Source organism: Streptomyces sp. NPDC056987, assembly GCF_042673865.1.
Classification (GTDB): domain Bacteria; phylum Actinomycetota; class Actinomycetes; order Streptomycetales; family Streptomycetaceae; genus Streptomyces.
Genome location: NZ_JBHURV010000017.1, coordinates 1 through 57,671 on the forward strand (window position 1 = coordinate 1; position 57,671 = coordinate 57,671).

The following is a 57,671-nucleotide window of genomic DNA, read 5'->3' on the forward strand; positions in this document are numbered from 1 at the left end:
GGCGGGCCGTTCCGGCTGGTCGGTGGGTCACGTGAGTTCCGCGGGAGCCAACGTGTCGTCCAGATCTCCCGACGACGGCCCGGACGCCCCTCCCCGCTGCCGCACCCGCAACTCGGTCAACGCCCGGAGCGGAAACACCGGCCGGTGGTGTGGCGGCCGTCCTGGTGCCGGCGTCAGATCCGGCATCCTGGCGGCGAGGGCCTGTATCGCGATCTCCAGTTCCATGCGGGCGAATCCGGCTCCGAGGCAGAAATGGATGCCGTGCCCGAACGCGAGATGCGTGGCGGACCCACTGCCCGGACTGAACCCGGCCGGACACGCGTGGGCGCGGCTGTCCCGGCCGGCCGCTCCGTACAGCAGAAGGAGCCGGCTCCCCGCGGCCAGGTGGACGTCGCCGATCGCCACGTCGTGGACCGCGGTCCGGTACATGCCCGCCAGCGGACTGTCGAAGCGCAACCCCTCCTCGACAAGGTCCCGTGGGGCGATCGTCCCGTCGACCACCTCGGCCCAGCCGCCGGGTGATTGAAGCTGCTGGAAGAGGATCGTGCCGAGCGCCTCGGCACAGGTCATGTGTCCCGCGAAGATCAGTGTGGGGATCTGGACAGCGGCGTCGTCGGGGGAGAGCGTGTGGCCTGCCTTGCCGTCGTGGAGCAGTTCACTGATCAGGTCGTCCTGCGGTGAGGCGAGCCGCTCCCGCACGAGTGATCGGGCGAACTCTCCGAACTCCATCAGCCCGCGGGCGTATTCACGCAGCTGGTCGGGATCGGCGGAGCGCTGGAGCATCATGAGTTCGATGCGCTGCTCGGACCACAAGCGGCAGCGGTCGAGATACTCGTCCGGGATCCCGAGGCGCCGGCAGATCACCTCAAGGGAGTACGGAACGGCGAACGCCGTGATGAAGTCGAACTCCGTCGCGGCCGCGGCCCGCTCGGCGAAGTCGGCGGCGATCGCACGGACCGTGGGTTCGAACGCTCTGACCCTGGCCGGCGTGAACCCGACGTTGAGCACTTCCCTGATCTTCGTGTGCTCGGGAGGGTCGAGTGACCCGACGGCCAGCGCACCGGCACCGCGCCATGTGCGGAGCATCCGGCGTACGTCCTCGGGCACCTCGACCGTGGAGCGGGGGTTGTGGTCGCGCGCCGTGAAGTTCTGGTCGTCCCGCAGTACGGCAACCATGTCTTCCCGCCGGGTGACGCACCACGCGTCGAGCAAAGGGGCGTAGAAAACCGGCTCCGTCTCTCCGATGTCGGCCAGAAATGAATACGGGTCGTCGCGATGTACGCCGTACGGGTCGAACGATCCGGCTTCATGTGATTGCCCAGAATCAACTGACATAGCCGTTCTGCCTCTCAAGCTTTCAGTGAAACATTCCCGGTGATGATCAGTGACGTTGTGTGATGCCGCTCGGTCCGCCGGGGCCGGGACAGGCCCGTTCGGCCTGGGAGCTGTTCAGCGATCTCGGTACGGCCGGCCCGGTCGAAGTGCGGCAGTTCTACTCCGTTCCGTCCCATTCCGTTCCGTGCCATGACGTCCGCGTCGGAATGCCTGGCTTGCGTTGCCGAACAGGGCATCCGCGCCGGTCGGTGGAGACCGAGTCCTTCGCGGGAAGTCTTGCTCTGCCGTCGGGCGCCGGCTTAATGACCGGACTCGAATACGGCCTTGGAGCCGCCCAGCGGCTACCAATCTGCAGGGTAGTCTAATCCAGGTCTTACGCAGTCTTCTTTGGGGTTTTTCCTAAAGTCGAGCACGCTTGCCCTGTGTCGTTGACACGGCCCGAGGGGTCGTTCAGGATGGCGGTCGGAACGGTCACACAAATTCCGGCGCATCACTCCAGGTTCGGATTGTGCGTGGACGCGGGAGCTTCCTGCGTATTGACCTGCGGTGATTTCGCGTGGTGTATTTACCCAGCATTTCCGGCACAGTGATTTTCGGTGGTGCAATTCGCGAACCCCATGCGCGTAGGTTCTGACCAGGAATGGGGAAGGCATGCGACCGGAGGAGAATCCCGATGAGCGCACTCGACACCTCGTCGACCGGGCTCCCATCCTTCCTGTCGCCGAGGACGGTGCAGTCCACGGTATGGCCCGTTGTACGGCAGCAGGTTTCCGCACTGGAGCCGACCCTGGCCCGGATCTGCTCCTACCACCTCGGCTTCATCGACGAACACGGTGACCCCAGCGGCGCGGCGGGCGGCAAGCTGACCCGTGCCGCCCTCATGACAGCGGCGGCCGATGGAGTCGGCCTGCGGCCGGAGGACGTGCGGTGCCAGGCGGCGGCACTGGAGTTGCTGCACAACTCGACCCTGATCCACGACGACATCATCGACGCGGACGAGCTGCGTCGCGGTCGCCCGGCCGCGTGGAAGGTGTTCGGCGCCGGTCGGGCCATCCTGGCCGGGGACGCGTTGCAGGCCCTTGGGCTGAGGATGGTCGTCGACGACCCGGGTCCCGGCCGTGTGGAGATCTCCAGCCTGTTCGCCGGAGCCCTCGGTCTGGTTCTCGCGGGCCAGGCCCGCGAGTTCACCGTCCGGTCGGCTGCGGGAGCCGGCATCGCGGAGTACGAGCGGATCGTGGAGGAGAAAACGTCCGCGCTGCTGGAGTGCGCACTGGTGACGCCCGCACTGCGGGCGGGTAAACCGGAGCACGTCCTGGCCGCCCTGCGCGGCGCCGGCAGGCATCTGGGCCTCGCCTTTCAGATCTTCAACGACGTCGAGGACATCTGGGGCGATCCCGCCGTGACCGGCAAGCCCGTCCGGAGCGACATCCTGCGGCGCAACCCGAGTTGTCCGGTGCTGGCGGCCATGTCCACCGACAGCCCGGCAGGCGAACGACTGCGCCGGCTGTGGCACGCCGACGGCACCACGGCCACGTACCTCCAGGAGATGGCCGACCTCGTCGAGGAAACCGGCGGCCGGCACATGGCCGAGCAGCTGTCCCGCAGTCATCTGGACTCGGCTCTGGAGTACCTCGGACGAGCCGAGCTGTCCCCGGCCGCGTCCACCGAACTGACCGCGTTGTTCGACCGCATCGTCAACCGCACGGCATGACCCGTACTCCCGGCAGGGACGGTATCCGGACCGGAGTACATGATCACGGCCGGCACCCAGTACGTCGCGCTCGTCCTCGACAAGATGGTCTGAATCTCGATTCCGGCGGAGGCCGTCAGTGAGTACCCCAGCTCAATTGCCTTTCGAGCAGACGAATGTGCTGCAACTCGCGCCAGGGCTGCGCACGCTCCAATCCCAGGGCGCGGTCCATCGGGTGCGTACCGCCGAGGGCGACGAGGCGTGGCTGGTCACCGGCCATGCCTGGGTGAGGCAGCTGCTCGACGACGACCGGCTCGGCCGCTCCCATCCCGATCCCGAGGCCGCGGCGAAGGACAGCGGGTCGGCGCTGCTGGCCGGCCTGCTGGGCGGCTTCGCCACCGACCACGCCCGGTTGCGTGCGCTGCTGGAGCCGCACTTCTCACCCGAGCGGATGCTGGCGCTGCGGCCCTACGTCGAGAAACTGACCGGACAGCTCCTGGACGGACTGGCCGGGCAGGAGCCACCGGTGGACCTGCGCCAGGCGTTGGCGCTGTCGCTGCCGATTCAGGTGATGTGCGAGTGGCTGGGCGTGCCCAAGGAGGACAAGGACCGGTTCGGCGGCTGGACCCAGGACGCCGCCAACGTCGGGGACCCGGTCAGGTCCCAGCAGGGGATGGGCGAGTTGTTCGGCTACTGCCGGCAACTCGTCGCCGACAAACGGAAGAATCCGGGCGATGACGCGATCTCCCGGATCTGCGCGACCGAGGGGATCAACGACAACGAGGTCATCGGGCTGACGGCGTTGTTGCTGTTCGGGGGGTACGAGACCACGGTGGCCCGGATCGGCACCTGTGTGTCGCTGTTGCTGGCCAACCCCGAGCAGTGGCAGGCGCTGCTGCACGACCCGGGTCTCATCCCCGGCGCGGTCGAGGAAACCCTGCGGATGTCGATGCCGAACCCGCACAACGGCGGCATGCCCCGTTACGCGCTGACGGACTTCGAGATCGACGGGGTCACCATCCGGACCGGCGACTTCGTCCTGCTGAACATCATCGCGGCCAACCACGACGAGACGGCCTTCGCCGACCCCGGCCGGGTCGACGTCACGCGCGACACCACGGGCAGCCTCATGTTCGGGCACGGTGCGCACTACTGCGTCGGCGCGATGCTGGCCCGGATGCAGCTGCAGGTGGTGCTCACCCAGCTCGTCGCGCGCTTCCCGACCCTGCGTCTGGCGGTCGGTGCGGAGGAACTGAGGCTGCGCGACAACACGCTGATCGGCGGGTTGATCCAACTTCCGGTGACCTGGTGATTGGATCCTGATGCTGTACAAGATATCCACGGGCGTCGTCACGAAGAGCCCGGATTCGGTCCGCGCGTATCTCCTGCTGATGCGACTGGACAGGCCTACGGGGTACGTGCTCTACCTGCTTCCGGGGCTGTGGGCCCTCGCCCTCGCCCCCGGGCAACGAGCGGACCCGCTGACGGTGGTGGTGGTCGCCGTCGCCGCGGTGCTGGTACGCGGCGCGGCCTGCGCGGTCAACGACGTGGTCGACAAGGAGGTCGACGCCCGGGTCGCCCGCACCGTGTCGCGTCCCGTCGCGTCGGGGACGATCAGCGTCGGGAACGCACTCCTGTTCGCCGCCGCACAGGGCGTGGTCGCCCTGCTGGTCCTGGCGGTGGCGAACGTGGAGACAGCCCTGGTCGCCGCTGCCTCGTACCCGTTGATCGTCGCGTACCCCTACATGAAGCGCATCTTCTTCTGGCCCTCGGCCTTCCTGGCCCTGGTGATGAGCGTCTACGTGCTCATCGGCTGGACGGCGGTGACCGGGAGCGTCGACTATCCGCCCGCGGTGTACGGCCTGTACGCCGGCGGGGCCTTCTGGACCCTGATCCACGACGCGATCTACTCCCATCAGGACAAGGAGTACGACCGGAACATCGGTGTCAAGTCGTCCGCCCTGCTCTTCGGCAAGGCCACCAAGGCATGGCTGGCGATCTTCATCGTGGTCAGCGTCGGCGGCGTGCTGTGGGCCGGTTCCCAGATGTCGATGGGGTGGGCGTTCCACCTGATCGTCGTGGGCGCGGGTCTCTTTCTCTCCTCTCTGCTCGTACGGGTGGACCTGGATGATCCGAAAGCGTGCTGGGACGCCTTTGTCGCCAACACCTACTTCGGCTGGATCATCCTCGCGGCCGTGGTCGCCGGGCAGTTCACATGAAGGATGAGCTACGGGTGACAGATTCGATGTGGCAGGGGAGCGGCGTCGACCTGGACGCCTACCTGACCCGCGTGGGCTACCGGGGCGACGTGGCGGCCGACCTCGCCACACTGCGGGGCCTGCACACCGCCCACGTCGACGCGATCGCCTTCGACAACCTCGACGCGGTGCTCGGGCGCACGGTGGTGCCGCTGGACCTGGACAGCGTCCAGGAGAAGATCGTGCGGCGGGGCCGCGGCGGCTGGTGTCTGGAACAGGTCGTGCTGATGGCGGCCGTGCTGGACCGCATCGGGTTCACGTTCACGGCGTTCGCCGGCCGGACGCGGATCCGCACCGGGAAGAAGTCCGGACCGGCCCTGCACGTGGCCCTGTGCGTGGAACTCGACGGCGAACGCTGGCTCCACGACGTGAGTTTCGGTGGCTACGGACCGCACGAGCCGATCCGGCTCGCGGAGAACGCGCGGCTGGACGGCGACTGGCCGTTCGACCTCGTACGGGAGCCGACCGGTGAACACGTGCTGCGGTTCCTGCGGCCGGAGGGACCGGCGGAGCTCTACGGCTTCACCACGGACGTGCGCTATCCGTCGGACTTCGAGCTCCTCAACCACTTCTGCCTCACCCATCCGCGCTCGCCGTTCAACCACCAAATGGTCCTCCAGCGCACACAGCCCGACGTGAGGCACGTCCTCGCCGGCAGCACTCTCACGGAAATACGTCCCGGAGAGCCGGCGACCGTCCGGGAACTCGACGTCGACGAGATGCTTTCCGCTCCCCAGGAGATCTTCGGGATCACCTTGGAACCGAGTGACGTCCAGGCGCTCTGGAAAATCTTGGACGGTCCATGATGCGTACCCTGCTGCTGGACAACTACGACTCGTACACCTTCAACCTGTACCAGTTGATCGCCGACATCAACGGCCAGGAGCCGGTCGTCATGGTCAACGACGATCCCAAGCTCTCCGGCCTGCGGCTGGAGGACTTCGACAACATCGTGATCTCCCCCGGCCCGGGACGGCCGCAGAACCCCCGCGACGTCGGCCTCCTCGGCGACCTGCTGCGCCGCACCACACTGCCCGTGCTGGGCGTCTGCTTCGGCCATCAGATGATCGCGCACCTGGCCGGAGCGCCGGTGGTCGCCGCGCCAGAACCGAGACACGGGCACCTCGCCAAGGTCTCCCACGAGGGAGATCCGCTGTTCGCCGGAATTCCGCGTGAATTCGTCGCGGTTCGCTACCACTCGCTGTGCGTGCGGGAACCCCTGCCCGAGGAACTCGTCGCCACCGCGTGGGCGGACGACGGTGTCATCATGGCGCTGCGCCACCGCGATCTGCCGCAGTGGGGCGTGCAGTTCCACCCCGAGTCGATCGCGTCCCAGTACGGGCGGGAGATCCTACGGAACTTCGCCGAACTGACCCGCCGGACACGGCACGGACAACGGCCGTCCGCCACCGTCGCCGACGCCGTCACCGGCACCGACCCCGTGACCGTACGGTCCGACGACGCGTCCGGCGCGGTCGGGGGACTGGGAATCATCAGCACGGTCGTGTCGACGGCCGCCGATTCCGAGGCCGTTTTCCTCAAGCTCTTCGACAACATCCCGTACTGCTTCTGGCTGGACAGCAGCCGGGTGGAGGAAGGCCTGTCCCGGTTCTCGTTCCTCGGCGACACATCAGGTCCGCTCAGCGAGGTCCTGACCTACCGCACCGGCAGCGGGACCGTGGAAGTGCGCGACGCGAACGGCGTCCACCGCGTCACCGGCAGCGTGTTCGACGTCCTCGACCGGCGGCTGCGCGACCGGCGCGTCCCCGACACGGACCTGCCCTTCGACCTGACCGGCGGCTACGTCGGCTACTTCGGCTACGAACTCAAGGCCGAATGCGGGTCCACGGCCCGCCACACCGCCGAAACGCCGGACGCCGTCTGGATGTTCGCCGACCGTGTCATCGCGGTCGACCACCAGGAGGGAGTGACCTACCTGGTGGCCGTCCACGACGAGAGGACCCGGCGCGACGCGCAGGACTGGGTGGACCGGACGTCCGCGCTCCTGAGGGGTCTGAACCCGGCCGACGCCGGGCCGCCACGCGAACCGGCCGCCGGCCCGCCCCCGCATGCCGGGGAGTACCTCGGCCGCGGCCGGAGCCAGTACCTGGCGGACATCACGGAGTGCCGACGGCAGCTGAACCGGGGCGAGAGCTACGAGATCTGCCTGACCAACACGCTGCACATGCCGTTCCACGACGACGACACCTCCTTCTACCTGAGGCTGCGCCGGGCCAACCCGGCGCCGTACGCCGCCCTTCTGCGCCTCGGCGACGTCACGGTCTTCAGCTCCTCGCCGGAGCGGTTCCTGCGCATCGAGAGGGACCGCACGGTCACCAGCAAGCCGATCAAGGGCACGGCCCCTCGCGACGACGACCCGGTGCGCGACGCCGAACTGGCCGCCACCCTCGCCTCCAGTGCCAAGACCCAGGCCGAGAACCTGATGATCGTCGACCTGTTGCGCAACGACCTGGGCCGGGTGTGCGAGGTGGGCAGCATCGAGGTCGACCCGTACCTGGCCGTCGAGAGCTACGAGACCGTGCACCAACTGGTCTCCACCGTTCGGGGCCGGCTCAAGGACGGGGTCAGCGCGCTGGACTGCGCCCGGCGGTGCTTCCCGGGCGGGTCGATGACGGGGGCGCCGAAGCTGCGCACCATGGAGATCATCGACCGCTTGGAGGCGGAGGCCCGGGGTGTCTACTCCGGCGCCCTCGGCTACTTCGGCCTCTCCGGTGGTACGGACCTGAACATCGTGATCCGCACCGCGGTCCGTGTCGGTGACCGGTTGACCATCGGAGCCGGCGGGGCGATCGTGCTCGACTCCGACCCGCAGGAGGAGTACGAGGAGATGCTGCTCAAGGCGGCGGCGTCGCTCCGCGCCTGGCGCGCCCCGGCGGTGTCGGACGTGGGCGGCTCCCCACGATGAACACAGCGATGAGCATCGCGATGAGCACAGCGGTTCGGCCTGTGGCCGGTTCTCCGCATCCGGTCGGCGCCCGCCAGATTCCCGTGGCGAACCCACGAAGGAGGTCTCCCGATGACCGCGGCGCGTGAAGTGCCCGAGTACGAGCGCGACCTGCTGGCGCAGTTGACGCTCCGCTGGGGGAAGCGAGTGGCCGTCAAGAAGGACGAGCTCGACCTCGACGGTCACTTCGACGCGGCGCTGCCGGACTTCCCCGGACACCTCGTCCCGGTGCTGGGCCTGCCCGGTGCCGACCGGCTCGACCGGGAGGCGCGCGAGCGCATCCTGTCCGCGGCGTGGATCGCCTACAACGCCAAGACCGCGGCCATCGAGGACGAGATCATCCTGCCGGCCTGCCGGTTGATGCTGCACGAGCGGATCCCCGTCCGCCGCGACGACGTCGCCGTCGACGCGCTGCACCAGACGATCATCGACGAGCATTACCACATCCTGATGTGCCACAACGCCGTCGGCGTCACCCGCAGGCGGCGCGGCCTGGCGGACGTACGGTTCGCGCCGGGCGTCTGGTCGGTCGTCCAGGGACGGGACGCGGTCCGCGCCGGGCTGTCCGGGTTCGACCGCGACATCGTCGACATCGCGTTCTCCCTGGCCGCCGAGACGACGATCAGCGGGTTCCTCTCCGCACTCGCCACCGCCCGGGAGATCCAGCCGATGAACCGGATCACCACCGATCTGCACCGGCGGGACGAGAGCGGACACGCGGTGGTGTTCCGCGAGTTGTGCGGCTCGCTCTACCGGAGCCTGGACGGCGCACAGCGGCGGACGTTCCGCGAGGCGCTCGCCACCGGGCTCACCGCGTTCCGCTCCCCCGACCTGGAACCCTGGGTGCAGGTGGCGGCCCAGGGCGGCTTCGAGATCGACACCGGTCAGCTGAGCGCGTGGGCCGCGTCCCGTCCCGCGCCCGCGCGGGACACCGGACCGCTGCACCTGCTCCTCGACGACCTGGGCATCAGCCACGACCTCGTCGAGTGAAACCAACAACATCTTCGAGGATGCGCCCATGGATCAGGATTCCACCCTTCTGGAACTCGACGACGCCTTCGTACAGGACCCTTACTCGGTGTACGCGAAGCTCAGCGCCGAAGGCTCGGCGCACCGGGTGCGGATGCCCCCCGGAGTCCCCGTGTGCGGCGGACTGCCGGTCTGGCTCATCACCGGATACGAGGCGGTGCGCTCCGCACTGGCGGATCCCCGGTTGAGCACCGATCTGACCAGGATGGACCGGCTGTTCGGGCAGAACGAGCCGGACAGCAACCGGCGTGCCGGCTTCTCGCCGGTCATCGCCAGCCACATGCTGAACTCCGACCCGCCGGACCACACCCGGATGCGCAAGCTCGTGAGCAAGGCCTTCACCAGCCGCGCCGTCGAAGCGCTCCGGCCGGAGATCGAGCGGATCACCGGCGGGCTGATCGATGCCCTCCCGGACGACGACACGGTCGACTTTCTGGACGCCTTCGCGTTTCCGCTGCCGATCCGGGTGATCTGTCTGCTGCTGGGTGTGCCGGTCGAGGAGCAGGAGAACTTCAAGTCCTGGTCCAAGGCGCTCGTCTCCGGCGACTCCCCCGAAGCGGCCGCCACCGCCACGACCGAGGTGGTCGCGTACCTCGGCGAACTCATCGAGCGCAAACGCCGCGTGCCCACCGACGATGTGCTCGCCGCCGTGGTCTCGGCACACGACGTCGACCACCAGCTGACCGAGATCGAACTGGTCTCGATGGCCTACCTGCTGTTCGTCGCCGGTTTCGAGACCACCCTCAACGCCCTGGGCAACGGCACGCTCCACCTGATGCGGAACCCGGACCAATGGGAGGCACTGCGCGAGGACCGTGCCCTCCTCCCCGGCGCGGTCGAGGAATTCCTGAGGCTGGAGAGCCCGCTGAAGCACGCCTCCTTCCGGTGTGCGACGGAGGACCTGACCTTGGGTGGCGTCGAGATCCGGGCCGGTGACTTCGTGCTGCTGGCGATCGCCTCCGCCAATCGTGATCCACAGCGCTTCCACGATCCGCATGCGCTGGACGTCCGCAGGCCGACCGACGGCGGCCATCTGGCCTTCGGACACGGCATCCACCACTGCCTCGGGGCGCCGCTGGCCAGGGTGGAGTTGCGGGTGGCGTTCGGCGCCCTGCTCGACGCGTTCCCCGCCATGGGGCTCGCGGCCGACCCGGCGGAACTGCGGTGGCGTACCAGCACGATCATTCGCGGGCTCCACTCGCTGCCGGTACGGCTGAACCGCCGCTAGCGGCGGGTGATGAATATCGCGTCACCGGTCCTTTTGATGTGACTGCCGGAATCCAGGCCGCTGTGCGGCAAGAAAGGTGTGGCTGACCACATGCTCATATGCGGGATCAAGGCATCGCACGACGGCGGGGTCGCCGTCATCGACGACGGTCGCCTTCTCTTCAGCTACGAGATCGAGAAGCTGAACAACGGCGAACGCTACAGCCCCCTCGGAGACCTGGAACGCGTGGCGGAGATCCTCGCCGCAGAGGGTCTGTCACCCGCCGACATCGACCAGTTCGTGGTCGACGGCTGGTACACGAAAGACGCCACGGGCGAGCCCGCCGTCACGGTGAACTCCGGCGGCCTGCCGGTGCGGTTGCGGGTCGCACCGTACCTGGAGAGCCCCGGCGACGACGGGCCGCTGCAACGCCACACCTTCAGCGGCCATGGTTTCGACCACTACGCCGGCTACACCCACGTCGCCAACCATCTCATCGGCACGTACTGCTCAAGCCCGTTCGCCGCCAGGGGCGAAGACGCGTTCGTCGTGGTCTGGGACGGCCTCATCACGCCCCGCCTCTACCAGGTGCGGGCCGCGACCCGTGAGGTGGCCTTCGTCGAGGCCCTGCTGCCCGTCTTCGGAGGCAGCTTCGCGGCCTTCTGCTCGCGCTTCGAGCCGTACCTGCTCAACACCGACGACGTCACGTCGGACCGGTACATCCGCCAACACCTCTCCGTCGCCGGGAAGGCCATGGCGTACGCGGCCAAGGGCCGGGTCGAGACCGGTGCCTTCGCCGTCCTCGACGACCTCATGGCCGAGTTCCGCGACCTTCCCGTCGACAAGGTGGGTGTGCTGGGCGACAAGGTCGCCGCGAACAGGGACGAACTGATGCCGGGCCTGTCCAACGCGGACCTCATCGCCACCTATCAGGCCTACCTCGGCCACCACCTGCTCGCGCGGCTCACCTCGGCGGTACGGAGCCGCTTCCCCGACGGCGGCCACAACCTGGTGCTCGGCGGCGGCTGCGCGCTCAACATCAAGTGGAACACCGCGATTCGGGCCAGTGGGGTGTTCCAGGAAGTCTTCGTCCCGCCCTTCCCCAACGACGCGGGGGCGGCGATCGGAACAGCGGCCTGCGAGATGTTCCGGCGCGGCCGGACGGCGCTGGAGTGGGATGTCTACAGCGGGCCGCGGATCACCACGGGCACCCTGCCCGACGGGTGGCGGGCACAGCCCTGCGACGAACGGCAACTGGCCGCCCTGCTGCACACCGAGGGTGAACCGGTGGTCGTCCTCTCCGGCCGGGCGGAGCTGGGCCCGCGCGCCCTGGGCAACCGGAGCATCCTGGCGCCCGCGACCGACACCCGGATGAAGGACCGGCTCAACGACATCAAGAACCGGGCCCCGTACCGGCCCGTCGCGCCCATCTGCCTGGAGGACCGCGCGCCGGAGATCTTCGCCCCCGGCACGCCCGACCCGTACATGATCTTCGAGCACCGTATGCGGCCCGGTTGGGCCGAACGCGTCCCGGCCGTCGTTCACCTGGACGGCACCGCCCGGCTCCAGACCATCGCGTCGACCCAGGACACCGACACCGCCCGTATCCTCACCGCCTACGCGGAGATCAGCGGCGTACCCGTGCTGTGCAACACGAGCGCGAACCTTGAGGGACGGGGATTCTTTCCCGACGTCGAGTCGGCGGCGAAGTGGGGCGGGACCCGCTACATCTGGTCCGAGGGGACGCTTTACACCAACCCCCGCGTGGAGTGATGCCCCCGTGCGGTCCACGGCACCAACGGCGACATCAGCCGCTGACGCGGCGGGCGCTCCCCGATCCAGCCTGATCCGAACGACAGACCCTCAGCGACGCGGAGATCACCGTGCGACTCGCGCAAGTCATGGCACATGCCTTTGAGCGCTATCAGGACCGGCCCGCCGTCGGTGAGCGCGCGAGGGAGTTCGTGCGGGACGCCCGGACCGGGCGCGTTGCGGCCCGTCTGCTGCCGTACTACGAAATGACCACCTACCGGCAGCTGTGGAGCCGCATCCAGGCCGTGGCGAGCGAATGGCACCACCACCCGAGGCGCCCTCTCGTCGCGGGCGACCGGGTGGCCCTCCTCGGCTTCAGCAGCCGGGACTACGCGACGCTGAACCTGGCGTGCGCCCAACTCGGCGTTGTCATGGTCCCGTTGCAGACCAGTGCGGCGACCGGGCACCTGACGTCCGTCCTGGCGGAGACCGAGCCGTTCCTCGTCGCCACGAGCATCGAACGACTGGGCACGGCGACCGACCTGTCCCTGCGCACCCCTTCGGTCCGGCGGCTGGTCGTGTTCGACTACCACCCGGGCGCCGAGGACCAGGCGGACCGATTCGCCGCCGCCCGCGACAGCCTGGCCCAGGCCGGACGGGACGTGGAGGTCGTCGCCCTGTCGGAGGTCCTCGACCGCGGCGCGGCCCTGCCCGAGGCGCAGCCGTACACCCCCGGCGACGACGAGGACCCCCTCACGATGCTCATCTACACCTCGGGGAGTACGGGAACGCCGAAGGGCGCGATGTACACCGAGCGGCTGGCCAGGGTGATGTGGGAGTACCTGGTGAAGCCGACCGGCACGGATACGGTCACCCTCAACTACACACCGATGAGCCATGTCGCGGGCCACTTCTCGCTGACGAACACACTGGCGCGCGGCGGCACCAACTGCTTCACCGCCAGTAGCGACCTGTCGACCTTCTTCGAGGACATCGCTCTCGTACGGCCCACCGAGCTGTCCCTGGTGCCGCGCGTGTGCGAGATGTTCCACCAGCTCCACCGGAGCGAGCTGGACCGGCGGATCTCCGCGGGCACCGACCCGGAGCGGGCCGCCGCCGAGGTGCGCGAGCAGCTCCGCGAGGAGGTCCTCGGCGGGCGCGTCCGCTGGGCCAGCTGCGGCTCCGCCCCGCTGTCCGCCACACTGACCGCGTTCACCGAGGACCTCCTCGGCGTTCCCCTGCACAACGTGTACGGCTCCACGGAGGTCGTGGGCATCGCCGCCGACGGCGTGATGCTGAGCCCGCCGGTGATCGACTACAAGCTGGCCGACGTGCCCGAGCTCGGCTACTTCCGCACCGACGCCCCGCACCCGCGCGGCGAGCTCCTGGTGAAGGCCGACGGCATCCCCGGCTACTACAAGCATCCCGAGCTGACGGCGGAACTCTTCGACGAGGACGGCTACTACAGGACCGGCGACATCGTCGCGGAGCTCGGACCGCGCCGGATCGCCGTCGTGGACCGCCGCAAGAGCGTCCTGAAGCTGTCCCAGGGCGAGTTCGTGGCGACCGCCAGGCTGGAATCGGTCTTCGCCGCCTCCCCGTCGGTGCGGCAGATCTTCCTCTACGGCAACAGCGAGCGCTCGTACCTGCTCGCCGTCGTCGTGCCCACCCCGGACGCCCTGCGGCGGTACGGGGACGACCCGGAACGTCTCGAACAACTGCTGAGCGAATCGCTCCGGCGGATCGCGAAGGACACCGGCCTGAACTCGTACGAGATACCCAGGGGTCTGCTGATCGAGGCCGAGCCGTTCAGCCACGCCAACGGCCTGCTGTCGGACCAGCGGAAGCTGTTGTGGCCTCAGCTCGTGGAGCGTTACGGCGAGCGGCTGGAGCATCTGTACGCCGAGATCTCGGCCCACGAGACCCGGGAACTGCTCGACCTGCGCCGCACCGGCGGCGACCGGCCGGTGCTGGAAACGGTCCAGCGGGCCGCGCGGGCGCTGCTGGTGGGCTCGACGACCGAGGTGAGTCCCTCCGCGCACTTCCGGGACCTCGGCGGCGACTCGCTGTCCGCGGTGTCACTGTCGAACCTGCTGCACGACACCTTCGGTGTCCGGGTACCGGTCGACGTCGTCATCAGCCCCGCGCACGACCTGCGGCGGCTGGCCGCCTACGTCGAGGCCAAGCGCACGGCCACCGCGACGCGCCCCACCTTCGCGTCGGTGCACGGCGAGGACGCCACCGGGACGCACGCCGAGGACCTCGTCCTGGGCCGGTTCATCGATGCGGCGACGCTCGACGGCGCCCGCCGCCTCCCGCGCCCCGCCGGGGAGCCACGCCGCGTTCTGCTGACCGGCGCGAGCGGATACCTGGGGCGCTTCCTCACCCTTGAGTGGCTCCAACGGCTGGCCCCGGCCGGCGGCAGGCTGATCGCCGTGGTCCGCGGCGAGGACCCGGACGCCGCCGGACGGCGACTGGCCGATGCCTTCGGCGGCGAGGACTCCGAACTGGCTTGTACGTTCCAGGAGTTGGCTGCGGAGCACCTGGAAGTGCTGGCAGGGGACATCGCCGAGCCGAGGCTGGGCCTGGACGAGGCGACGTGGGAACGGCTGACCGGTGAGGTCGACCTGATCGTCCACGCGGGCGCCCTGGTGAACCACATGCTGCCTTACCGCCACCTGTTCGACGCCAATGTCCTCGGAACCGCGGAGCTCATCCGGCTGTCCCTGACCGAACGGCTCAAGCCGGTGACGTACATATCCAGCACGGCCGTGTCCCTGTCCCGGAAGGGACAGCCCCTTGACGAGGACACCGACGTGCGCGCCGCGCTGCCGGGCCGGCCGATAGACGACGGGTACGCCGGCGGGTACACGACGAGCAAGTGGGCGGGGGAGGTGCTGCTGCGGGAGGCGCACGACCTGTGCGGCCTGCCGGTGACGGTGTTCCGCTCCAACATGATCCTCGCGCACAGCCGCTACCCCGGGCAGCTGAACGTGCACGACATGTTCAGCCGACTGCTGTTCAGCCTCCTCGTGACGGGCGTGGCCCCGAGCTCCTTCTACCGGACCGACAGCGGCGAGGAACCGCGGGCCCACTACGACGGCCTGCCCGTCGACTTCACCGCGGCATCGGTCGTCACGCTGGGACGGAGCACCTCCGGGTACCGGACCTTCAGTCTGGTGAACCCGCACGACGACGGCATCTCCCTCGACACGTTCGTGGAGTGGCTCATCGAGGACGGCCACGGTATCGAGCGGATCGCGGACTACGGCGACTGGCTCGCCCGCGTCGAAGCCGCCCTGCGCAACCTGCCCGAGGCACAGCGCCAGTACTCCGTCCTTCCCCTGTTGCGGGGCTTCCGGGAACCGGGCGAGGCGGTGCCCGGTTCGGACGTCCCGTCGGCCCGCTTCCGGGAGGCCGTCCGGGCGGCCGGCATCGGACCGGACCGCGATGTGCCGCACCTGTCCCCGGCCCTCATCCGCACGTACGTGACGGCCCTGCGGCGCCTGATGACCTAGAGGTTCCCCTCACCCCGCACAACAGCCTGCGCGGCGCTGAGTGCCTGTGTGAACCTTGCGTACGGGGCGAGGCGTCCTCGGCTCCGTCGGGAGGGGAGATACGGGTGACCGGTCGGCCGGTCCGCGCGGTGCTGCCGCCGTCGGCGCGCGTCTGGCTCGGGGCGATCGCGGCTCTCGCGGCGCTGGTGGTCGTCGTGCTCGGGGGCCTGTACGCGGGAGACGGCGGGCCCGGCGGGGTGGACGCCCGGGTCGCCGCGGTGGTGGAGGGCGTCGGGGCACCGTGGCGTCACGTCGCGCTGGCCGTGGACTTCCTGGGGGAGCCCCTGGGGGCGGCGGCGCTGGTCGTGGCCGCCGTGACGGGGTGCCTGCTGGGCCGGCGTCCTCGCGCGGCGGTGCTCGTCGTCGCCGGGGCCGGCCTGACCGTGGGGACGACGACGCTGCTCAAGTCCCTGGTGGGACGCACCATCCACGACGGGAGCCTGTCCTACCCGAGCGGGCACACCGCCTTTCTCACCGCGCTCGCCCTCGTGGCGGCGCTGCTCGCGGCCGGCCGGCCCGGCCTCGGCGGGACGGCCGGCGCCTCACTCGTGCTCGCCGCGGCGCTGGTCGCCGGCGCCGCCATGGGCTGGGCGCAGATCGCCCTGGGCGCGCACTATCCGACCGATGTCCTCGGCGGCTGGTGCACCGCGCTGGCGGTGGTACCGGCGACCGCGTGGCTGGTGGACCGGGCGGCCGACCGGGTGGCCGACCGGGCGGCCGGTGCCGTCCGGCGGGAGCCTCGCTGACCTCATGTCACGCCCGGCGGCGGAACACGGGCTTCACCGGCCGTCCGGCCAGCCAGGGGGTGGGGTCACCGGCGTCCAGCGCCTTCCGGTACACCGCGCACGCCTGCGCCACCACCTCGACGGTGTGCTCGATGTCGGCGTCGGTGAGCGCGCTGCTCACCACGAACGACGGGGCCAGCACCCCGCCCGCGAGGAGCCGCCGCAGGAACAGGGTGCGGTACTCCTGCGACGGCCGCCGGTTCTCGTCGAGGGTGGCGAAGACCAGGTTGCTGGCCCGGCCCCGGACGATGACATGGTCGCCGACGCCCAGGCCCGCCGCGGCCTCGCGGACACCGGCGGCCAGCCGCTCGCCGAGCGCGTGCAGCCGTGCGGTGACGCCCTCTTCGGCGTATGTCGTCTGTACGGCCATCGCGGCCGCCAGGGAGTGGGTTTCCGCCCCGTGCGTGGTGGAGAGCAGGAACACCCGGTCGGCGGAGTGGCGCAGCCCGCCCCGCTCCATCAGATCGCGGCGCCCGGCCAGCGCCGAGACGGCGAACCCGTTGCCCAGCGCCTTGCCGAAGGTGGAGAGGTCGGGGACGACGCCGTACAGACCCTGGGCGCCCGCCTCGGACCAGCGGAAGCCGGTGATCATCTCGTCGAAGACCAGGACGCAGCCGTGCCGGTGGGCCAGCTCGCGCAGGTCGGCGAGGTAGCCGGGCGTGGGGTCTCCCGCGCCCGGACGGAGGGGAGAGCCGGGGGACGGCCCGGTGTGGCCGACGGGTTCGAGGATCAGGCAGGCGATCTCGTCCCGGTACCGGGTGAGCAGTTCCTCCGCGGCGGCCAGGTCCCCGTAGGGGAAGGACACGGTCAGCTCGTTGGTCGCGGTCGGCACGCCGGCGGACATCGGCGTGGTGCCGATGAACCAGTCGTCGACGGAGAAGAACGGATGGTCGGCGCAGACGGCCACCCGCGGGCGCCCGGTGGCGGCGCGGGCGAGGCGGACCGCGGCGGTGGTGGCGTCGGAGCCGTTCTTCGCGAACTTCACCATCTCGGCGGTCGGCACCGTGGCGAGGAAGCGTTCCGCGGCCTCTACCTCCACGATGGACGGCCGGACGAAGTTGCTGCCGCGGTCGAGTTCCCGTCGCACCGCCTCGGTCACCCGGGGGTGGGCGTGGCCGAGGCTGACCGACCGGAGGCCGGAGCCGTACTCGATGTAGCGGTTGCCGTCGATGTCCCACACATGGGCGCCGCGGCCGTGGCTGATGACCGGGGCCAGGTCGGCGGGGTACTGGTCGTCGCCCTTGGCGTAGGTGTGCGCGCCGCCGGGGATCAGGGCGTGCAGCCGCTCGTTCGCCCGCCGCGACCGGGGGAGGGGGAGCTCTTCGGTGTCCGCCGCGGCTGTGGTGTGTTCGGGGTGCTCGGTGTGTTCGGTGTCCATGGCGGCCTCAACTCTCCTTCCGGCGCAGGTACTCGGCGAGGCCCGGCGCCTCCCGGTCCCGCCGGGACATCGAGGTGACCGGCAGCGGCCAGTCGATGGCCAACTCCGGGTCGTCGAAGGCGATCGTCACGTCCTCGGCGGGATCGTGCGGGCGGTCGATCCGGTACGAGACATCGGCGGGCCCGGTCAGCGCCTGGAAGCCGTGCGCGCACCCCGCCGGGATGTACAGGGTCGTCTGCGTCTCGTCGGACAGCTCGAAGAAGGCCCGGTTCCGGTAGGTCGGCGAGTCCGCCCGCAGGTCCACGACGACGTCGAAGATCCGCCCGTACGAGCACCGCACCAGCTTGGCCTCCCCGGCGCCGGAGCGCAGGTGCAGGCCGCGCAGTACGCCCCGGACCGAGCGGGACAGGCTGTCCTGGACGAAGGCGTCCGGGTCGAGGCCCACCGAGCGGACCACGTCGGCGTCGAAGGTGCGGCAGAAGGAGCCGCGCTCGTCGGCGTACGGCGTCGGCTCGAACAGGTACGCGCCGGCGATCGCCGGGACGTCGGTCGCTTTCATTCCGGGCGCGTTCATGAGGCCTCCTGTACGGCGTGGGCGTGGTCGGCCGCCGGGAACAGGGCCGCTGTCAGGGCGGTGAACTGGCGCTCCAGGCTCCGGGTGGCGACCAGGTTCCGCTCGGAGAGGGTCCGCCGTACCTCCGCCGATGCCCGCTCCAGCGCCCGGAACTGTTCGAGCAGCCGGTCGGCGTCGACCTCGCGGGCCGGATGGCAGTACGCGTCCAGCCCCATCCGCGCCATGAGCGCGTCGCTCTTCGCCGCATAGCTGAGCGCCAGCGTCGGCGTGCCGACCTTCAGCGCGCAGACCAGGTTGTGGTAGCGCGTCGCCACCACGGTGTCGGCGGCGGCCGTCTCCCGCATCAGGTCGGCCAGCGAGGCCGTCTCGGCGGCCGTGACCAGCGGCGAGTCCACCGCGTCGACGATCGCGGCGGCCACCGGCGCGTCGGCCTCGTCGCCGGTGAGCAGCCGGACCGGCCTGCCGTCCTCGGCCAGCGCGCGGACGAAGCGGGTCGTCCCGTCGAGGTAGCGCCGGTGGATCTCCCCGGCGCGGTCGCGGTCGTCGTCGCCGCCGTGGAAGGCCATGACGCCGACACAGACCCGTCCCGGCGGGCCCGGCGGACCCGGGGGCGCGCCCGCGGGCGGTGTCGGCAGGGCGAACGCGAGGTCCGGGTGGACCTCGTCGCGCGCGGTGTCCACGCCCATCGCCCGCATCGCGTCGCGGGAGAGCGTGTCCCGGTACGAGCGGTAGGCGGCCAGCCGCGCCGACCAGCGCACCAGGGTCCGGGTCGGCCGGCTGCCGATCGGGGCGGCGCCGACGCCGACCAGCGCCACCCGGGTGGCGCACAGCCGGCCGGTCGCGCAGAGCAGGAACAGCGCGTACGGGAAGCCCCACGGCCGCAGCGGCAGCGTCGCCTCCAGGACGCCCATGCCCGGCACGATCACCACGTCGTGCCGGCGCACCCAGGCGGCGGTGCGGACGGCGTCGACGAGTTTGCCCAGCCCCTTCGCCGCGACCGCGCCCGCGCGCGACGCGGTCCGGTACTCCCCGCGGTACCAGTGCAGCCGCGTCGCGGGGATCCCGTACCGGGCCGTGACGGTCTCGGGTCCGCCGCACAGCGCGTCCACCACCGCCTCCGGGTGCGCGGCGCGGAGGTACCCGAGCACGGCCTCCAGCGACCCGTCGTTGCCGAGGTTGCCGGAGCCGAGCAGGCCGAACACCCCGACGCGCACCGGGGTTCCGGGCGCGGGCGTCATGTCCGCCTCCCCTCGCGGCCGGCGACCAGGGCGTCGACGGAGACGGTGAGCCGGGCCGGGTCGACCGGGGCGCGGTCCTCGACCCGTTCGCCGGCGCCCGGCCGGACCCGGCCGGCCAGCCACGCGGCCAGATGGCGGTAGCAGGCGCGCCGGTCGGCCGGGGAGAGCGGCGCCCGCCGGACCGCCGCGACGAAGCCCCACACGTACTCGGCGAGCAGCCGGGGCGTCGGGTGCAGCGGGCCCGCCCGGCGCGGGTCCAGGTTGACGCACCGGGAGCGCTTGCCCGGGTTGGCCCGCTCGGCGCGGGTGGGGTGGTCGCGGCGGAAGTACAGCAGCTCCGGCACCTGGTGGAAGGGGCCGCGCAGGGTGATCTCGGCGACGAACGTGCGGTCCGCGTGGTGATAGCTGTCGTGCGGCTTCACCCGGCGCAGCATGTCGGCCCGCATCACCCCGTAGAAGTCGTCGCCACCCGGCTCGAACAGCAGGCTGCGGAAGCGCTCCGGGGCGTGCGGCGAGTCGGTGGCGAGCCCGTACTCGTACGGGACCTTCACCCGGCCCTCGCCGTCGATGACCGCCTGGCCGCTGTGCGCGAGGATCACCTCCGGCCGCTCGTCCAGCGCCTCGACACAGCGCCGCAGCAGGTCGCGGGCGTACAGATCGTCGTGCGAGGCCCACTTGAACAGCTCGCCGCGGCACTCGGTGAACACATGGTTGTGGTTCGGCGCGGCGCCGATGTTCCGGGGCAGCCTGAGGTACCGGATGCGCGAGTCCCGCGCGGCGTACCGGCGGCAGATGTCCTGGGTCCCGTCGGTCGAGGCGTTGTCCGAAATGACCAGCTCGAAGTCCTCGTAGGTCTGGCCGAGCAGGGCGTCGAGCGACTCGGCGAGGTACTCCTCGCCGTTGTACACGGGCAGGCCGATGCTCAGCCGGGGAAGGGCGGTCATGGCGTCCTCACTTCGCGGATGGGGTGGTGGTGGCGCTCGCGCAGGGCGGACCGCAGCTGCAGCCACCACACGGCCGAGCCGCAGAGGGTCGCCGCGGCGACGCCCCAGGCCGAGCCGAGCGTGCCCGCGACGGCCGCCCCGCCGAGCCCGCCGCCGACGTAGCAGGCGGAGGCGAACAGCTGGCAGCGCAGGCTGCGCCGGGCCGCGCCGAGCGCGCGCAGCCCGGCCGCCGCGCCGGTGCCGAGGCCGGCGCCCGCGACGCCGAGCGTGGCCGGCACGATGAGTTCCGAGGCGGCGGGCCAGACGCCGCCGAGCACGAACGCGCCCGCCCGGTCCGGCACCAGCAGCAGTGCCGCGCCCCAGAGCAGCGCGGCGGCGGCCTGCGCGCCGCCCAGCAGGAGGCAGAACGTGCCCAGCCGGTGCGGGGCCCGCCGTACCACCCGGGCCGCCTCCGCGACGGTGACCAGCGACAGCCCCATCAGCAGGGCGAGGAACGGGCCGAGCAGCAGCTCGGCGCCCCGGACCACCCCGACCGCGCCGACCCCGACGATCGCGCCGAGCCCGTACGCGCGCAGCTGGCTCGCCCCGCTGACGCAGGTGTTCTCGACCAGGTACCGGTAGCCGAGGTCGCGGTGGTCGCGCACCCACGCCCGCGCTCCGGCCGGGCGGGGCCGGATCCCGGACTGGAAGCAGCCGTACCCGGCGGCCACCGCGGCGGAGCCGCCCCAGGCGAGCACGAAGGCGGCCACGCTGCCCACGCGCGCCGCCACCACCATGGCCGGGACGAGCGCGACGCCCCACACCAGGTCGTTGACGAACGCCTTCCGCCCGGTTCCGGCGGCGAAGAACGCGTACCGCCAGGCGTCCTGGAGCAGCAGCCCCGGCAGCATCACGCCGAGGCAGGCGAAGGCGGCCCCCACGGCGCCGCCGACCACCGGCCCGATCACCAGACACACGCCGCCGATCACGGCACCGACGCCGAGCGCGGTACCCGACGACCGGGCCACCGCCCCGCGCCAGGAGGCCTCCGGCACCCCGCTGAAGCGCACCACGAGCGGGTCGGTGGCCAGCCCGCGGGAGACGCTGAGCACCACGCCGTAGGTCACCCACGCCAGGCTGAACACGCCGAACGCGGCGAGCCCGAGCGAGCGCGCCACGTAGATGCCCACGACGAAGTTGGTCAGGCTGGAGGCCGCCTGGTCGGCCAGTCCCCAGGAGAGCCGGGCGGCGACGGCCCGGGCGGCGGTCCGCCGGGCGGGTCCGTCCGGTGCCGTTGTCCTCTTCCCCTCGGTGGTCTTCTTCTCCTCGGTGGTCATCGGCGTCATGCCTTGACCAGTCCGGCCGCGCCCAGGGCGTCGGCCGCGGCGGCGACGGTGTCGAACGGCAGCCCGGCCCGCTCGGCGACGTCCAGCAGCGTGTGCTCGCCGTCGGAGAGGCTGAGCACCCAGAGCATGGCCATCTGCGCCTGCTGCGCGTCGCTGCGGCCGCCGAGCGAGTCGTACAGCCCGCGCCGGCCCAGCTGCGGCTCGCCGTAGGGACTGAGGTTGACGTACCGCCGGTTGCGGTCCAGGACGGCGAACGCCTCGCGGCACACGGCGAGGGTGTCCGCCATCGCCCCCGGGGAGACGAGGTCCAGGTTGTCCGCCGAGGTGTGGTACTCGGGGTAGCCGGCGTACGGGGTCCGGCTGAGGGAGCCCACGCCGAGGTCGAAGCCGGGGGAGCAGAACTGCCGCTCGTCGTAGCCGTACGGGGTGAACTCGGCGATGTGGTGCGGGCGTTCGGAGGCGCGCAGCACATGCCGCAGCACCCGGTCGATCTCCGCGTCGCCGCGCCTGCTCCGCTTGTAGTTCAGTTGCCCCGGGTCGCCGGCGCAGGCCAGCACCAGACCGTGCTTGACCTGTGCCACCCGCTCCGCGTTGCGGGCCAGCCAGGTGATCGCCCCGATGGTGCCGGGCGCGAACAGGAACCGGTAGGTGTAGTACGGCGTCGCCTCCGCCAGCGCCCGGGCCAGGAACGTCGCCACCGCGATGCCGGCCAGGTTGTCGTTGGCGAGCGACGGGTGGCAGACATGGCTGGAGACGAGCACCTCGTCGGCGACCTGCCCGGGGACCACGTGCTCGGCGTAGGTGAGGTGGCCGTCGGCGAGGGTGGAGTCGACGCACACCTCGTACTCGCCGTCCGGCAGCGCGTCCAGGGTCTCCTGGGCCAGGCAGAACCCCCACTCCGGCCGGTAGTAGCTGGTGCGGTAGGGCACCCAGGACGGGTGGTCCGGCAGCGTGTGCAGGTGTCCGCGCAGCTCGGCCAGTGGCATGGTCGCCGACACCGGCACGCTGTAGCCGAGTACGTGCAGACTGGACGCGGCGAAGTCGACGACCCGGTTGCCCGCGCCGTCGGCGATGTACGCGTCCCGGATGTTCCACTCCTGCGGCACCGTCCAGTCGAGCACCCGGGTCCCGGTCGGCACCTCGCGCACCTCCAGCGGGACGTACTCGCCGACGATGTCCAGGGTGGCGCGCACACCGTCGCCGGTGATGCTCCGGCACAGCGGGTACAACCGCTCCACCAGGGCGTACATCTCCTCGCCCGCCGCGGTCACCGGCGCCACCGCAGGGTGTCGTCGACGGCGCCCGCGTCGGACGCCGCGCGCAGCACGGCGAGCCGGGTGAAGCGCTGCTCGAAGTCCTCCCGGGTCAGCCCGTGTTTCCGGTAGGCGTCGGCGAGTTCGAGCGCGCCCTGCTCCACCGTCCACGCGCAGGCGAAGCCGGGCACCGCGGCACGGAACCGGGAGAAGTCCACCCGGTACGACCGCGGATCGGCACCGGTCTCCCCGGTGATCACCACCCGCGAGCCCGGTATCGCCTCGGCGACCTTCCCGGCGATCTCGGCGACCGTGACGTTGTTGATCTCGCTGCCGATGTTGAACGCCCGGTCGTGCACCGCATCCCGCGGCGCGGTCAGCGCGGCCGTGAACGCCTGCGCGATGTCCGCGGCGTGCACCAGCGGGCGCCAGGGGGTGCCGTCGGAGAGCACCAGCACCTCGCCGGAGAGCAGCGCGTGGCCCACCAGGTTGTTCAGCACGATGTCGGCGCGCAGCCGGGGCGAGTAGCCGAAGGCGGTGGCGTTGCGCAGGAACACCGGGCTGAAGTCGCCGTCGGCGAGCGCGTGCAGGTCGTCCTCCACCCGCACCTTGGACTCCGCGTACGGCGTCACCGGGCGCAGCGGGGCGTCCTCGGTCACCAGGCCGCTCTCCCCGGCGGCGCCGTAGACCGAGCACGTCGACGCGTACAGGAAGCGCCGTACCCCGGCGTCGCGGGCCAGCCGGGCCAGCCGTACGGACGCGTGGTGGTTGATGTCGTGGGTGAGTTCCGGCGCCAGCGCGCCCAGCGGGTCGTTGGACAGGGCGGCCAGGTGGATCACGGCGTCCACCCCGGCCACGTGCGCCGCCGTGATGTCGCGCAGGTCCACCCGCGGCCCCGGCGGGTCCTCGGGCTGCGGGCCCAGGACGCAGTCGGCGAACAGGCCGGCGTCCAGCCCGACGACCTCGTGCCCGGCGGCCGTGAGGACGGGCGCCATCACGGTGCCCAGATAGCCCTGGTGCCCGGTCAGCAGTACGCGCACAGTTCATTCCCCCAGGTCGAGAGTGAGTTTGGTGACGGCGAACGCCTCGGCGTAGCGCGCGTGGCTTTCGATGCCGCGGATCCGGGCCAGCCCGAGGAAGGCCTCCCGGTCGTACCAGGGCCGGTGCCGTTGCGAGGGGTAGTGCTCCTGGAGCAGCCGCGCCTTCCGTTCGGCGGTCTCCGGCGACAGCGGCTGGTACGCCGCCGGCCGGCCGAGGTCGCCGTCCCACTTGACGATCTCGTAGCCGAGCACGAGGTGGTCGCGGAAGGCGGTGGACATCAGCTTCGCCAGGACGCGGTGGTCCTGGTGCGCGTCGTCGGTGCGCGGGGCCAGCACGAGATCCGGCTCGGTCCGCGCGCGCAGCTCCTCGACCGCGGCCTTGGCCTCGCCCCAGTGCGCCGGCAGCCGGCCGTCCGGCAGCTTGAGTACGGTCAGCCGCAGGTCGGCACCAGGGCAGAAGGCGGTGAGCGCGTCCTGCTCCTCCCGCTCCCGTTCGCCGCCACCGCCGGAGAGCACCAGCACGTCGACGCGGATCCCCGGCCGCGCCTGACACAGCGTCAGCAGGGTGCCGCCCGCGCCGATGGCGATGTCGTCGCAGTGCGCGCCCACCGCGACGACCCGGGTCAGGGGCCCCGCCCCGAGCCGGATCACGCTCTCGCCCCGGAGCCGTATCCGCCGCCGCTCGCGCCTGCCTCCGCGCCGTCCCGTTCCCACACGGCCCACGGGCGGTCGCCCCGGGCGTAGGCGTCGTCGAGCGCGGCCCGCTCCTTGACGGTGTCGGTCGGCTTCCAGAAGCCGCGGTGCTGGTGCGCCACCAGCCGTCCCCGCTTGGCCAGTTGGGCGCATCCGTCGGCGACCAGGTCCCCGTTCTCCGGGATGTGGTCGAAAATCTCCTGGCGGAGCACGAAGTAGCCGCCGTTCTCCCACAGCGGCAGCTCGCTCACCGCCGTGATGCCCCCCACCAGGCCGTCGTCGCCCAGGTCCACGCAGTGGAACGAGGACTGCGGCGGCACCACCATCATCGACGCGCCCGCGTCGCGCCGGGCGAACCGGTCGATCATCTGCGGCAGCGGCGCGTCGGTCAGCACGTCGGCGTAGTTGGCGAGGAACATCTCGTCGCCGTCCAGGTGGTGCCGTACCCGGCGCAGCCGCTCCCCGATCGGCGACTCGATGCCGGTCTGCGCGAACGTGATCGTCCAGGAGGAGATGTCGGTGGAGAGCAGCTCGGTCCGCCCGCCCCGCAGCACGAAGTCGTTGGACGTCGTCTCCTCGTAGGTGAGGAAGAAGTTCTTGATGTGGTGGGCCCCGTACCCGAGGCACAGGATGAACTCGGTGTGCCCGAAGTACGCGTAGTAGCGCATGACGTGCCAGATCAGCGGACGCGGGCCGACCATCGCCATCGGCTTGGGCACGTCGTCGGAGGCTCCGCTGCGCATACGCAGCCCGTAGCCGCCGCAGAACAGTACGACCTTCATGGCTTGACCTCGACAATGCTCAGTTCCGGTATGGGAAAGACCAGCCGGCCGCCCCAGGCGTGCACGAAGGAGAGCTGCTCGACCAGCTCCGCCCGCAGGTTCCAGGGCAGGACGAGGACGTAGTCCGGTTGGTCGACGCCGATCTGTTCGGGCGGCAGGATCGGGACGCGGGTGCCCGGGGTGAACCTGCCGTGCTTGTACGGGTTGCGGTCGACCGTGTACGGGAGCAGGTCGGGCCGGATGCCGCAGTGGTTGAGCAGGGTGTTGCCCTTGCCCGGGGCGCCGTAGCCGACGACCGTCTCGCCGCGCTCGGCCGCCTCGATGAGGAACCGCAGCAGGTCCCGGCGCACCTTGGCCACCCGGGCGGAGAACTCGGTGTACCCGGACAGCTCTTGCAGCCCGGCGGCCTTCTCCCGGTCCAGTACGTCGGCCACCCGCCGGGTCGGCTCGCCGGCCGCCTCGGCGGGGCGGGCCCACAGCCGGACGGAGCCGCCGTGCGTGGGCAGCAACTCGACGTCGACGAGCGTGAGCCCGCCGCTCGCCAGCGCCTGGATCGCGGACGCCACCGTGTAGTACTGGAAGTGCTCGTGGTAGATCGTGTCGTACTGGTTCTCCTCGATCAGGGTCAGCAGGTGCTGCACCTCGATGGAGACCCAGCCGTCGTCGGCGACCAGGGCCCGCAGCCCCCGGGTGAACCCGACCACGTCGGGGATGTGCGCATACACGTTGTTGGCCACGACCAGGTCCGCCGGGCCGTGCTCGGCGCGGACACCGGCGCCGGTCCCCGGGTCCAGGAACGCCGTGAGCGTGGGCACCCCCGCCTCCCGCGCCGCGGCGCCGACGTTCACCGAGGGCTCGATGCCGAGGCAGCGGATCCCGCGGTCCGTCACATGCCGCAGCAGATACCCGTCGTTGCTCGCGACCTCGACCACGAAGGAGTCCGTGCCGAGGCCCAGCCGCTGTTCGGCGCCGGAGACGAACGCCCGCGCGTGCTCCACCCAGGAGGTCGAGTAGGAGGAGAAGTACGCGTACTGCGTGAACGTCTCCTCCGGTGTGATCAGCGGAGGGATCTGCGCGAGCCAGCAGTCGGTGCAGACCCGCAGGTGCAGCGGGTACGCCGGCTCCGGCCGGTCCAGTTCGTCCGCCGCGAGAAAGCTCTCGCACGGCGGGGTCGCCCCCAGGTCGACGACGCTGGACAGCGCCGTCGAGCCGCAGAGTCGGCATCGTGTCATCTCCTGCCCCCATCCCGCCCGCGCGGGTCTCCCCGCCGCGGGCCAGTGCTTCCGTCCCCTGCCGGCGGCGGGCCGTCCCCGCCGCCGGAGCGCACCGCGATCGCGGTGCGGTACCCCTCCACCAGGCGCTCCAGCCCGACGGCCGGGCTGAAGTCCCGCTCGTAACGGCGCCGGGCCGCCCGGCCCATCTCCCGGTTGCGCTCCGGCCCGGCCGTGATCCGGCGCAGGCAGGACGCGAGCGAGGCGGGCTCGCCGGGCCGGTGGAGCAGCCCGGTCACCCCGTCCTCGACGAGTTCGGTGAAGGCGCCGTGCCCGGCGGCGACGGCCGGGACCCCCGCCGCCATCGCCTCCACCACCACCAGGCCGAACGCCTCCAGCCAGGTCGACGGAGCCACCACGGCGACCGCCCGCGCGAGGGCCCGCCGGCACTCCGCCGGGTCGTACAGGCCCGCGTACCGCACATCGTCCCGGCCCGCCGCCCAGGCGGTCACCTCCCGCTCCAGCGGCCCCGCGCCGGCGATCACGAGCGGTACGCCCACCCCGCCCCCGGCGGCGATGTCGTCCCACGCGGCCATCAGCAGCCGCACGCCCTTGGCCTCCGCGAGCCGGCCGAGATAGAGCAGATGCTCGCCGGAGCCCGCCCGGCGGGCGCCGGTGTCGGGCACGAAGTTGTGCTTCACCGCCAGCCGTTCGGCGGGCATACCGGCCCGCACCAGGACCTCGCGCTGCGCCGCGGAGATGCAGAAGAACCGCTCCACACCGGTCCACCACCGCCGCCGGTTGACCGACAGGCTGACCGCGAGCGGCACCGTCGCCAGCCGCGAGTTCCGGTAGCAGCCGTGCCGGACGGCGGGCAGCGGCGACGCCCCGACGCACTCGGCGCACGGCCGGCCGTCCCGCCGCAGCGTGCCGGGCGGGCAGACCTGCGTGTAGTTGTGCAGCGTGGCGACGGCGGGCACACCGGCGTCGGCGCAGGCGGCCAGCACCGCCGGCGACAGCAGCGGGAAGACGTTGTGGACGTGCACCACGTCCGGCCGCTCGGCGCGGAGCCGGGCGGCCAGCTCCGCGCGGACCGCCGGGTTCCACGGCACCAGCAGCGGCAGCGCGGCCTTGGCCGGCAGGGAGCGGGCGGCGATGTCGTCGCTGCGCCGCTCGAACACCCCGACCCGGTGGCCGGCCTCGCGCAGCAGCGCCACCTCCTGGTCGACGACCGTGTTCTCCCCGCTCGGCTGCGCCGAGGCGTAGCGGTTGTGCACCACGAGGACACGCATGGTCAGGTCACCTCCGGTCTCAAGGCCTCGCGCGGGACGACGCCCCGCCGAGAGGCTTCGGGCGCCGGCTCGGGCATCGGTCCGCCCACCGGTTCGGGCATCGCGAGGGCGGGGGCCGCGGCGGGCGCCGCCAGCAGGGAGGCGGCCACGGCCAGATGCAGCAGATACGGCGAGGCGTCGCCCAGCCCGGCCTCGGTGTACGAGGCGATCGCGCAGTAGCAGATCAGGAAGAGGGCGCAGGCCCTCGGCACCGACGGCGGCCGCAGCAGCGCGACACCGCCCAGCGCGACGAAGACCGCCGCCACCACGGCGACACCGGTCACGCCCTGCTCGTGGTAGACGGCCAGCCAGCTGTTGTCGATCGGCAGCCCGCCGAACGACTTGTCGCCCAGCCCCGCGCCGAACAGGAACTCCGAGGTCGTCCGCGGCGCCGCCAGCAGGGCGTCCCAGACCTTGGCCCGGCCGGTGAGGCTGGTGAAGTTCTCCTGGCTCTGCCCGCGCAGGAACCACGCCTGCACCACGGAGCCGAACCCCACCGCGGCCACGCCGGCGCACACCACCGCCCAGGCGAAGAACCGGCGGGCCGCGGCGCTGGTCAGGACGAGCGAACCGATCGCCAGCACCAGCCCGGCGAGCAGGCCGAGCGTGGCCGTACGGGTATGGGTCAGCGCGAGCAGGACGAGGGACGGCACGATGACCGCCACCGCGCTGACCCGGTCGGTCCCGCGGCCCAGCACGAGCAGCACGGTGAGCCCGATGATCACTGCGGCGTACTGTCCGATCTGCGGCGGGGTGAGCGGCCAGAACGCGCCGACCAGCCGCCCGCCGTAGAGCTCGGGCAGGGCGGCTCCCGGTGAGATCACCGCGCCGGCCGCCACCGAGCAGAGGACCGCGAAGTACATCCGGATGTGGTGCCGGACGAAGGCCGGGCCGCCGTCCCACCAGCGGCTGAGCAGCCACAGCGTGCCGACGAAGAGGGCCAGCCGGGCGCAGCGGAACAGCGCGCCGAACCCGGACTCCAGGTCCGCGCTGGAGATCACGCTCGGCACCAGCAGCAGGGTGAGCAGGAAGACGAAGGCACTGGCCCGCACGCGCAGCCGGAGATTGACCGCGAGCGCCAGCGCGAACGCGGCGACCAGCGCGCCCATGGTGACCATCTGGATGAGGGAGCGGGGCAGCGGGACGATGGTCCTCGCCCCGGCGGAGCCGAGGGTGTTGAGGATCAGCAGCCCCCAGACCGTCCCGACGATCTTCGACGTGTGGTCCGTGTGGTCCCTGTGGTCCGCGCCCATCTCAGCCACCGTCCCGCGCGCGGAAGGTGCTCCCCGCGTCCTGCTCGTACGGCGCGCCCCGCCACTGCCCGGAGTCGAGGACCCGGCTCGGGTCGTGGGCGACGAACTCCCACGGCCCGACGTAGACGTTGTCGTACCAGCGGTTGTGCTGCGCGCGGGTGATCGCCTCGGCCACCCGCTCGCCCTGGTACGGCGACCAGTCCGGGTAGGTGCCGTAGTTGGCCAGCAGCGCCATGCGGCCGCACTTCGCCGCGCAGTCGACGACGGACCGGTCCAGCAGGAAACGGTTGCCGTGGATCTCCACCCGCTGGGTCTTCCACCGGCAGTCGTCGTAGAGCGGCGCGGTGGCGATCGCCGGCCGCGCGCAGCGGCGGGTGTCCTTCACCAGCAGGGTGCAGGCGCCGGACGAGGTGTTGGCCGGGCTGTTGCAGAACCGGTCGGCGTTCTCCCACAGGGTGATCCCCGACCAGTTGTCCTCCAGCACGTTCCGGTAGATCTCGATCTTGTCGGTGCGGGCCCGGATCCGTGGTTCGCCGCCGGACTCGGACAGGTAGACCGTCGCGAACGGGAAGGTGTCGCCGCGGTCGGCGTACCGGCGGCCCTCGACCCAGTTGTTCCGCCGGATCGTGTTCTTCCGGATGACCGCGTTGTAGCTGGTCTCGTAGATCAGCGCGGCACCGTCGTTGGCCTCCAGCACGTTGTCCTCGATGCGGAAGTCGTTGTTGTTGGTGTCCGCCCACAGCCCGGCCCCGCGGTTGTCGTGCACCCAGTTGCCGCGTACGTCGGCGCCGTCGACGGCCCAGAACTTGACGCCGCCGGTGCAGCCGCACCCCGGCCGCCGCCGCTCCCAGTCGTCCCGGTTGTTGCCGGTGATCTCGTTGCCCTCGACGACCAGGCCGGTGAGGCGCCCGGAGGCCTGGTACGCGTTCATGCCGTACTGGCCGTTGCCGCGCAGACAGCTGGCGCGGACCCGCTGGCGGGCGCCGGCCATCAGCCCGGCGCCGGAGTTGTTCCGGATCGTCGCGTGCTCGATCAGCCACCCGTCGGCCGAGTCATGGTTGACCACGCCCTCGTTGTGCGGTGCGACGAACCGCTGCACGGTCAGATGGCGGATCGTGACGTCGCGGGCGGTGCCGCCGAACGCGTACTGGTTGGTCTTCCGGCCGTCGAGCACCGCGCCCGGCGCGCCGACATAGCTGTTCCCCTCCTTGGGGATGACCTGGGCGTAGCGGTCCGGTGCGAGCCGGTGCGTGCCGGGCCGGAGCCAGAACGTGGTGTGCGGGGGGCTGTTCCTGGTCTTCGCGGCCAGGTCACCGGTGACCGCGGGATCGACCGTCACCGCGCCCGCCGGCGCCTTCGCCGGCCCGGCCGCCGGCTCGGCGCACACCCGGGCCACGGACGTGGACGGCGCGCGGGTGGTCGGCTCCGGTCGCGCGTCCGGCGCGCTCTCGCAGCCGGTCGCCGCCAGCAGGGCCAGCGCCAGCGGTGCCGCCGGTAACGCCCAGTGCCGCCACTGCCGCCACTGCCTACGCACGCGTCGTCCTCCTCGGACTCCTCGGAGCCTGTCGTCGATCCGGCCTGATCTCCACGGAAGGACCTGGTCAGGACCTAGTCGTGGAACTTGAGTACGGTGGTGAACTCCCGCGCGCCGCCGGTGAAGCCGGTGCCGATCAGCGTGGTGGCGGGTTCCTTGCGCCCGAAGCCGGCGGAGTACCACCCCAGCGGCGGCTCGCTCTCGCCGCGGTGCGCCCGCCATGACAGCTCCCCGGGCAGGTCGAGCGTCGCGGAGCGGTCCTCGCCGTCCCGGGTCCAGGTGAGCGCGGCCCGGTTGCCCGCCAGTTCCGCGGTGATCGCCGGGCCGAGGTGGAACGCCAACTGCGCGGCCCGGCGCGGGCCGCGCACCTCGTCGACCACCCGCAGCTCCCGGCTCGCGGCGGTCAGCTCCACCCGGCGGCGGTGCACGGAGCGCCCGTAGCCGTCGTGCTCGGCGCACCAGCGGGCCGTCCCCCCGCCGGATTCGCCGGATTCGCCGGACGCGCCGGACGGGTCCGCGACCAGGACGCGGCTGCGGGCCTGTCGGGTCCACAGGAACGGGCCGCCGGAGACGGACTGGTCGGCGCCGTCCAGCCGCAGGGTGTTGTGGCCGAGGGTCGACCGGAAGTACCGCCGCCACGCGGGCTGCCCGTGGTAGCAGTACGTCCCCGGGTCGGCGAGCACATCGACCCCGTCGTGCCGGACCTCCACGGACAGCGCGTCCGCGTGGGCGTGCGCGGCGATGGACAGGAATCCGTGCGGACCACCGTCGCAGCGGCACCAGATCTCCGCAGGCCCCCGCAGGATGGTCATCCCCGCGTCCGCGAAATGGGCCGGCCGGCGGGCCGGGCGGGAGATCGCCGGCGACGCGGTCCCGTTCCCCGCGTACGGCCGGATGAGCGCGGCCAGCAGCGGGGTCCGCACATCGGTGCCGGTCACCGCCGGCCACCAGGCGAGCCGGCCGAACACGGCGTCCCCGGTGGCCAGCAGCGAGGCCCAGCGGTCGGTGTCCGCGCCGTCCAGGACCAGACCGTGCCCGTCGTCCGCGTCCCCCTGGCGCGGCGGCCGCAGGTGGCCGTCCACGACGGCGGCGAGCGCGTCGGTCATCCGCAGCAGCACCTCCCGGACCGACGCGGGGACCGGCACACCGGCGCCGTCCGCCTCGGCCACCGCGGCCAGGCCCAGCTCCAGCACCAGCCCGTGGTACTCGGTGGCCAGCTCCCGGTTGAGGCCGGAGCCGAAGGTGTTGCTCCGTAACTGCCGCTCCAGCGACCGCAGCGCGTCGGCCCGCCAGCGCGCCGAGGCGGGGAACCACCCGAACGCGCAGGCCGCGGCGGTCTGCCCGGCGGCCTCGGCGATGACGTGGTTGTTGGCCGAGGAACCCCGGCTGGGGAAGGCGGCCAGCCAGCGCTGGTGGTGCCAGATCTGCCGGAGCGCCACCGGGTTGCCCTCGAACAGCCCGGTCGCGCCCGGCCAGCCGTCGAGCAGCCGGCGGATCCACACCCAGGACAGCAGCCGGATCCCCAGCTCGATGCCGCTGGTCCAATGGACGCCGCGCAGCGGCGCGTTGGCCGCCCACCACGACCGCAGATGCGCGGCCACCCGCTCGGCGTACCGCTCGTCGCCGGTGAGCGCGTAGGCGGCGGCGAGCACGGTGAGGTACTGGTGCCGGGACAGCTCCCAGATCTGCTTGATGTCCCCGACCGCGTCCTCGTCCCGGTACGGCACGTCGAAGGCGTGGTCCCACGGAGCCCGGCGCCCGGTCCTCGGGTCGTACGACCAGTCCGGGTCGGCCAGGTCGTCGCGGTCCACCCCGAAGTACCCGCCGTGCCCGGCCATCAGCCGGTCCGCGTCGGCGACGAGCCGTTTCGCGGCGTCCGGCGCCACCGCGGCGATCGTCCCCGCGGGCAGGACCGCGGTGAACCGGGCGCCGGTCACCTCCGGGCACTCCGGGAGCGCCGACCGCCACCGCCGCCTGCGCGCCGCGTCGCCCGCCCGGCCGGCGACCTCCCGCGGCCCCATCCGGGACAGCCGCCGCAGATACCAGCCCGGACTCCCCGCACTCACCGTCACAGCGCCCTCGCCAGGGTCACCGGCGCGCCGCCGGCCAGAGCGGCCCGTACGGCGAGGGTGGCCGCCGTGGTGGCGACCAGCGACTCCAGCGGCACCGGCATCGGCCCGCCGGTCCGTACGGCCTTGACGAACGCGGCCAGTTCGGCGGACTGGCCCTTGTCCCGGGCCTTCGGCAGCCGGGAGCTGACCCACGGCCTGCCGCGGCCGTCGTGGACGGTGGCCCGGACGAAGTCGTCGAGCCGCAGCGCCCGGCCGTCCGCCACGAGGTCCAGCGTCTCCTTGGGGAAGCCGGCCGGGCCGGTGGTGACGTAGCTGATGGTGGCGGTGGACCCGCCCGGGTACCCCAGCACGACCTGGAGGTCCTCGTCGCCGGGTGTGGTGAGCGCGTACACCGAGACCGGGTCGGCCGCCAGCAGCCAGCTCGCCGTGTCGATGAAGTGCCCGCCCTCGCCGGCGAACCGCGAGCCCTCGGTGGCACCCCGCAGGTACCAGCTGCCGTGCTCCAGCCGGCCCGCGTTGACCAGGTAGCGGAGGCTCGCCGGGCCGGTCCGGGCGCCGAACCGCTGCCGGGCCTCCCGCAGCAGCGGCGCGAACCGGCGGTTGAAGCCCACCTGCAGCTGGTCGTTGCCGGACTCCTCCACCGCCGCGACCACGCCCGCCAGCTCGTCCTCGGTGAGGGCCAGGGGCTTCTCCACGAACACCGCCTTGCCGGCCAGGAGTGCCTGCCGGGTCAGTTCGGCGTGCGAGCTGTGCCGGGTGACCACGAACACCGCGTCGACGGACGGGTCGCCGAGCACGGCGTCAAGATCGGTGGTGGCCCCGGCGAAGCCGAACTTCCGTTGCGCGTTGGCCCCGGAGAGCGCCGTCGTGGTGACGACCGTGGCCAGCTCGACGCCGTCGCGCCGGGCCAGGTGCGGCAGCAGCATCGACGTCGCGTAGTTCCCCGCGCCGACGAACGCCAGCCGCACCGGCGCCTTCGCGGACCGGGCCGGGGCGGACCCACCGCCACCGCGACGCACCGCGGGCACGGTCACGGCGGGGGCCTCCGCCTCCTCCGCCTCCTCCGTTTCCTCGTTCTGCTCGGGGTACCGGAACAGCACCGCCACGGCCTTCAGTTCGCCGTCCTTCAGGCGCCCGTACGTCTCGACGGCGTCGTCGAAGTCGGCGATGTGGGAGACCAGGGGTTCCACGTCGACGCTGCCACGGGCGAGGAGATCGAGGAAGCACGCCAGGTTGCGGCGCTCGGTCCAGCGCACATAGCCGATCGGGTAGTCCCGCCCCTCCAGCTCGTATTCCGGGTCGTAGCGCCCGGGACCGTAACTGCGGGAGAACCGGACGTCCAGCTCCTTCTCGTAGTAAGCGTTCCACGGCAGGTCCAGGCGGCACTTGCCGATGTCGACGACCCGGCCGCGGTCCCGGCACAGCCGGGCGGCCAGCTCGACGGGCTGGTTGCTGCCGCCGCCCGCGGCCAGATACACCTGGTCCACGCCGTGACCGCCGGTGAGTTCGGCGACGGCGTTCGCCACGGCCGCCGAGGCGGGATCGCCGCAGGCCGCCGCTCCCAGCCGCTCGGCCAGCTCGCAGCGCACCGGGTCCGGGTCGGCCCCGACGACGCGGACCCCCGAGGCGGCCAGCAACTGCACCACCAGCTGCCCGATCAGGCCGAGACCGATGACCAGCGCCACCTCGCCGAGCTGCGGTTCGCCCCGGCGGACGCCCTGCAACGCGATCGACCCCACCGTGCCGAAGGCCGCGTGCCGCGGCGCGAGGCCGTCCGGCACCCGGGCGTAGAGGTTCTTCGGCACCCAGTTCAGCTCGGCGTGCAGCGCGTGCTCGTTGCCCGCGCAGGCCACCAGGTCGCCGGCCTTCACGTCGTCGATCCCGGCGCCGACCTGCTCGACCACCCCGCACAGCGAATAGCCCAGCGGCGTGTACGAGTCCAGCTTGCCCATCACCTTGCGGTAGGTGGCGGGCACCCCGTTGGTGGCCACGCTCTGCACGACCTTGGCCACCTGGTCCGGCCGGGAGCGGGCCTTGCCCAGCATCGACATGCCGGCCTCGGACACCTTCATCAGCTCGGTCCCGGTGGATATCAGCGAGTAGGCGCTGCGCACCAGCACACCGCCCGGCTTGCACCCCGGCACCGGCACGTCCAGCAGCGCCAGCTCGCCGCTCTTGTAGTTCTGCACAACCTGTTTCACCGAAGTCCTCTTGTCTCTACGCCGTCAAGGGAGATCGCTACGCAAGGGAAATCGCCAGTGGTCAAGGGAAATCGCCAGTGGTCAAGGGAAACGCCAGTCGTCAAAGGAGGTCACCAGTCGTCAAGGGAGGCCGCCGGCCGTCAAGGGCGGTCGCTACGCCGTCGGGGGAGGGTCCTGGCCGGCCCCGGAGGTCGCGCCGCGATACCAGTACTCCAGGGTCAGCACATGCCACAGGTGTTTCGAGAAGTCCCGGTGCCCGGCGGCGTCCTCGGCGACCATCCGCGCCAGCGCGTCACGCCGCAGGAGCCCGGAGCGGACCAGCTCCCCGTCGTGCACGACCTCGCGCATCAGCGGTGCCAGATCCCGGCTCATCCAGGCCCGCAGCGGGGCGCTGAACAGGCCCTTGGGCCGGTACACGATCTCCCGGGGCAGGACGGAGCCGGCCGCCTCCTTGAGGACCGCCTTGCCCTGCCGTCCGACGATCTTGCGATCACCGGGCACCGCGAACGCCGCCTTCACCACCTCGACATCCACGTACGGCACCCGTACCTCGGTCGAGGCGGCCATGCTCGACCGGTCCGTGTACGCGAGGTTCAGGCCCGGCAGGAACATCCGGGCGTCGCCCAGGCACATGCGGTTGACGAAGTCGTCGAGGTCGTTGTCCTCGTAGATGTCCGCGTGTTCGGTCAGTACGTCGTCGACCGTGCCGGCCAGGTCCGGATCGACCAGGGCGAGCAGCTCCTCCCGGTCGTACAGGGTGTAGCTGCGCCGGAACGCGGTCTCCTCCGGCAGACCGGCGAAGGAGAGGAACCGCTTCGCGAAGCGCACCGACCGGTACCCCCGGCGGGCCGTGGCGACCGGCAGCCGGTCCACGGCCGCGGACAGGCCGCGCCGCAGGGGCCGCGGGACGCGCTGGTAGCGCAGCGCGAGCAGGTTGGCCAGGTGCTTGCGGTACCCGGCGAACAGCTCGTCGGCGCCCATCCCCGAGAGCATCACCTTGACCCCGGCCTCCCGGGCGGCCGAGCAGATCAGGAACGTGTTGATCGCGGCCGGGTCGCCGACCGGCTCGTCCAGGTGGTACGTCATCCGCGGCAGCAGGTCGAGCACGTTCGGCGCGATCTCGATCTCGTGCAGATCGACGCCGAACCGCTCGGCCACCTGACGGGCGTACCGCAGGTCGTCCGGCATCGCCTCGAACCGGGCGTCCTCGGCGCGGAACCCGATGGTGTACGCGGAGATCCCGGGGTGGTCCCGGGCCGCCAGCGCGGTCAGATAGCTGGAGTCCAGCCCGCCGGAGAGGAACGTCGCCACCGGTACGTCGGAGAGCAGATGACGCCGGGTCGACTCCTCGACGGCGGCGGCGACATCCGGCAGCTCGCCGTCCCGGGCCCGCTCCCGGGCCTCGGCGGCGACCTCCCGCAGGTGCCAGAACCGGCCGCGCTCCACCCGGCCGTCGGGCCGGCACCGCAGCCAGCTCCCCGGCGGCAGCTTCTCCGCCTCGCGGAACGCGCACCGCGAGTCCGGCACCCAGTAGTACAGCAGCGAGGCCACCAGCGCCGCGTGGTCCACCTGGAGGGACCCGCCGCTCACGGCGGCGAGCGCCTTGAGTTCGGAGGCGAACACCAGCCCCTCGCCGCGCCGGAGCAGGAACAGCGGCTTGATGCCGAGCTGGTCGCGGGCGAGCACCAGCTCACCGGTCCGCTCGTCGAAGATCCCGAACGCGAACATGCCGCGCAGCCGGGGCAGGCAGTCCGTGCCCCAGCGCCGCCAGGCCTCCAGCAGCACCTCGGTGTCGGAGGTGCCGCGGAAGCGCACCCCGGCGGCCGCCAGTTCGGCCCGCAGCTCGGGCGCGTTGTACAGCTCGCCGTTGTACGTCAGGACGAGGCCGCCCGAGACCATCGGCTGGGCGCCGGTCCCGGACAGGTCGATGACGGCCAGCCGGCGGTGCCCGAGGTGCACCTCGCCGTCACCGGCGGGGTGGCTGTAGCGGCCCGCCCCGTCCGGACCGCGGTGGGCGAGGACATCGGTGAGCCGGTCGGTCACGGCCTTCCCGTCCGGCCACCGGTACGTGCCTGCGATGCCACACATGTCCTACCGTGCCTCCTGGTCGCTGTCCGGGACCCGTGCCGCCCAGCTCGGCAGCCGCTCCGTCCGTCCTCGCTCCGTCCCGTTCCGCCGGGCCGCGGGCTCGTTCCGGCCGGGCGGCGCGGTGCCCGGCCCGTTCCACAGCGTGCCGTCGGTCCGGTCACGCGGATCGGGGTCGATCAGCACCACACCGATCACCGGGACGCGCTGGTCCGCGAGGTGGCGCGCCACGGTGTGCAGCCACGCGGCGCTGCCGTGCCCGGCCCGTACGACGAGCACGGTCCGGGTGCCGAGGTGCCGCAGGTCGGTCCACGCCGTGCCGGGCGCCACCGAGCCGACGCCGAGCCGGCGCTCCTGACCCGACCCGGCCGCGGCCTCCTCGCCGCTGACCACGGCCGGGTCTCCCGGCTTCGGGCGGCGGCCGGCCAGCCGGCCGCCGGGCAGACCGTCGACGACGACCACCGGCCCCTCCGCCGCCAGTGCCCGGCCGAGGTCCAGGGCGATCGCGCTCGCGCCGCGCGGGCACCCCAGCTCCAGCAGCGACACCGGCCGGTCGGAGCCGCGCACGGTGCGCGCCAGGGATGTGACGAGCCGTTCGTGTGCCGCCCGGGTCCGCCGGCGCCGCCACCACCCGGCCGGCCGGCGGGGCAGTTCCGCGATGACCGAGGCGCCGAGGTTGGCCGCGATGTCCCGGCGCAGTACGGGGCGGTCCGCCACCACCGTGGAGACCGCGGCCACCGAGAGCCCGAGGACGAGCCCGAGGACCAACCCGATCCCGGAGTTGGTGGCGGCGGTCCGCGGCAGGGAGTGCCGCACCGCGCGCGGGGCGTCGACGATCTGTGTGCCGGCGACGAGCCGGGGCGTGCCGATGCCCGCCTCCGAGGCCCGCCGGCCGAAGTCGGTGATCCGCGAGGTGAGTTCGGCCCGCCGGGCGTAGAGCGACTCCATGGCCGCGGACGCCTGCGGCCCGCCCTGCGGCGGTCCGTCCCCGATCGCCTTGTCGACCTGGGCGAGTTCGTCCCGCATCCGGTCACGCTGGTCGAGCAGCCCCTTGGACTCGGCGTTCGCGGCCTGCCGTATCCGCCGCACATGGTCCGCGACGAACGCCTCGGCCAGCGCCCCGGCGCGGGCCACCGCCGCCGCGTCGCTGTCACCCGTCACTGTGATCCGGAGCAGGTTGTTGGTCAGGCCGACACCCCCGTACTCCGCCATGAAGTCCTCCGGTTTCTCCGGGGACCCGAGGGAGCGCAGGGCCTGACCGGCGATCAGCGTGGTCCGCAGCAGCGCGGCGTCGGTGCGGATCAGCGTTCCGGGGTCGTTCGGCTGGTCCTCCTGGTGCAGGACGAGCACCGTGGTCACCGCGGTCGGCGGCTGCGGCATCAGGACCGCCACCGCCGCCCCGGCGAGCAGCCCCAGCAGCGCCAGGGAGCACCAGAGGCGGCGCCGCCTGCGTACCGCCACCACCAGCGACTGAAGGTCCAGCAGCGGAGCGGCGGTCGGCGGCTCCGGAGTCGTACGCGTCGTCACCCCGGACCTCCCGTCGCGTCGGCGCCCACCGCGAGCGCCGGCGTGGCGGCGTCCCGGGGACGCCCGGCGGCGCGCGTCGGACGGTCCCGTACCGCGCCGGCGACGACGACACCGACGACCTCGTGCCCGGCGTCCGCACACGCCTCGGCGAGGCCGGTCAGCTCTCCGGCGGTCCAGTTGCCCGCGCCGAGCACGACCAGGGCCCCGGACTCGTCGTCGCGGTCCGGCACCATCGGCCGGGACACCGGGACCGCCACCACCCGCGGCAGCAGCTCGCTCCCGGCCTCGGCGACGAGCCGCCCGGCGGCCCGGCGGGCAATCTCGTCGCCGTCCGGGACGACGACCAGCAGCCGCCGGAGGCCCGCCAGTTGGTCCCGGAGGCGGGCGCACACCCGCCGGTAGCGGATCCGCCGGCCGGCCTCGTCGCCGGACGCCGGCAGGACCGGCAGGTCCCACCGGACGTCGGCGCCCAGCAGCCGGCGGACCGTGGTCCGCGGGCCCCGGCCCTCCGGCCGGTGCGTGCGCCGTTCATCCGGTACGTCGACGGTGCCCAGCAGCGCCGAGCCCAGCGCCGCGGCGATCTCCGGTCCGGTGCGCGGCCGGCGGCTCATCCGCGCGGCGGTGAGATGGCCGACGATCGCGAGCAGGAAGAACAGCAGCGCCCCGCCGCCGATGAGCTGCGCCCTCGTCGGCGGTGCCGCGCCGGCCGGCCGGGCCGCCGGCCCCATGACGACCATGCCGGCCTGGTTGGCGGCCGGGTCGGCCTGGTCCAGCTTGTTGACGGCCTCCTGCAGCGCGGTGCGCAGCTTCGCCAGCTCGGTACGGGTCGCCACGCTCTCCACCGTTTGCCCCGGATCGGCCGCGTCGGCCAGCTCGGTGATGCGGCGGCTGGTCCGCGTCACCATCTCCCGTAGCGCCTCGGGGCGCGCCGCCGCCTCGGGGTCGGTGCTGTCGCCCGCGATCCGCGCGGCGAACGCGACGAACTGCCGGGCCACCTCGTCGGCGAGCCGCCGCGCGCGCTCCGGGGTGTCGGCCGTGCCCGAGATCCTGATGATGTTCCCGTCGGCGGCCTCGGCGCTCACCCGGTCCCGCAGCGCGCCGTCCCCGGCCCCGGCCCGGCCGAGCGCCGCGGCCGCGCGGTCGAGCACCACCGAACTGGTCGCGATCTCCGCCTGCGTCAGCAGCTCGCGCTCCTCCCACGCCCCCGGCAGCAGGACCGACGCCGATGTCGTGTACCGCGGCGGGAAGAGCACGGAGGCGGCGAACCCGACGAGCGCGCCCGCCACGGCGACGAAGGCGAGCAGTCGCCGGCGCCGGCGGACGATCCGCCCGATCGTGGCCAGCCGTATCGTGTCGTCGCTCAACGGTGCGGCCTCTTCCCTGCCCGGTCCGGGCCGCCCGCCGGCGCCGGAGCGCTGTCCCGGCAGGCGGCGGCGTAGGCGGCGAGCAGCGCGCGCTGGGAGTTCCGCCAGGAGAGCGCCCCGCCGATCCGCTCCTGGCCGATCTTGCCCATCCGGGCCCGCCGCTCCGGATCGTCCAGCAGCAGCGCGATGAGCGCGGCGAACTCGGCCTCGTCGTCGGCGGACGCGTACACGGCGGCGTCACCGGCGGAGACGCGCGCCTCCCGGAGGTCGAACGAGACGATCGGCCGGCCCATCACCATGTACTCCAGGACCTTGTTCATCGTGGACACGTCGTTGAGCGGATTGCACGGGTCGGGGGAGAGGCACACGTCCGCCGTCGACAGGTAGCGCACCAGCTCGGCGTCCGGAACGCGCCCGGTGAACTGCACCTGCTCCGCGAGCCCGAGCCGCCGGGACAGCGCCACCATCGCGTCGAAGGTGTCACCGCCCCCGACGAACACCGCGTGCCAGTCGGTCCGCCCCAGCTCGTCACGGAGCTTCGCGAGGGCCCGCAGGGCATAGTCGACGCCGTCCTGGGGGCCCATGACGCCGAGGTAGCACAGCAGATGGGGCTTGCCGCGCTTCAGCTCCGGCTCGGGCGGTACGGGGTGGAACCGGTCGGTGTCGGGCGCGCTGCGCACCACGAAGACATCCGCCGGACGCCGGCCGCCCCGGCGCACCGCGACGTCCCGGTAGCTCTCGTTCGTGGCGAGCACGATGTCCGCGGCCCGGTACGTCAGCCGTTCCAGCGCGGACACGGCGCGGTGGAGCAGGTCCTCGCCGCGGCCGAACCGGGAGAGGTACAGCTCGGGCACCAGGTCGTGCTGGTCGAAGACGAACCGCGCGCCGCGCCGCTTCAGCCACAGGGCCGGCAGGAACAGCAGGTCGGGCGGGTTGCAGGCGTGGACCACGTCGACCGGGCCGACCTTCCGGGCCAGCCGTACGGTGTGCCACAGCGCCGCTCCGTACTCCCGCAGGTAGCCGGCCGGCCCTCCGGTGGCCGCGCGCAACGGGTAGCGGTGGATCCGCACCCCGTCGATCTCCGCCTCCGCCTCCGTGTCCCGCTTGCTTCCCCGGGGGCAGATGACATGCACCTCCCAGCCCGCGTCGCGCAGCGTCGTGCACTCCTGCCACACCCGCCGGTCGAACGGCACGGACAGGTTCTCCACCAGGATCAGCGCGCGCCGGCCCGGCCGGCCGCCGCCGCTCACGTCACCAGGCAAGGCCCACGTACCCCGGCTCGGCCCGGCGCGCCTCGGCGTCGGGAAGGCGGACGAGGTCGACGATCACCGGTCCCTCGCCGTGGGGCAGCGCCGCCAGCACGGCCGGATCCCTGGTCCCGACGAGACACACCTCGGCATGGTCCAGCACCTCCTCGACGGAGTCCGCGAGAAGCTGCGCCAGGTGCGGCAGCCGGGTCTCGATGTACTCGCGGTTCGCGCCGAGCAGCCGGGACAGGCTCACATTGGCGTCGTAGATCCGCAGGTCGTACCCCTTGCCGAAGAGCCGCTCCGCCAGCTCGACGAGCGGGCTCTCGCGGAGGTCGTCGGTGCCGGGTTTGAAGGACAGCCCGAACAGCCCCGCCCGGCGCTTGCCGGTGCGCTCGACCAGCTCCACCGCGCGCTGCAGATGGTCGGCGTTGGAGGGCAGCACATGGGCGAGGATGGGCACCGAGACATCGGCGCGCCGCGCCGCGTGGACCAGGCTGCGCAGGTCCTTGGGCAGGCAGGAGCCGCCGAAGGCGAAGCCGGGCCGCAGATAGGCGGGGCTGATGTTCAGCTTGCGGTCGGCCAGGAACACGTCCATCACCTGGTGCGAGTCCACCCCGAGCGCCTGGCACACCGCGCCCAGCTCGTTGGCGAAGCCGATCTTGAGTCCGTGGAACGCGTTGTCCGCGTACTTGATCGCCTCGGCCGTCGGGACCGGCACCCGGAACACCTCGCCGGGCAGGCCCTCGTACAGCGCCGCCACCACATCGCCGCTCGCCGGGTCGAGTTCGCCGATGACGGTCTTGGGCGGGTCGAAGAAGTCCCGCACGCTCGTGCCCTCGCGCAGGAACTCCGGGTTGACCGCGACCCCGATGTCCACCCCGGCCGTGCCGCCGACGTACTTCTCCAGGATCGGCAGCAGCAGGTTCAGACAGGTGCCCGGGAGCATGGTGCTGCGGAACACCACGGTGTGCCGGCCCCCTTGCTCGGCCCCCTCGGCCAGCGCCGCGCCGATCTCCTCGGTGACCCGCTCCAAGTACGTGGTGCACAGGCTGCCGTTGGGCTCCGACGGTGTGCCCACGCAGACCAGCGACACCTCGCTGTCCGCGATCGCCTCGCGGACGTCGCCGGTGGCGCGTAACGCCCCGGTCCGCACGCCCTCGGCGACCAGCTCGCCGATCCGCTCCTCGACCACCGGGGCCTTGCCGTCGTTGACCAGGTCGACCTTCACCTGGTTCACGTCCACCCCGATGACCTCGTGCCCCATGCCGGCCAGGCACGCGGCCGACACACAGCCCACGTAACCGAGCCCGAGAACACTGACTCTCATGACGCGTTCCTCCCCCCAGCTCTCATGACCCGTTCCTCCCCCAAGGCAGGCATCCCCGGCCTGCTTTCCGCGCGCCGGCGGGATGGCGATCGCCGCGCATCAGTAGGCCCCCTGCCCGTAGACCACGGCACGCAGGGTCTTCCACAAGATCACCGTGTCCAGGGCGAGCGACCAGTCCTCCACGTACCGCAGGTCCAGCCGGACCGCCTCCTCCCACGACAGGTCGCTGCGTCCGCTGATCTGCCACAGACCGGTGAGCCCGGGTTTGACCAGCAGTCGCCGCCGGATGTCCGGGCCGTACGCGGCGGACTCCTCCGGCAGCGGAGGCCGCGGGCCGACCAGCGACATCGAGCCGGTGAGTACGTTGAAGAGCTGCGGGAGCTCGTCGACCGAGTACCGGCGCAGCACCGCCCCCACCCGGGTCACCCGCGGATCCCGGCGGAGCTTGAACAGCAGGCCGGCGCCCTCGTTACGGTCGGCCAGCCCGTCGCGTGCCCGGTCGGCCCCGGCGACCATGGTGCGGAACTTGAACATGGTGAACTCGCGGCCGTCCTTGCCGACCCTGCGCTGGCGGTAGAACGCCCCGCCCCGGCTGTCCGCCACCACGAGCAGCCCGACGAACGCCATCAGCGGCGCGAACACCACCAGCAGGACCGCCGCGCCCAGCCGGTCGACGACCTCCTTGACGGCCCGGCGGCCCCCGGTGAAGGCCGGCATGCTGACCCGCAGCAGCGGGATCCCGAGCACCGCGTCGATGTGCAGCCGCGGACCGGCCACCTCCATCAGCACGGGGGCCACGACCATCTCGGCGTCGCTGCCTTCGAGGTTCCAGGCCAGCCGCTGCAGCCGGTCCGGCGACCAGTGCGGATCCGGTGTGATCGCGACGACCCGGTAGCCGTCGCGCCGGACATGGCCCGCGACATCCGCCGGCCGGCCGACGACCGGCACACCGTCCAACTGCCCGGCGTCGGGCCCGAAGCCGTCCGTCGTGCACACCGCGTCCACCCGCCAGCCGAGGTGCGGGAACTTGCGGGTCCGGCTGATCAGATCGCGTACGGTGTCCGGGCTCCCGGCGGCGAGCACCGGTCTCAGACACCGCCCTTCCTTCCGCTGTCGGTGCAGCCAGAGGCGCAGCAGATACCGCACGGTCATGGTGACGAGCGCGATCGCGGGGATCGCCACGAAGATCCAGAGCTTGATGTTGCGCGAGGTGAGGGCGATCCCGCCGAGCGCCAGGAGGACGGTCGCCGCGAACAGCGAGCGCCCGAGCCGGCGGAATTCCTCGGCGCCCTGGCCGAGCACGGCCGGAGCCCATGACCGGCCCACCGCGAGCGCCCCCAGCACCAGCAGTTCGGTGCCGAAGGCGAGAATCCCCCACTTCTCATGCCAGTTGGCCGCGTCCCGGGCCCCGAAGAAATTGCCGATCGCCGCCACCACGAAGGCGGTGGCCACCGTATCGCCGGCGATCACGGTACGGCGGTACCGCTGCTCCCAGTCGCTCGCGGGCCGGCTCATCGCCCCGTTCGCCAGACGCCCGCGCGCTGACGGAAAAGGGCTGAGTAATCCCCCTTGACGCACAGAACCCCCCAAGGTCCCCAGTGGTTCGACGACTTCGCCTCACACTGTGCTCCGCTCCGGGAGGCCCCCACCTCCCGCACCGTTCCTCCCCCGGGGACCCCCGCCCCCCCCCCGCACATGCCAACCGGGCTGTTCGAGAACGACGTGAACAACCCGCCCTGACGGCAACGGACTCGGAGGCCCTGCCGGTCTCTCAAGGTGCGCGGAATCCCGTCGAAACCCCGGGCGCTCCCCGCGCCCAAGGCCCCTCCCGGGCTCCAGGAACTGCTCACCCCGGCGCCTGGCGCCGGGGGCGTGACTGCTGGCTTTCCGTACGGCCGGACCTATAGATCATTAACAGTCACCTCGGGCCCGAAGGGCCGAAGCACGGTCAATCTAGACCATCGAGGCCAGGATGAAGAGAGGGTGTGTGGAATTTGTGGTCAGGCTTTGAGGCAGGATCCATCAATCGGTCACGACCCACCGATCTCTTCAGGCCATCGAGCCGCTCCAGCCCCTCCCAGGGCCCCGGGAGGGCCGGTCCGCGCGCCGTCACACTCCGCCGAATCGTCCGCTCCGCACGGGCGTTGTGCGTAAAGTGACGCCTTGGAGCAGTTGGGCCGATGTGCGTGACGTGCCGTCGGACAGGGGATCCGGGGGGACCGGCCATGGCCGCTGTACGGGGGAACGACGTCCTGGAGGCGTCGCAGGTACGGGTGTACGCGAGCGACGGCCAGGTGGCCGGGGCCGGATTCCTGATCGCCGGGGACGTGCTGTGCACCTGTGCGCATGTCGTCGCCGGCGCGCTCGGCCTGCCGGAGGACGGACCGGACGAACCGCCTGACGGGACGGTCGAGTTCGACTTTCCCCTGCTCGCCGACCGTCCCCGGGCGCGCGCGACGGTGGAGTCCTGGCGTACCGGCGGCGCCGATGTCGCGCTGCTGCGGCTCGGTGAACCGGCCGAGGGCGCCCGGCCCGCACCGCTGGCCGACGGGACGGACGTGTGGGGACACACCTTCCGGACAATGGGCTTCCCGGCCGGCGCCGACCACGGCGTGTGGGCCCGCGGGACGCTGCGCGCCGGGCAGGGCACCGGATGGGTGCAGATGGAGACGGACGAACCGGGCCCGCGCATCGTGGAGGGCTTCAGCGGGGCGCCGGTCTGGGACGACACACAGAACGGCGTCGTCGGCATGACGGTCGCCGCACACCCGGGGCAGCCCACCGCGTATCTGCTGCCCTCGGCCGATCTGGTCGACGAGGCGACGCTGGAGCCGCGGTGCCCGTTCCAGGGGCTGTCCGCGTTCACCGAGGACGCGGCGGAGTTCTTCCACGGCCGGGACGCCGACACCGAACGACTGCTCGCCGCCGTACGCAGCCGTGCCCTGACGCTGGTGGCCGGGCCTTCGGGGTGCGGCAAGTCGTCGCTCGTACGGGCCGGGGTACTGCGCCGGCTGCGGGCGGCCGGGGCGGACGTCACGGCGCTGCGGCCCGTGCCGGGGGTGCGCCCGGCCGCCGTCGTCGCGCGGGCGCTGGCCGGAGTGCTGGAACCGGAGCTGGGCGAGATCGACCGCCTCGCCAAGGCGGAGGAGCTGGCGGGCCTGCTGGACGCGGGCGACGGCATCGCCTCCGCACTGCGCGCCCGGGTGCTGGCCCGGAGCGGAGGCTCCCGCCATGTCCTCTTCGTGGACCAGTTCGAGGAGTACGTGGGCGCCGAACCGGACGCGGGCCGTGCGCTCTTCGGCCTGTTCGCCGACCTGGCCGGCGACGGACTGCGGATCGTGGCGACGGCACGCCCCGACTCGCTCGACGCCCTGAACACGGCCGGAACCTCCGCCCTCGTCAGCGAGGCCGTCCAGTTCCTCGCCCCGCTCGCAGGGGAGGGCCTCGAACAAGCGGTGACGGCGCCCGTCGACGCCGTACCCGGGCTGTGGTTCGAAGCGGGCCTGCCGGAGAGGATCGTCGCGGACGCGGGTGACGAGCCGGGCCGTATGCCGCTCGTCCAGTTCGCGCTGACCGAGCTGTGGCGGCGGCGCAGCCGCGCCATGCTCACCCACGCGGCCTACGACGACCTGGGCGGCGTCGCGGGCGCGCTCGTCGGCTACGCGGACGACGCCTACGCCAAGCTGTCGAAAACCGAACAGGACCGCGCCCGGCGGCTCTTCGTCCAGCTCGCCCGCCCGGGCGACGGCGTCACCTTCACCCGCAGGCCCACCCGCACGACCGACCTCGCCCCGGAACTCGTTTCCCTTGCACGGGATTTGGCACGCGGAAAGCTAGTCGTCCTCTCCCACACACCGGGCGACGACGAGCACGAGGAGATCGTCGACCTGGCGCACGAGGCCCTGACCGTCCACTGGTCGCTGCTGCGGGGCTGGCTCGTCGACTCCCGCGACTTCCGCCTCCGGCAGGAACAGGTACGCGCCGACCTGAACCGCTGGCAGTCCCAGCAGCGCGAGCCCGCCCGCCTGCTCAGCGGCACGGACCTGGCCGAGGCGGAGCGCCTGCTGGAGGCGCACCCCGAACCGGACGACATCTCCCCGGCCGAACGGGAGTACATCCACCTCAGCGGCAGACATACCCGCCGGGTCGCCCGACTGTGGCGGAACGCGATGACGGGGGTGGGCGTGCTGAGCGCCGTCGCGCTCATCCTGGCGTTCACCACCTATCAGAACCTCCAGCGGGCCGAGGACCAACTCCGCGCCCAGGCGGCCGGCCTCCTCGCCCAGGCCGCCGAGGAGCGCCCGGCCAACGACCCGGGTACGGCACTGCAATTGGCTCTGGCCGCGTGGCACGCGAAACCCACCGCACACACCCGGCAGGCGCTGCTGAGTCAGTACACGCGGGGCCAGTACGTCACGGGCACCTATCCGTCCCTGTGGCGCGGCAGTGTCCACAGTCTGGCCGCGAGCGAGGACGGCCGGGTGCTGGTGGTCGAATCGGAGGCGACAGCCGGTGAGCGGTCCACGCTCACCGTGATCACCGGCGCCCTCGACGGGAAACCCCGCGCGAGGGAACTCGCCGACGTCCCCGACGGCAAGCTGCGCGTCGCGGTGAGCCCCGACGGACGCTTCGTCGCGGCCACCGCCGGCCTGGAGAGTGTCCGCCTGTGGCGGACGGACGGAGACGGCGCGAAGCGCCCGGCGACGCTGGAGCCGGGCCCCCACGAAGTCCGCGGGGGCGAGGTGAAGGCAAGTCTCGACTTCAGCGGCGACGGCAGGCGACTGCTGCTGGCGATCGCCCCTCTCCGCGGGTGCGTCACCGTCGGCGAGGGGTGCAGTTCAGGTCTTGTGGCCGTGTGGGAGACCCCGTTCGGCGACCGCACGGAGGCGCTCCACCGGATCCCGCTGCGGGACGGCATGGACGATGTCGCGTTCACCTCCGACCCGGACTCGGTGGCGGTACTCAACTCCACAACGGACGGGAGCGTCGTCGAGGTGCGCGATCTGGCGTCCGGGAGCCGGCTGTACTCCAGAAGGGTGGCTGCGGACCATGGGGCGGAACTGCGGGCAGGGGGCGAGGTCGTCGTCCACACCGACACCGGAAGGGCGCTGGAACTCGACCGGACGCCGTCGGGAACAGCCCTGGAGCTCGGCCGGACACCGGGGCGTTCGTACCAGGTGCCCGTCGGGGGAAGACTTCCCGACGCCACCACCCGCTACACCGTCGAGTACCTCAACATCAACAGCGCCGACGAGACGGTACTCAAAGGGCTGAGCTACCAGGAAAAGATTCTGACCGACGCACGGACCGGCCGCACCTTCCGTACCCGCATTCCCTATTCGGGCGACGCGTCCCTGTACGGGGCGGGTGTGGCGGCCGTCCCGAGGAAGGGCGGCGGGCTCACGGTCCTGGCGGCCGTGGGCTCGACGCTGGTGGAGACACGCGCCGAGCCGGTCGGCAGCGAGCGCTTCCATTCCAGTGGTGTGCAGAGCGAGGCATTGTCCCCGGACAAGCGTCTCCTCGCCCGGGCCGGAAACGGCCGACTCGCGGTCCTGGACGTCTCCCGCAAGCGACTGCGGTCGGTTCGGGTTCCCGAACCGACCCCAGGCCAAGTGGAGCGGTGGAAGCTGGCCTGGACCGCCGACTCCCGGCGGGTCGTGCTGTGGGACCGGGAGGGCCGGCTGCGCTGGTCGTACGCGGTGGCCGACCTCGGCTCCCGCCCCGTGGCCCTCGGTGACGCGGCGCCGGACTTCGGCCGGATCCAAGGCGTGGTCGGTATCGGCGGCAGTGAGATCGCCGTGATCTCCGACGGCGCCCGGCTGGCGCGGATCGACGCCACCGACGGAAGGATGACGACACGGCCCTTCTCCGCCCGTCAAGGCCCGCAGGAGGACGAGGGCCTGGACGACATCTTCGTCGGTGTTCAGCTCGTGGCCAGGCCGGACCACCCCGGACAGGTCGCGGTGGTCACGACCGGTGGCTCCGGGCGCGGCGAGATCCTGCTGTGGGACCTGCGGGGACCCCGGCGCGTCGACGCGCTGCGCGGTGCCCCTGTCAGCTCGCTCGATCAGGTGTTCAACGACAAGCCGTACGCGGCAACGCTCGCCTTCGATCCTGCGGGCACGCACCTCGCGGTCGTCAACACCGATGGTCAGGCGCGGGTCTGGGACGTAGCGGCCAGGAAGCAGTCCGCACGCAGCATTCCGTGGACGGTGGACGACAGTCTCGTCGGACTGACACCGGACGGGGACGTGGTCGTCTCCCGCGCCGGGCTGCTGTATCTCACCGACCCCGACAGCGACGGAAGCGGCCTCTCGATCCCGGCCGTACCGGGGTGGGCCTACGTCGACGGGCACCGGCTGGCCGTCGACTCGGGGGCCGCGCGGCAGAACTTCGACCTCCGCCCCGAGGCGCAGTTCCGCGCCCTCTGCGACGCCGCCGGCCGGGACTACACCGATGCCGAACGCGAACTACTGCCCGACGGCACCCCCGACGGGCCACCGTGCTCCTGACTTTGTCCGAGTGCGCGGCGGCAGCTCGCCTCCGGGACGGTTCGCAGCCCGCAGCCGTGCCCGCAGGCCTGCACCCGGACCTGACGGAGATCCCGCGGCGGTCGTCATCGCTGTCCCCTGCCACCGGCAGCGGAGAGTGAGGACGGCTGCCGCGGAGAGGAGCCCGTAGGCAAAGGCGGGCAGTGAGATCACATGAGTCCTTGATGCGCAGACATGTCACTCTTCGGACATGATGGCCGGGAATGGGTTCTTTCCCGGCGCGCGGCACGCGGTCACCCTGGTCATCAGGGGAGGCAACGGCAGCGCCGAGGGAGCCGCCATGTCCGGACCGCTGTACGTGCCCGTACTTCCGACCCGTCCGTATGCGGCAGACGCATATCGCCGCCTCCGTCCCGAAGTTCAAGGCGCCACGGCACCGTTGTGGAGTCTGCCGCCCCACCACGGCCTGTCGCCGTCGGCGCTGGCCGCCGCGGTCCGCAGAGAGGTGGCCGTGGTGGGCAAGGCTCAGCGTCATCACGCGGCATGGCTGGACGCACCTTTCGCGGACGACACCCACGTACTCCCGCTCGCCGCGGTCCTGCGGCGCGCCGGAACATTCGGCCCGTTGCGTCCGGTGACTGGCCCTGAGCGGTCTGCCCGGCAGCAACAGTCGGCGATGGCCACTGCGGCGGACTCCGGCGACGGCATCGGTATCCGTGTCCGTATGCCGGGGGAATGGGACGGCGACACCGCCGACGCAGTACATGACCTGCTGGAACGCACTGATCCCAGGGTCCCTGTGGATCTGCTCCTGGATCTCGGCGGTGTCCTCGCCGACCGGCCCGACGCCGGCAAGGAGACTCTTCGGGCGCTTGACGCCATGCACTCCCTCGCTGCTTGGAGAACTATCGCCATGATCGGCGGCGGCGTCCTTCAGGCGACAGCCGGGGCGTTGGAGGAGGGATGGTACGAACAGCCGCGCAGGGAATGGAAAACGTGGTGCCATGTGACCGAAGGCGACCGAGCCTACCTACCCAGGCTCCGCTACGGTGACTACGGTGCTCAACCCGCCGCAAGCCTCGCCCGCGACACACGGTCCGGAAAGGGCGGACCCCCTTGGGGCGTGCTGCGCTACACCACCGAACAGTCCTATGTCGTCGCCAAGATGCTGACACGTGGCGACGCTCGCGTCGCCCACAATCGTACGGCCGCCCGTCGACTACTGGACATGCCCCAATTCCGGGGACCGGTCGCCGGAGCCGCCGAGGCATGGCTGCGCGACTGCGCGTACGGCAGCGGAACCGGTGGAACGGGCAACTTCAGTACCTGGCTCTGGGTCGGTAATGCCCAGCACATGACGTATGTCGTGCACAGCTTGCGTGATTGAGGCTGCCTCGATTGGTGGGGCGAGCATGCCTGCCGATGATTCTGACCGTGCGTCACGTAATCCCGCTATATCACCTGGCGAGCGTGGGTAGATTTGCCGCTCCGGACTCGAGGGCCACAGGCGGGGGGACTGGTACGTGGGCTGGCGCGAGGAGATCGCCACGGCGCTGGGCGAGTGGATCAACGTGGAAGGCGGCGCCGGCAAGCAGCCTCGCTGGCAGCGCATCGGTCGGGCGGCTCGCACCGGGGACGCCGGCCAGTACGCCGTCGATCTCCGTGGCTCCGACATCGGGCCCGATCAGCTCGACAGTCTGCGCCTTGCCGGACCGGAGAAGGGCGGCGTCGAGACAAACGGCTTCGCCGTCTCGGAAATCGTGCAGAACGGTTCCCTGCTGATGCTACGGGTGGCCGAGTTCGCCGAGGTGGCCGATCCGCACCTCTGGATGCTGAGGCAGCCGCCCACCTTCCTCATCGAGGCCCTGCGCGACGGCGTTTCCGGACTTGGCGAGCATCCTCTGGCGGCAGCGCTGGCGGCCGGCCGCATCGGCGGGGCCCCGGCCCACGAGGCGGACCCGCCCGGGTTCCACGCCGCCCAAGGCGACGCGTACCGGGCCTGCCTCGGTGAGGGAATATTCCTGGTGTGGGGACCTCCGGGGACAGGGAAGACGACCGTCCTGAAGCGTGCCATCGGGGATCTCATGGCAAGGGGCGATCGGGTACTGCTGGTTTCGGCCACGAACATCGCCGTGGACAACGCTCTGCTCGGGGTGGTGCGGGCCAAGCGGCACAGCCCCGGCGACGTCGTCCGGGTGGGCCCACCGCATCTGCGGGAAGTGGCCGAGGACCCTTCGGTGTCGCTGCCGCTGATGGTCAAGGCGCGTCTGGCGGATACGGCCGACCGGCGCAGCGCCCTCGAAGCCGAGCTCGTCGCGATCAAACGCCGAGCCGAAGAGCTCGCCACCCTGGACAACGGGCTGGCCGGATTCGACTCCTCTGCCTACTTCGCGGCGCTGAAGCTGATCCGCACGCCTGGTGAGGATCCCGCATCGGCACGGTCGAGGGCGGAAGCCGCCGGTCGACGGCTGGCCGACGCCGAGACGGCGTTCCGGGACACATTGTCCGCGGCCGAGACCGCTGCAGCCCGTGACAAGGCGGCGGAGTCGTCGCGGGCGCAGTGGCGCCAAGTCGACGGACTGTCCGAAGAAGTTGTTCGCACCCGCGAGGCGGCGGAGTTCCGTGAGTCAGCCGCGCTGCTGGCACAAGGCACCTGCGATGCTCTGGGCCAAGAGCTGAAGGGAATGGAGCGCAAGGGCGCAGTGAAGAAGTGGCGTCTGCGCGAAAATGTCAGCGAGCTTCAGCGGCAACTGACCGACGCCGAGGAGGCTGCCGCAACCGCCAAGCAGTCGGCGACCGCGGCCCGCGCTACGGCCTCCACTCACATCGCGACCCTCGAAGCTCAGATCACAGCACTGGTCGACACCATCCCGCTCACTCGGGAACAGATTGCCGCCCTGGCGGCCGACGTCAAAGCCCGGCTGGCGGCAGAACAGCGAGCCGGACGCCACTACGACGGGTGCAAAGAGGACAAGGTACGGCTGGAGAAGGCCGCGGAGAGGGCACAGCGGGCCGGCGACCTGACGAGGCAGGCCGAGCAGCGGGACTGGCCGGCCCGGTTCGACCTGGCCCGCCGACTGCGCCCGGTCGTAGGTGCCGACACGACCCAGCAGGCCGTACTGGAGAAGCGGTACGGGGAAGTCCAGGAGGAGTACGAGCGCCTCGCCCGCGATGCCCAGAGCGAAATTGTCAAAGGCGCCAAGCTGGTGGCGACGACCCTGGCCCGGTTCCGTACGAACCGGGCGGTCTTCGAGGGCCCGTACGACACCGTCCTCGTGGACGAGGCAGGTGCGGCCACTCTGCCCGAAGTTCTGCTCGCCACGGGCAAGGCGGGGCGGGCCGCGGTCCTCCTCGGGGACTTCATGCAGCTGGGCGCGGTCATCCCGTCCGAGATCAAAGACCACGATCGCGCGGACATCAAGCGCTGGCTGCTTCCGGACGTCTTCCAGCACTGCGGGATCGCGGGACCGTCCGATGCCCAGGCCCACCCCGCGTGCGTCACCCTCACCCAACAGCACCGCTTCGGCCCCACCGTGATGCGGTTGGCCAACGGCCTCGCGTACGGCGGAGTGCTCGGTGGAGGCGGCCGGACGCGGGCGGCACGCCCGGCGGACGACCCGGAGATCGTACTGATCGACACGGATGGGCTGCACGAGCTGGCAAGGGCGCACCTGACGGGAAGCCGCAGCGGCTGGTGGCCGGCGGGCTCACTGATCGCGCGGGCGCTCGTGGAGCTGCATCGCGAGCAGGGCGAGGAGACGGGCATCGTCACGCCCTACCGCGTTCAGTCCGACGCCACTCTGGAGGCGCTGCGGGACATCGAGGGCCCGGGAGGGGACGCACTGGCCGAGGTGGGCACCGCCCACAAGTTCCAGGGCCGGGAGTTCGACATCGTCGTCTTCGACACTGTGGAGGGCGGGGTCGGCAGCCGCGAGTTGTGGATGGCCCGCGCTCACCTCCGACCGGCGGCCAACAGCTGGCCCAGGGACGGCGTCCGCCTTTTTAATGTGGCCGTCACCCGTGTCAAGACCCGCTTGTACGTCATCGCCAGCGGTGAACGGGTCAAGAACGCGGATCCGGGATCGCCCCTGGCACAGCTTGCGGCGCTCATCGACGTCCGGCGTGGGGTGCGGGTCGTCCAGGCCAAGACCCTGATCACGCCGCCGACCGCGCCGCCCACGTTCCGTGGCGAGTTCGGCACCGCGCTCGCCGAGGTACTGAGCCGGCACGTCGAGGTGACTGAGATCGACGACGAACGCGACTTCTACCGCACGTTCACCGAGGAGATCCGCCACGCACGACACTCCCTGTGGCTCTGGGCACCCTGGGTGGCGAAGCGGGTCAGCTCCCTGCTGCCCGAGTTGCGCACTGCGGCCGACCGCGGAGTGCGGATCAATGTCTTCATCCGCGACGACACCGATCAGCTCCAGAAGAAGCCGGCCAACCAGAAACTCATCACCGACCTGAGAACCGTCGCGCATGTTGTCGTACCGATGAACGTCATGCACCAGAAGATCGCGGTCGTCGACGAGCGGACGGTGATGCTCGGTAGCCTCAACGCCCTCTCGCAGAACTGGACCCGTGAGGTCATGCTGACGATGCGGGGCGCCCACTTCGCCCGGAAACTGCTGGAACACGAGCACGCGGCGGTCTTCGCGGCTCCGCCCCGCTGTGGGCGCTGCAACGGGACAGAGATCGAGATCCGCCGTAGGAAGGACGGTAGCTGGGTCTGGCGCTGCTACGCCCCCGCTTGCAAGACCACGCCGAGGGGCGGGACGAACGCCTGGACCCAGAACATTCGCTTGCAGCGCGGGCGCTGAGAGGCTTTCTCCAGCGCCTGGCTTCATTCCGCCTTTGCCTCAGGCCGTATCCCGAGTGACCCAGCGGTGGCGGAACCAAGCGAGTGTCCCGGTGAGCAGTTCGAGGTTGTGGCCGTCCTCCAGGAGGGAGAGACGGAAGTTGGGACGCAGTTCCAGCTTTCCCTCGGGGATGTCGATGCCCTTCAGCTCGTTCAGGCGCCGCAGGAGTTCGGCCCGAAGCCCGCGGTCGGTGAAGGGCTCGCGTGCGGCGAGGTGCTGGAACACCACCTCGGCCGTGCCGCCGCGTCCGCCGCCCGGGTAGAGCGTCAGCGGCCAGATGCCGCGGCCCGGTGCTCCAGCCTCTCCGAGCATGAGGTAGGCGCTGGAGGTGACCTGCCCGGCCCCGTGGCCGACCCATCCGCCGAACTCCTCCCAACGGGTGAGAAGGTCACGGACCGCTTCGACGGTCGCGGGGGAGTCGTCCGCGGCGAGTTGACGGAAGAACCGGTCCGCGCGCGTCTCGCCGCCTTGGACTTGTGCGTTGTGCTGTGCGGTGTCCTCGCCGTCAGCCTGGGTGTTGTCCGTACCGTGGACGAGGAGAGCGAGATCGTCGGCGGTGACGCGCTGCGCGGGATCGGCGGCGCCGTTGACCGTGAAGCGGATGCCGTCCGCAGTCAACCGGGCGCGGACGTCGCCTCCGTCACCCGGAGACGTCCAGCGGAACCCTTCGGAGACTTTGCCCTCCGTGGTGAGTACGCGGTGGGCGTTGGCCACGCCCTGAGTGTCGGCCAGATGGTTGCCCACTGCCTGGGCACCGGAACCGAGGAACGCGGCGAGTTCGCCGTAGGACGTCCACGTGCCGTGAGGGAGTGCTGCGAGTACCTGATGGGCCAACTGCCAGTCCCGGCTGCGCTCTGCTCGGCCGATTCCGCGCAGAGGAGCCGGCCACAGGGCGATCGCGCGCTCGGCGAGATCGTCGGCGCGGGCCAGGATCTCCTGGGCGCCCCACTGCTCGGTGGCGGCGATACGGCGGTTCATCTCCAGGTGGCTCCCCTTCAGCAAATCCTGCTTGCGCTCGAAGGGGTGGTTGGACAGTTCCGAGTTGACCGCGGTGAGCGTCAGGTTTCCAAGCGTGTGCCGCAGCCGCGCGTGGAGTTCCTCGGCGGTCTCCGTGGACGCCGCGTCCGCTTGCAGCACCCGCAACCATTCGTCGCCCGCGGACTGGGGCAGGACATGCTCGATCGTGAGCTGCGCCGTGGCGAAGTCCACCGGCTCGGGGTGCCCGTAGCTTTCCTCCAGCCGCTGGAGCACCAGCCTGCGCTGGTGCCACCGGCCGTACTGGTAGAAGGGCGCCGTCCGGATCTTCCCGCGCAGCTCGTCGTCGTCCGGCCAGAACCGGTTCTCGGCGGAGAGCAGCCGGTGCAGCCCGTCGGCCACAGGCAGATCCAGCGGTAGCTGCCCGGGCACGGCCTGAAAGACCCGGTTGAGGTTGTTCGTCGGCACCCGGCAGATCATCCGGCGCACCAAGAAGCTCTCGATGTACGACATCGCTCGTGCCGTTTCCGAGGAGTCGATTTCCCCACGCTCCCGCCGGTCCAGCAGAAGCATCAGAGCAGGGTAGGTGACCTGGGCCTGCCAGGAGTCCAAACGGCGCAGACAGGCGCGGACTGCGGCGTCCGGCTCTTCCTCCGCGTGGAGCAGCCGCCGGAACAGCGCGCCGCGGTGGTGCAGGTCCCGGACATACGACTCGATCTCGGCCTCGGTGGTCTCGCGGCGCTCGAAGTGCTGCTGTTGAGAAGCGTAGAGGTCCTGGCGACGCACCCGGTCGTCTCCGCCCAGCACCAGCTGGAGCCACATGAGCTGTTCGAGTTCGTCGTTGCTCAGGCTGTTCTGCAGCGGCAGCCAGTAGGTCTCGTAGACGTGCTCACCACGGGTGGGCAGCCTCATGAACAGATAGTTGCGCAGCAGGTCGGCCTGGCTGAGCCCCAGGCCGGTGTTGTTGAGGGACTCGAAGATGCGGTGGACGTTGTCGCCGCGCTCGGCGGTCACCGCCACCAGCGTGAGCCGGGACGTGATGGCCTGCTCGATGCGGAACACGTCCTGTGGGGTGGCCGGATCCTCCGCCTCGACGAGTTTGCGGCGGAAGAAGCCGTAGGCCGCGCCGACGTTTCCACCGACGGCCGATGTGTCGAGCGGGCCACGGACGTGCGCGGCGAACTGCGGCCGGTCGGCCTGCGTCGGCAGCAGCCGGAAATGGTCGGTGCCGCTCTTGCGCTTGTTGATCAGGTATTCCTCGGCGATGCGCTCGGCCTCGTCGGGCCGGGTGTCCGCGACGTGGTCGCGGATCGCGGCCAGGGCGAGTGACAGCGTCGTCAGCCGCTGCTGACCGTCGACGACCAGCCATCGGGGGAACGTCGCCTCGTTCTGTGGCGACGGCGCGAGGACGACCGAGCCCAGGAAGTGCGTGCTCGCTCTGTCCTCGGACTCCAGCAGCTCGGCCTGCTCCAGGATGTCGGCCCAGAGCTGTGCCAGCTGCCGCTCGGTCCAGGAATACGTCCGCTGATAGAGCGGCACCTGGAACTGCTGGGCCCTGCCCTGCACCAGATCGGCGAACAGGGTCTCCTTCGCCTGCATGATGTCCCCCCGGTGAACGGTGCGTTGTGCCGTGCGGGAACGACCTTATGGCCTCTGCCGGAGGACAGGCGGGCCAAGGCGGAAACATGACCCGGCTCCGCCGGGGGCTCACATAAACTGCCGGTGCGCGGCCCGGCCCGGGACCTCCTTCGAAGGTGTGTGGAGACTCGTCAGGCCGGTGCGGCGGGGCGGCCGGTGGACATCAGGGAAGGCGCGACGCGAACCGTGGAGCCATTGAGGGACGACGATCCGCGGACCATCGGCGGGTACACGCTCGTGTGCCGGCTCGGAGCCGGAGGCATGGGGCAGGTCTACCTCGGTGAGTCACCGGCCGGTCACACGGTGGCCGTCAAGGTGATCAAGCCGTCGGTGCTCGACGAGGACAGCAGGGCTCGGTTCCTGCTCGAAGTGGACAGCCTCCGAACGGTGTACGGGCCGTTCATCGCGTCCTTCGTCGCCGCCGACGCCCACGCGGAACGCCCCTGGCTGGCTGTGGAATTCGTGCACGGCCCCGACCTCCAGGCCCATGTCGCCGACCACGGCCCCCTGCCGCTCGTGGAGACGGCCAGTCTCGGCGCACTGCTCGCGGAGGGGCTCGGGACCGTGCACGAGGCGGGGCTGCTGCACCGTGATCTCAAGCCGCAGAACATCCTGCTCGCCCCGTCCGGCCCGAAAGTGATCGACTTCGGACTCGCGGTGCTGGCGGAGCGGCGCTCGACACTGACCGCGACCGGTGTGGTGGTGGGCTCCGTGCTGTGCATGCCACCGGAGCAGACCCAGGGCGGAC

At 71.7% G+C, this 57,671-nt stretch carries 37 protein-coding genes (1 of these 37 running past the window's edge); 14 read left to right on the forward strand and 23 right to left on the reverse strand.

Annotation, left to right across the window (positions count from 1 at the left end; all coding sequences use genetic code 11):
* Nucleotides 1-27 precede the first annotated feature (27 nt).
* Complete coding sequence (locus ACFTZC_RS20480) at nt 28-1,176, reverse strand: cytochrome P450 (protein ID WP_382891649.1); 1,149 nt, start codon at nt 1,174-1,176, stop codon at nt 28-30.
* Nucleotides 1,177-2,008: 832 nt separating this feature from the next.
* Here ACFTZC_RS20480 and ACFTZC_RS20485 point away from each other — a divergent pair.
* From ACFTZC_RS20485 to ACFTZC_RS20530, 10 genes are all read left to right on the forward strand, one after another.
* Complete coding sequence (locus tag ACFTZC_RS20485) at nt 2,009-3,046, forward strand: polyprenyl synthetase family protein (protein ID WP_382891651.1); 1,038 nt, start codon at nt 2,009-2,011, stop codon at nt 3,044-3,046.
* A 136-nt stretch (nt 3,047-3,182) separates the two neighbouring features.
* Nucleotides 3,183-4,337, forward strand: coding sequence for a cytochrome P450 (locus ACFTZC_RS20490; protein WP_382891654.1), 1,155 nt, complete (start codon nt 3,183-3,185; stop codon nt 4,335-4,337).
* A gap of 10 nt (nt 4,338-4,347) precedes the next feature.
* Nucleotides 4,348-5,244, forward strand: a complete 897-nt coding sequence (locus ACFTZC_RS20495; protein WP_382891656.1) for a 4-hydroxybenzoate octaprenyltransferase — start codon at nt 4,348-4,350, stop codon at nt 5,242-5,244.
* A 14-nt stretch (nt 5,245-5,258) separates the two neighbouring features.
* A complete protein-coding gene (locus tag ACFTZC_RS20500) occupies nt 5,259-6,089 on the forward strand; it encodes an arylamine N-acetyltransferase (protein ID WP_382891657.1) in 831 nt (276 codons plus the stop codon).
* Nucleotides 6,089-8,209, forward strand: coding sequence for an aminodeoxychorismate synthase component I (gene pabB / locus ACFTZC_RS20505; protein ID WP_382891859.1), 2,121 nt, complete (start codon nt 6,089-6,091; stop codon nt 8,207-8,209). The genes ACFTZC_RS20500 and pabB overlap by 1 nt, the downstream gene beginning before the upstream one ends.
* Before the next feature lie 111 nt (nt 8,210-8,320).
* On the forward strand, nt 8,321-9,238 hold the full coding sequence (locus ACFTZC_RS20510) for a diiron oxygenase (protein WP_382891659.1): 918 nt from the start codon (nt 8,321-8,323) through the stop codon (nt 9,236-9,238).
* Nucleotides 9,239-9,266: 28 nt separating this feature from the next.
* Nucleotides 9,267-10,505, forward strand: a complete 1,239-nt coding sequence (locus tag ACFTZC_RS20515) for a cytochrome P450 (RefSeq protein ID WP_382891660.1) — start codon at nt 9,267-9,269, stop codon at nt 10,503-10,505.
* 90 nt (nt 10,506-10,595) lie between these two features.
* Nucleotides 10,596-12,257, forward strand: coding sequence for a carbamoyltransferase N-terminal domain-containing protein (locus ACFTZC_RS20520; RefSeq protein WP_382891662.1), 1,662 nt, complete (start codon nt 10,596-10,598; stop codon nt 12,255-12,257).
* A 110-nt stretch (nt 12,258-12,367) separates the two neighbouring features.
* Nucleotides 12,368-15,754: a carboxylic acid reductase gene (gene car / locus ACFTZC_RS20525; protein ID WP_382891664.1), complete on the forward strand. Its 3,387-nt coding sequence runs from the start codon at nt 12,368-12,370 to the stop codon at nt 15,752-15,754.
* 104 nt (nt 15,755-15,858) lie between these two features.
* Complete coding sequence (locus ACFTZC_RS20530) at nt 15,859-16,539, forward strand: phosphatase PAP2 family protein (RefSeq protein WP_382891666.1); 681 nt, start codon at nt 15,859-15,861, stop codon at nt 16,537-16,539.
* A gap of 7 nt (nt 16,540-16,546) precedes the next feature.
* On the opposite strand, the gene ACFTZC_RS20535 is transcribed toward ACFTZC_RS20530, so the two are convergent.
* From ACFTZC_RS20535 to ACFTZC_RS20635, 21 genes are all read right to left on the reverse strand, one after another.
* Entirely contained in the window at nt 16,547-17,956 is a 1,410-nt protein-coding gene (locus ACFTZC_RS20535) for a glutamate-1-semialdehyde 2,1-aminomutase (protein ID WP_382891668.1), read from the reverse strand.
* Nucleotides 17,957-17,963: 7 nt separating this feature from the next.
* Entirely contained in the window at nt 17,964-18,515 is a 552-nt protein-coding gene (gene rfbC / locus ACFTZC_RS20540; protein ID WP_365809632.1) for a dTDP-4-dehydrorhamnose 3,5-epimerase, read from the reverse strand.
* Between the two features lie 11 nt (nt 18,516-18,526).
* Entirely contained in the window at nt 18,527-19,768 is a 1,242-nt protein-coding gene (locus ACFTZC_RS20545; RefSeq protein WP_382891670.1) for a polysaccharide pyruvyl transferase family protein, read from the reverse strand.
* Nucleotides 19,765-20,712 (reverse strand): glycosyltransferase family 2 protein, encoded by a 948-nt coding sequence (locus ACFTZC_RS20550; protein ID WP_382891672.1) that lies wholly within the window; start codon nt 20,710-20,712, stop codon nt 19,765-19,767. The genes ACFTZC_RS20545 and ACFTZC_RS20550 overlap by 4 nt, the downstream gene beginning before the upstream one ends.
* Entirely contained in the window at nt 20,709-22,037 is a 1,329-nt protein-coding gene (locus tag ACFTZC_RS20555; RefSeq protein ID WP_382891675.1) for a hypothetical protein, read from the reverse strand. The genes ACFTZC_RS20550 and ACFTZC_RS20555 overlap by 4 nt, the downstream gene beginning before the upstream one ends.
* Complete coding sequence (locus tag ACFTZC_RS20560; RefSeq protein ID WP_382891677.1) at nt 22,034-23,317, reverse strand: DUF4910 domain-containing protein; 1,284 nt, start codon at nt 23,315-23,317, stop codon at nt 22,034-22,036. The genes ACFTZC_RS20555 and ACFTZC_RS20560 overlap by 4 nt, the downstream gene beginning before the upstream one ends.
* On the reverse strand, nt 23,305-24,330 hold the full coding sequence (locus ACFTZC_RS20565) for an NAD-dependent epimerase/dehydratase family protein (protein ID WP_382891679.1): 1,026 nt from the start codon (nt 24,328-24,330) through the stop codon (nt 23,305-23,307). Before ACFTZC_RS20565 ends, ACFTZC_RS20560 begins: the two co-directional genes overlap by 13 nt.
* A gap of 3 nt (nt 24,331-24,333) precedes the next feature.
* The gene (locus tag ACFTZC_RS20570; protein ID WP_382891681.1) at nt 24,334-24,981 is read right to left on the reverse strand and encodes a PIG-L deacetylase family protein; all 648 of its coding nucleotides are present in this window, start codon (nt 24,979-24,981) and stop codon (nt 24,334-24,336) included.
* On the reverse strand, nt 24,978-25,805 hold the full coding sequence (locus ACFTZC_RS20575; protein WP_382891683.1) for a glucose-1-phosphate cytidylyltransferase: 828 nt from the start codon (nt 25,803-25,805) through the stop codon (nt 24,978-24,980). The genes ACFTZC_RS20570 and ACFTZC_RS20575 overlap by 4 nt, the downstream gene beginning before the upstream one ends.
* Entirely contained in the window at nt 25,802-27,037 is a 1,236-nt protein-coding gene (locus tag ACFTZC_RS20580; RefSeq protein WP_382891685.1) for a class I SAM-dependent methyltransferase, read from the reverse strand. The genes ACFTZC_RS20575 and ACFTZC_RS20580 overlap by 4 nt, the downstream gene beginning before the upstream one ends.
* Nucleotides 27,034-28,308, reverse strand: a complete 1,275-nt coding sequence (locus ACFTZC_RS20585; RefSeq protein WP_382891687.1) for a glycosyltransferase — start codon at nt 28,306-28,308, stop codon at nt 27,034-27,036. The genes ACFTZC_RS20580 and ACFTZC_RS20585 overlap by 4 nt, the downstream gene beginning before the upstream one ends.
* Before the next feature lie 2 nt (nt 28,309-28,310).
* Nucleotides 28,311-29,600, reverse strand: a complete 1,290-nt coding sequence (locus ACFTZC_RS20590) for an O-antigen ligase domain-containing protein (RefSeq protein ID WP_382891689.1) — start codon at nt 29,598-29,600, stop codon at nt 28,311-28,313.
* Between the two features lies 1 nt (nt 29,601).
* Nucleotides 29,602-31,134, reverse strand: coding sequence for a right-handed parallel beta-helix repeat-containing protein (locus ACFTZC_RS20595; RefSeq protein ID WP_382891691.1), 1,533 nt, complete (start codon nt 31,132-31,134; stop codon nt 29,602-29,604).
* 74 nt (nt 31,135-31,208) lie between these two features.
* The gene (locus ACFTZC_RS20600) at nt 31,209-33,155 is read right to left on the reverse strand and encodes an alginate lyase family protein (protein ID WP_382891861.1); all 1,947 of its coding nucleotides are present in this window, start codon (nt 33,153-33,155) and stop codon (nt 31,209-31,211) included.
* 47 nt (nt 33,156-33,202) lie between these two features.
* Entirely contained in the window at nt 33,203-35,407 is a 2,205-nt protein-coding gene (locus tag ACFTZC_RS20605; protein WP_382891693.1) for a bi-domain-containing oxidoreductase, read from the reverse strand.
* Between the two features lie 153 nt (nt 35,408-35,560).
* Entirely contained in the window at nt 35,561-37,495 is a 1,935-nt protein-coding gene (gene asnB / locus ACFTZC_RS20610) for an asparagine synthase (glutamine-hydrolyzing) (protein ID WP_382891695.1), read from the reverse strand.
* Nucleotides 37,496-37,498: 3 nt separating this feature from the next.
* On the reverse strand, nt 37,499-39,019 hold the full coding sequence (locus tag ACFTZC_RS20615) for a Wzz/FepE/Etk N-terminal domain-containing protein (protein WP_382891697.1): 1,521 nt from the start codon (nt 39,017-39,019) through the stop codon (nt 37,499-37,501).
* Nucleotides 39,016-40,383, reverse strand: coding sequence for a Wzz/FepE/Etk N-terminal domain-containing protein (locus ACFTZC_RS20620; RefSeq protein ID WP_382891699.1), 1,368 nt, complete (start codon nt 40,381-40,383; stop codon nt 39,016-39,018). Before ACFTZC_RS20620 ends, ACFTZC_RS20615 begins: the two co-directional genes overlap by 4 nt.
* The gene (locus ACFTZC_RS20625; RefSeq protein ID WP_382891701.1) at nt 40,380-41,645 is read right to left on the reverse strand and encodes a glycosyltransferase family 4 protein; all 1,266 of its coding nucleotides are present in this window, start codon (nt 41,643-41,645) and stop codon (nt 40,380-40,382) included. The genes ACFTZC_RS20620 and ACFTZC_RS20625 overlap by 4 nt, the downstream gene beginning before the upstream one ends.
* On the reverse strand, nt 41,635-42,960 hold the full coding sequence (locus tag ACFTZC_RS20630; RefSeq protein ID WP_382891703.1) for a nucleotide sugar dehydrogenase: 1,326 nt from the start codon (nt 42,958-42,960) through the stop codon (nt 41,635-41,637). The genes ACFTZC_RS20625 and ACFTZC_RS20630 overlap by 11 nt, the downstream gene beginning before the upstream one ends.
* Before the next feature lie 99 nt (nt 42,961-43,059).
* Nucleotides 43,060-44,538, reverse strand: a complete 1,479-nt coding sequence (locus ACFTZC_RS20635) for a sugar transferase (RefSeq protein WP_382891705.1) — start codon at nt 44,536-44,538, stop codon at nt 43,060-43,062.
* Nucleotides 44,539-45,185: 647 nt separating this feature from the next.
* On the opposite strand from ACFTZC_RS20635, the gene ACFTZC_RS20640 reads away from it, so the two are divergent.
* From ACFTZC_RS20640 to ACFTZC_RS20650, 3 genes are all read left to right on the forward strand, one after another.
* On the forward strand, nt 45,186-49,472 hold the full coding sequence (locus tag ACFTZC_RS20640; RefSeq protein ID WP_382891707.1) for a trypsin-like peptidase domain-containing protein: 4,287 nt from the start codon (nt 45,186-45,188) through the stop codon (nt 49,470-49,472).
* Nucleotides 49,473-49,701: 229 nt separating this feature from the next.
* Nucleotides 49,702-50,838: a hypothetical protein gene (locus tag ACFTZC_RS20645; protein ID WP_382891709.1), complete on the forward strand. Its 1,137-nt coding sequence runs from the start codon at nt 49,702-49,704 to the stop codon at nt 50,836-50,838.
* Nucleotides 50,839-50,974: 136 nt separating this feature from the next.
* A complete protein-coding gene (locus tag ACFTZC_RS20650; RefSeq protein ID WP_382891711.1) occupies nt 50,975-54,271 on the forward strand; it encodes an AAA domain-containing protein in 3,297 nt (1,098 codons plus the stop codon).
* Nucleotides 54,272-54,310: 39 nt separating this feature from the next.
* Here the strand turns inward: ACFTZC_RS20650 and ACFTZC_RS20655 are convergent, their stop codons facing one another.
* The gene (locus ACFTZC_RS20655; RefSeq protein WP_382891713.1) at nt 54,311-56,884 is read right to left on the reverse strand and encodes a DUF262 domain-containing protein; all 2,574 of its coding nucleotides are present in this window, start codon (nt 56,882-56,884) and stop codon (nt 54,311-54,313) included.
* Between the two features lie 225 nt (nt 56,885-57,109).
* On the opposite strand from ACFTZC_RS20655, the gene ACFTZC_RS20660 reads away from it, so the two are divergent.
* On the forward strand, nt 57,110-57,671 hold the beginning of the coding sequence (locus ACFTZC_RS20660; protein WP_382891715.1) for a serine/threonine-protein kinase. It continues 701 nt past the right edge of the window; 562 of the gene's 1,263 nt are visible here — the first part of the coding sequence; its start codon is at nt 57,110-57,112; its stop codon lies off the right edge, out of view.

What these genes read in the sequence shown, in the direction of transcription:
- ACFTZC_RS20480 (WP_382891649.1), bottom strand. Translation starts at nt 1,176, where the DNA reads ATGGTTGCCGTACTGCGGGACGACCAGAACTTCACGGCGCGCGACCAC.
- ACFTZC_RS20485 (WP_382891651.1), top strand. Translation starts at nt 2,009, where the DNA reads ATGAGCGCACTCGACACCTCGTCGACCGGGCTCCCATCCTTCCTGTCG.
- ACFTZC_RS20495 (WP_382891656.1), top strand. Translation starts at nt 4,348, where the DNA reads ATGCTGTACAAGATATCCACGGGCGTCGTCACGAAGAGCCCGGATTCG.
- pabB (WP_382891859.1), top strand. Translation starts at nt 6,089, where the DNA reads ATGCGTACCCTGCTGCTGGACAACTACGACTCGTACACCTTCAACCTG.
- ACFTZC_RS20510 (WP_382891659.1), top strand. Translation starts at nt 8,321, where the DNA reads ATGACCGCGGCGCGTGAAGTGCCCGAGTACGAGCGCGACCTGCTGGCG.
- ACFTZC_RS20515 (WP_382891660.1), top strand. Translation starts at nt 9,267, where the DNA reads ATGGATCAGGATTCCACCCTTCTGGAACTCGACGACGCCTTCGTACAG.
- ACFTZC_RS20520 (WP_382891662.1), top strand. Translation starts at nt 10,596, where the DNA reads ATGCTCATATGCGGGATCAAGGCATCGCACGACGGCGGGGTCGCCGTC.
- ACFTZC_RS20535 (WP_382891668.1), bottom strand. Translation starts at nt 17,956, where the DNA reads ATGGACACCGAACACACCGAGCACCCCGAACACACCACAGCCGCGGCG.
- rfbC (WP_365809632.1), bottom strand. Translation starts at nt 18,515, where the DNA reads ATGAAAGCGACCGACGTCCCGGCGATCGCCGGCGCGTACCTGTTCGAG.
- ACFTZC_RS20545 (WP_382891670.1), bottom strand. Translation starts at nt 19,768, where the DNA reads ATGACGCCCGCGCCCGGAACCCCGGTGCGCGTCGGGGTGTTCGGCCTG.
- ACFTZC_RS20550 (WP_382891672.1), bottom strand. Translation starts at nt 20,712, where the DNA reads ATGACCGCCCTTCCCCGGCTGAGCATCGGCCTGCCCGTGTACAACGGC.
- ACFTZC_RS20555 (WP_382891675.1), bottom strand. Translation starts at nt 22,037, where the DNA reads ATGACGCCGATGACCACCGAGGAGAAGAAGACCACCGAGGGGAAGAGG.
- ACFTZC_RS20575 (WP_382891683.1), bottom strand. Translation starts at nt 25,805, where the DNA reads ATGAAGGTCGTACTGTTCTGCGGCGGCTACGGGCTGCGTATGCGCAGC.
- ACFTZC_RS20580 (WP_382891685.1), bottom strand. Translation starts at nt 27,037, where the DNA reads ATGACACGATGCCGACTCTGCGGCTCGACGGCGCTGTCCAGCGTCGTC.
- ACFTZC_RS20585 (WP_382891687.1), bottom strand. Translation starts at nt 28,308, where the DNA reads ATGCGTGTCCTCGTGGTGCACAACCGCTACGCCTCGGCGCAGCCGAGC.
- ACFTZC_RS20590 (WP_382891689.1), bottom strand. Translation starts at nt 29,600, where the DNA reads ATGGGCGCGGACCACAGGGACCACACGGACCACACGTCGAAGATCGTC.
- ACFTZC_RS20600 (WP_382891861.1), bottom strand. Translation starts at nt 33,155, where the DNA reads ATGGGGCCGCGGGAGGTCGCCGGCCGGGCGGGCGACGCGGCGCGCAGG.
- asnB (WP_382891695.1), bottom strand. Translation starts at nt 37,495, where the DNA reads ATGTGTGGCATCGCAGGCACGTACCGGTGGCCGGACGGGAAGGCCGTG.
- ACFTZC_RS20630 (WP_382891703.1), bottom strand. Translation starts at nt 42,960, where the DNA reads ATGAGAGTCAGTGTTCTCGGGCTCGGTTACGTGGGCTGTGTGTCGGCC.
- ACFTZC_RS20640 (WP_382891707.1), top strand. Translation starts at nt 45,186, where the DNA reads ATGGCCGCTGTACGGGGGAACGACGTCCTGGAGGCGTCGCAGGTACGG.
- ACFTZC_RS20645 (WP_382891709.1), top strand. Translation starts at nt 49,702, where the DNA reads ATGATGGCCGGGAATGGGTTCTTTCCCGGCGCGCGGCACGCGGTCACC.
- ACFTZC_RS20655 (WP_382891713.1), bottom strand. Translation starts at nt 56,884, where the DNA reads ATGCAGGCGAAGGAGACCCTGTTCGCCGATCTGGTGCAGGGCAGGGCC.